This is a genomic window from Sphingomonas sp. 28-62-20 (assembly GCF_002281505.1).
Genome location: NZ_NCGH01000023.1, coordinates 1 through 51,617, shown reverse-complemented (window position 1 = coordinate 51,617; position 51,617 = coordinate 1). Strand labels below are relative to the sequence as shown.

Genomic DNA, 51,617 nt, shown 5'->3' with positions numbered 1-51,617 from the left:
ATCTGCTCATCGCTGAACCTCGATCGCTTCACTGCCTGTCTCCCTCTTGAGGAACAGGATAACCTCAATCCGAGGACTCTTCAGGGGAGCAGGTCAATCCCTTTCCGCTTTTGGCTTCGCTTATTCGGTTCGGTGGCGACATGAATGGGTCAATCTGTTAGCGCCCGACGCATGGACACGCTCGATATCGCCTTCGCCGAAGCCCGTCGTTACCTGGCGTCGCTTGATACCCGCCCCGTGGCATCACGCGGCACGCCGGCGGCGATCAGGTCACCGCTGCCGGTACAGTTCCCCATGCATGGCATGCCCGCAACCGATGTGGTTCGCGCGATTGCAGCGGCGGCAGAGCCGGGTTTGACGGCCAATGCCGGCGGACGTTTTTTCGCCTGGGTCAAAGGCGGGGCGCTACCGGCGGCGCTCGCAACGGATATCATGTGCTCAGCCTGGGACCAGAATGTCGTCCTGGCGTCGACCAGTCCCGCCGGTGCCGTGCTTGAAGAAGTGGCCGGTCAGTTTTTGCTGGAGGCGCTGCGGCTGCCACCCGATTCAAGCTATGCCTTTGTCACCGGCTGTCAGATGGCGCACACCACCGCGCTGGCAGCCGCGCGCCACGCGGTGCTGGCGCGGGCGGGATGGGATGTCGAAGCGAAGGGCCTGCAAGGGGGCCCCGTGATCCGCGTGCTGGCCAATGCCCATCATCATTCGTCGGTGACGCGCGCGTTGCGCCTGCTTGGTCTGGGCAGCGATTGCATTGTGCCACTAGGCGGCGACGTGCCCGGCACCGTCTCAGCTGACGCGCTCAGTGCTGCCCTGGCCGATGCCCCGGATGCGCCGACGATCCTCATCCTTAATGCCGGCGATCTGAACATCGGCGCCTGCGACGATTTCGCGACGTTATGCCCGATAGCGCACGCCGCCGGTGCCTGGGTTCATGTCGATGGGGCCTTTGGGCTTTGGGCCAATGCCAGTCCGCGGCTGGCTCCGCTTGTTGCCGGCGTCGAGTTGGCCGATAGCTGGGCGACCGATGGCCATAAATGGCTGAACACCCCCTATGATTGCGGCATGGCGATCACGCGCGACCCTGTTGCGCACAGCGCGGCGATGCGCATGACAGCGGCGTATCTGACGACCGGCGGTGCGGTGCGCGACCCGATGGATTTTACGCCCGAATGGTCGCGCCGCGCGCGGGCGCTGCCAGCGCTGGCAGCCCTGATGGAGCTCGGCCGCGACGGGCTGGCTGCAATGATTGAGCGCTGCTGCGACCATGCCGCCGCGATTTACGATGGGATCATCGGCTTTGAGGGTGCAACCGGCATCGCCCGACCGACCATGAACCAGGGCCTGATCCGCTTTGATGCCTGCGACGGTGCAAATATCAGCGATGCCGTGATCGCCGCGATCAATGCCAGCGGTGAAGCATTTGTCAGCGGCGGCAACTGGGATGGGGAGCGCGTCATGCGGATCAGCGTCTGTGGCTGGAATACCAGCGCCAATGACGTGGCACGGACGGTGGCGGCGGCGGGCGAGGCCCTCGCGCGACTGCGGTCTTCAGCCGAAATGGATGTGGGGTTGACGCGCTGACGGTGGAATGCGGTTGGCGTTCCATCACTGCACGCCTGAAATAGATGGCGGATATCCCAGGACACGCCCAATTTGGTGATGGCTTTGCCTTGCTTCTTGGCCGCACAGCCGCCACGCTTTACGCGGCTCATAGCGCTTGAACGGCGCGGCAGCTGCCTTCGTCGCTGATCAGCGCGAGGCGCATCGTCGCGGCGGACCAGGCATGCCGATATGGCAGAGCGTCAATAAGATGGAGGAAGCCCGTGCATCTCGATTTCAGCCCTGAAGATTTGGCCTTTCAGCAGGAGGTGCGCCACTTCATCGCGGAGAATTATCCCGCTGATCTGCGCGGCAAGCAGGATGAGGGGGAGGAGATGTCGAAAGAGGATTTCCTGTCCTGGCACCGCGTGCTCGCCAAAAAGGGTTGGGTCGCCCCTGCCTGGCCGGTCGCCTATGGCGGCACGGGCTGGACGCCGACGCAGAAATATATCTGGTCCGAAGAAGCCGCACGCGCGGATTGCATCCGGCTGATGCCCTTTGGGCTGTCGATGGTCGGCCCGGTCATTTATCAGTTCGGCACGCCTGAGCAGAAAGCTAAGTTTCTGCCGCGCATCCTGTCGGGTGAGGATTGGTGGTGCCAGGGCTATTCAGAGCCGGGTTCGGGTTCCGATCTCGCCTCTTTGCGCACCAAAGCAGTGCGCGGCACCGATGCTGAGGGCGATCATTACATCGTCAACGGGCAGAAGACCTGGACGACGCTGGCGCAGCATGCCGATTGGGGGTTCTTCCTGGTCCGCACCGATCCCGATGCCAAGCAGCAAGAGGGGATCAGCTTCCTGCTGATCAACATGAAATCCCCCGGCATCACCGTGCGGCCGATCATCACCCTGGGCGGGGAGCATGAGGTCAACGAGGTCTGGCTGGAAGATGTGCGGGTGCCGGTGGAAAACCGCATCTATGAGGAGAATAAGGGCTGGACCTGCGCCAAGTTCCTGCTCGCGCATGAACGCACTGGCATTGCCGGTGTCGCGGCATCGAAGCGCGGGATTGAGAAGGTCAAGGCGATCGCCCGGTCTGAAATGGACGGTGACGCACCGCTGATCGCTAACCCGTTCTTCAAGCGCAAAATTGCCGAGCTGGAGATGGACCTGACCGCGCTGGAATTCACCGAATTGCGCAGTTTGGCGGGCGAAAGCGCCGGCAAGGGGCCGGGGCCGGAATCAAGCCTGCTCAAGATCAAGGGTTCGGAAATCCAGCAGCGGCTGACCGAGCTGTCGCTTGAAGCGGTTGGCCATTATGGCGCGCCCTATTTCCGTGGCTTTGGCATGGGCGATAATGAGCACCCGATCGGGCCCGATTACGCCCACCGCGCCGCGCCGACCTATTTCAACGTTCGCAAGACGACGATTTATGGCGGATCGAATGAAATTCAGCGCAACATCATCGCCAAGATGGTGCTGGGGCTCTGATTGCGTAAGGGCGCTGCCGATCAGGCAGGCCAGCCGATAGGACAGGATTAGTAATGGATTTCACCTATACCGAAACGCAGGACATGCTGCGCGATACACTAGCGCGTTTCCTTGCCGACACTTATGGTTTTGAGGCGCGCAACAAGATGATGGCGGCGCCAGAGGGGCGCGATCCGGGCATCTGGCGGTCGCTGGCGACCGAGCTAGGCATCCTTGGCGCGCCCTTTGCCGAGGAGCATGGCGGGCTGGGCGGCGGCGCGCTGGAAAACATGATCATGATGGAAGAATTGGGCAAGGTCATCGCGATCGAGCCCTATTTGCAGACCGTGGTGATCGGCGGCGGTGCGATGAAGCATGCCGGTGGTGCGCTGGCCGATGCCGTGATCCCCGCGATCATCGCGGGCGAGGCGATCATCGCCTTTGCCTATGCCGAGCCGCAGGGGCGTTATGATCTTGCCAATCTGCGCACAACCGCGCGCGCCGATGGCGCTGGCTATATCCTGAATGGCCAGAAGGCGGTGGTTTATGCTGCCCCCTGGGCGACGCATCTGCTCGTCACCGCGCGCACCGGCGGCAGCCAGCGCGAGCGCGCCGGGGTGGAGCTGTTCCTGATCGACGCCAAATTGCCCGGGGTCGTTCGGCGCGATTATCCGACCGTCGATGGCTATCAGGCATCCGAAGTCTATTTCGAAAATGTCGCGATTCCGGGCGATGCACTGGTGTCCGGCGGCATCGATCTGGTCGAGAAGCTGGTTGACGAAGCGACGGTGGCGGTGTGCGGCGAGGCCTGCGGGATCAGCCGCAAGCTGCATGAAGGCACGCTGGACTATACCAAGCAACGCAAGCAGTTCGGCGTGCCGATTGGCAAGTTCCAGGTGCTGCAGCACCGGATGGCGGACATGTTTATCGAGGTCGAGCAGATCGCCTCAATGGCGTTGATGGGGACGCTCAAGCTCGATCTGCCCGCAGACGAGCGCAAGGCGGCGGTCAGCCTGGCCAAGGCGAAGGTTTCGCGCTCGATCAATTTTGTCGGGCAGAACGCGATTCAGACGCATGGCGGCATCGGCATTACCCAGGAGCTGGCGATTGGCCATTATTTCAAGCGCGGCACGATGATCGAAAACCAGTTCGGCTCGGCCGATTTCCATCTCGATCGGTTCGAAAAGCTGACGCTGAGCGCCTGAGCTGCCGCGACCGTCGGCTGGCTTCATTTTGGTTCTCCTTGTTCGTCCTGAATAGCCGCTATTCGGGACGAACAGGCTGGACCATAGCGGGCGCTAAAAGCTCTCCAGCACAATATTGCCATGCCCGCTAAGTGGGGTATCCGGGTCGACCGGGCTGTCAATCATCCCCGATTCCTCCGGTCCGTCGCCACCACGGCGTTGCTTCTTGCGTTTCCATACCGGCTTGGCGAGCTCCTTTGCCAGCGGATCAACTGTGCGCAATGATTTGCGCTGCGGGCCGCCATAAGTGAAGGCCAGGCCGGTCGCGTCTTCTATCTCGCTGATCGGGCGTTGATAGGTCTGGAACTGGCCGAACGGGACCGCGATCGCAGCCTCATCGAGATTAGTGACATCAAGCACATCGCGCTGGGTGAGGACATAGCCGGTCGCGAACAGCCGATCCTCGGCATCGATAGCGACCACCACCTTCCAGTAATCGAGCGGGATTTTCACGCCGCGATAGTCAGGATCAAAATCGCCAAAGATCGGCCCAGTGAAGGCCTGAACCCTGAATTGGTAATGCCGCGCGGTCTGTTCCAGGATGAATTTTTCAAGCCCACCCCACAGCCGCACTGCGCGATCAGGGCCTTTGTCCTGATTGAACATTTCATGTTGGGGCGAACAATTGGTCCAGGTGCAGGTGCCATTGGCGCGGCGGGTCGCATCGACGGGATCGATCCCCCATTCCATGTCTTCGCGCCGGGTCAGGTGGCCGCGATCGAGCTTGTTGCGGGTGTAAAAATCATTGTTGATTTGAAACTTGCGGTCAATCCGGTCATCGAAAAGCCATTTGTCCTTGCGGCCAAGACCGGGAAATTCGACGCCGCCATTGATATTGGCGGCGGAGAAAAAGGCGATCCGTCGGTCAGCACGCATCACCACGCTATAGCCACTATAGTGTAACACCCCGGCGCTGGCGGTCGGCGCATCGGGCGCGGGATGGCCATAAACCGATTTCGGCAAGAGCGGGACGATCTGCTTTTTCAGCGCGGCACGTTCGACGTTTGGTAGGTTGACGATATGGTCTGGGCTCAGGAACGTCGGATCATAGCCGGTCAGCCAATCCTTCTCCGGCACCACTGGCGCTTCGATCACCGCCTTGGCGGGCTTGGCCGTCTCTGCCCCTAGTGCCGCTTCACGCGCCGGGGCGCTATCGGCAATGCGGACCTGGCCATTGTCATCAATCGCGAGCGTTACGGTGACATATTGGGTCATGCGAGCCTCCCTGGGCGCGTCCGTCGGAGTGGAGATGGGGTTAATCAAAGCGCCATTTTGCGGCACTGGCGGGGCAGATCGCGTGGGCGCTGCCCCGAGCACGGGCAGGCCAGATTGCAGATCTTCCGTCGTCAGGTTCAACATGCGTTTGACCATCGGGTGGTCAGCAATGGCTTGATTAGCCTGCAATGTCGCGATGATCCGCGATACCCGGATCCCTTCATTGGCGACCCATTTGATCTTGTCCTCGCTGTCCGTATCCGGATCGAAATCACGGCCGTCCATTGTCTGCCAGCGGCCATTCTTGATCTCCGGCACGCCCGAATGGTGGAGCGCCACGACTAGCCAGTCATTGTTGAACACAGGCGAGCCCGACGATCCGCCGAGTGTATCGGTTGAATACCACAGGACGTCAGTGTCGCGTTTAAGCAGCTGATTCTCGCGCACGCACAGCTGTTTTTGCTCACCACGCGGATGCTGGATAATGGTCAGCCATTCACCCTCCAGCACTTTGCCGGTGCCCCCGATCAGCGGCAGCCAGCCGAGCTGGCGGAGTGATTGGCCGCTCCCCCGATCCTGTGGCGCAACCGCCACCAGCGTAAAATCGAGCGCGGTTGATGTGAAGTAGAGCCGATCAGGCTCAAGTGCGAAGCGCAGCGTTGTCCGCGCGGTGCCATCGATATCGAGCTCATAATATCCCTCTGCCTGAGCAAAGCGAGCGGTGTCGCGGTCGGGCAGCACATGATTATTGGTGATCAGGACGCCGTCACCGACCAGAAAGCCGGTGCCATAGCCGATCAGTCCGCCGCCGGCGGTGCGCAGCACGATCCGCATCACTGGCTTCGCTGCCAATTCGCCGCGCGCCAGAAAATTGGCAGGCTGCAACTCGTTTCCGGCAATGATTCGTTCAAAGGACCGGTCACCAATTAGGTTGGCGCCATGTTGCGATTCAAGAAAATCGCGTCGCCCCAGCTTCGCCGTCGCCGAATTGAGTTCATCGGGGGAGTGGTCGCGCACCTGTTCGGTCAGCGCTGTCAAATCAATGCCGAGTTCCTGCGCGCGCTGTTGCGCCCGATTTACAGCGGCCCGAAAATTGACTGAAGTTACCACGATTGCGTGCTCCCGAGCCAATATCACATAAATTGTAATCGACTCTGTTAACCCGACAATTTCGAAATATTGCTAATGATAGACGCAAGATTGCCAATGGCGCAAGCGTGATTAGCATTGAATTCCGAAAAAAAGAACGCGTTACTTTCCTGTCCAAAAGAATTAGGAAGTTATCTCTCCAGCACGGCCTGCCGGGCTGATCCGCTCGCCATAGCCAGCACCACGGCCCATTCGTTTGGTCTGACCGGGCAGACCGAAAGCCGCGACTGGCGGAGCAATTCCATGCCGGCGAGTTCAGGATTGGCCTTGATGGCGGCGAGGGTGACGGGGTGATCAAGCGCGCGGACGGGTTCGACTTCGACCGAGGCCCATTTCCCGCCCTCGCCATCGGGCTGCCAGGCCCGGCTTACCCGCACAATGCCAACCACCGCCTTGTCACTCACGCTGTGATAGAAGAGCGCCTCATCGCCGACCTGCATGGCGCGCAGATTGATGGCGGCGGTGGCGTTGCGGACGCCGGTCCATTCAGTGCGCCCCTCGGCGACCAGATTTGCCCAGCCATAGCTTTCGGGTTCGGATTTGATCAGCCAATAGGCCATTGCTACACTCCTTGCGCTGGGGCCCGATGATGGCTGGCTGCCCCGTCCGTTGGTAAACCGCATATGAACGCCGCGTTCCACAACAGTTCAGCGCGAATCGCTTAGCCAATGCAACAGGCTCTCCATGCAGTGCGTTGGTACAGGGTGTCGGGCTGGTTGAGATGAGGAGAATGGACATGAACGCAATGTTGAAAAAAGTCGGCCTTGGGTTTGCCCTCGCCGCAACCGCGCTCACCGCTGCCGTGCCTGCCGAAGCGCAGCGTTATGGCGGTGGCTTTCGTGGAGACGGCTTTCGGGGCGATGGCTTTGGCCGGGGCCGCGGCAATGGCGGCGCAGTGATTGCCGGGATTGCCGGTCTCGCGATTGGCGCGGCGATCGCGTCCAACCGCAACGATCGGTTTCGCGACCGTTATTATTTGGATCGCGGCTATCCAGTGAATTACGATTACAACTATTATAACGACCACGGCTATTATCCGGACGACGGCTATTACGCCTATAATTATCGCCCGCGGTTCAACCGCTGCCGCGTCGTGCGCCAGTGGGACCCCTATTATCAGGAAAGCGTGCGCATCCGCATTTGCCGCTGATCGCAGGTGAGATCCGGGGCGGTGCGCATGGTCGCGCCGCCCCGGTTGCGTTCGGGCTGGCAATTTTCGCCGTGCTGCGCCAAGAGCGCTGCCATGAGCGATACACCCCCCGATCGACTATCGTCGAACCCGCGCAGCCCGTTTTTTGATCAGCCCTTGCTGGAACGCGGCATCGGCATCCGTTTCAAAGGGCTGCAGCGCCATGATGTCGAAGAATATTGCCTGTCCGAAGGCTGGATCCGCGTCGCGCTCGGCAAGAAAGTCGATCGCCACGGCAACCCGCTGACGCTGAAGCTGTCGGGTGAAGTAGAGGCGTGGTTTGAGCGCCCGGCCGAGGGCGAAGGCGAGGCCGCGGCAGAGAACGCCGACGAAGCTTAAGCGAAAGCCGCCCGCGCGGCATCTGCCAACGCCTTCATCGCCAGTCGATATGGCCCCGGCCCATGGCTGATCCGTGCGACGCCCGTCGCTGCCACGGCATCCGCCGCCGGTGCGCCCGGAAAGGCCATGAAGTTGACGGGCAACGGCGATGCCTTGCACACCCGCTCAAGCAAGGCGAGATCGACGAGCCCAGGCACGAAGAAGCCACTCGCGCCAGCATCGGCATAGGCGTGCGCGCGGTCGATCGCGGCATCGACCATCGCCGCATCATGCGCATCGGCGGGCGCGACCAGGAAAATGTCAGTCCGCGCATTGATGAAAAATGCCGGGCCGACGGCTTGGCGGATCGCGCTGATCCGCCCCGCCTGATCGGCAATGGCATAAAGCGTGCGCGGTGCCGCCCCAATCACCTGATCTTCGAAATTGCACCCAATCGCGCCTGTGGCGGCCAGCGCTGACACATTGGCGGCAGTCTGCCCCGGATCGCTTGCATAGCCGCCTTCAAAATCGATGCTGACCGGCAGGTCAGTCGCAGCGACGATTCGGGTGGCATTCGCCAGCGCCAGGTCGATTGGCAGCGCCTCTGCATCATGAGATCCCTGTGCCGCCGCCACTGACCAACTCCCCGTCGCCAGCGCCTTGGCCCCCGCCCGTTCAACGGCGACAGCGCTGCCCGCGTCCCAGACGTTGAACAGGATCAATGGCTGGCCGGGGACGTGCAGCTTGGCGAATGCAGTGAATTTATCGGACATGGTGGGCCTCTTCAGGGGTGTCACAATCGTTCGGCGGTGATCCCATTTGGCGTTCAAAAACCATTCGAAAGTCTAATTTCGCCAACGCGGACCGCTCACGTCGAACCCCGCGGCAACCAGATCATCCAAAATGCCGCCGCGCTCCGCCAGCGAATCGAGTGATAGCACCGCCAGAGTGACCTCGGACTTGGTCATCAATCCGCGAACCGTTGGCCGCAGCGACGCCTCTTGCGCCAAATCGAACCGGCCGCCCTCGGGCCAACAGGAGCGCCGTCCATTATCGGTTCGGGCCGCCAGCGCTTCAGGTACGCGCCGCGCCGCCCAAGCTGCCGACCGCGCGGCGAAGGCGTTTGTCCGCGCCTGGATGCCGGCGGGGCCGGCCTCGACCAAGGTCACGGCATCCATCAGGCAGGCCATGTGCGTGCGCGGGTCCGAGCCGAAGAAATCGGCCGTGATCTCCTTGACGCTCGCTTGCGCCAAGGGAATTTCCTTGGATTTGTTCTTGCGGACGAAGCGACGCACATAGGCGTTTGCGCCAGGAATGCGCTTCTGGTTGGTCCGGACCGAAGCCTGCAGCGTTATCGCCAAATGATAGGGATGTTTGCGCTCAAAGCCTGGTTTGATAATGCCCCGATCGCGCAGCGCGACCAGCCGGGCCCATTGTTCCGGCGTCGCGATCTGTTGCAATGTCTGCCCCTTGGGAAGCGATGCCTGGTTGCGCCATTTGCCGATCGTGCCAATCAACGAGAACAGCCCGATTTTAACGTTCAACGCTTCTGGGAACATGATGCGGTCCGCCTTGGCGAGCGCGCTATCCAGCGATGCGGGGTCCCATTGCGTGCCCGGCGCGACACTGCCGATTGAACCCACCAGCACCACGGTCGTTCGCGGTCCGGTAACCTGCCAAACGGGGATGCCGCTGCGCCTTGCCGTAACGACGATATCCTCGGCGGTCGGCTCAGACGGGGCAACCGGCGGTACCTGCGCCGCCGATGGCGCGAAAGCTGCGCCCATCATGGCAACGCCGATGATCATGCGAACGACGAGTTTTCTGGCTGGTGTCTTGTTCATTTCCCACGTTTTTCAACCCATTGTGGCGAAAATCGGGCTGTAAGCCGTTAGGTCAATCGATCAATCGTAGCCCCCCCTTAGAGCGTGATGACGTTAGGTCGCTTCAATCTCAGACCCGTTCGGCCCCGGATCAGGTCCGGGGGAAGTCGAAGCCCACGCGCTCCGCCTGCCCTTCGACTTCGCTCAGGGCGAACGGCGTATGGGTTGGTCGAATCCAACGTCATCTGACTCTAATGAACAAACCGCGCCACCACGTCCCGATAACTCCGGCTCACCTTCACCTGCGCGTTTGACTGGAGCACCAGGAAGCATTCGCCATTGGTGTGCGGCTTCACCTCTTTTACCAGATCGAGGTTGACGATCGTCGAGCGGTGGACGCGCTGGAAGCGGCGGGGGTCGAGGCGCTTTTCGAGATCCTTCATCGTTTCGCGCAGGATCAGCGTGTTTTCGGCGGTATAGATGCACATGTAATCGCCGGCGGCGTCGATCCGCTCGATCGTATCGACATCGACGCGGAAAATCTGGCCGCGATCCTTGATGTTGATGAGCTTTTCGAAACGGTTGGCGGCAACTTGGTCGCCGCCATCTTGCATGTCCGCGGCGGCATCCGGGGCGATTTCCGCCAGCACTTCCTTCAATCGGTCGACCTCTTCGACACCGCGTTTTTCGGCGAGCCGTTGGCGGACGCGATCGAGCGTATCGGCAAGCCGCGTTTCCTCGACCGGCTTCATCAAATAATCCATCGCCTGCGCTTCAAAGGCGCGGATCGCGTGATCCGAATAGGCGGTGACGAAAACGAACAGCGGTGGTTCGATCTCCATCAGTCCCTGCACCACCGAAAACCCGTCAAAGCCCGGCATCTGGATATCCAGAAACACCAGATCGGGCTTGTGCGTCTTGATGCTGCGAATCGCCTCGCGACCATTGACACAGGTGTCGATGATCTCAACATCCTCATGCGCCTGGAGGCGGAGTTGCATGCCCTGGATCGCCAGGGGTTCGTCATCGACGAGAATGGTTCGGATCGTCATGCGGCCTCTTTCGTCGGTTCCTCGAGCTGGAACGGAATGTCGATCTCTACCCCAAAGCCGCCCCCTGGGTTTGATCGCGTCTCGAAACGGTGGTCGGGCCCAAATGCCTGCGCCAGCCTGTCCCTAATATTGGCAAGCCCAACCCCGGTTGAAAGGCTTGGCCGGGATTTTGTTTCATGCAAGCCCGGCCCCGTATCGGATACGCTGATCTGCACCCGCTCGCCGTTCAACCGAGCGACCACGTTGATCTCTGCCCCGTTTTCCTGCGGGGTGACGGCATATTTGATCGCGTTTTCAACCAGCGGCTGGAGCAGCAGCGACGGCAGCCGGGCCTTGGCGACGCGGGGATCAATCGAAAAGCTCGGTCGCAGCCGATCCTCAAACCGCATCTTCTCAATCTCGAGATACAGCTTCAGCGTCTCGACCTCCTGCGCAATGGTGACATTGGCGGTCGGTTCATTGGCGAGCGTGTAGCGCAGGAAAGAGGACAGTCGACTGAGCATCGCATTGGCGCGGTCGGTCTGTTTCAGCAGCACCAATGTGGAGATAGAATTGAGCGTGTTGAACAGGAAATGCGGGTTGAGCTGATAGCGCAGCATTGCGAGCTGCGCCGTCGATGCCTGATTGCCCAGTTTTTCGAGCTGATCGATCTGTTCTTCGACGATCAGGTAGAAGTTGATCCCGAAATAGAGCGCCGACCAGCCTGATAGCACCACGAAATTCAGGAAGATCGTGCCTAGCACCAGGTTGAGATTGATCCCCGGATTGTCGAGCTTGATGAACGAGAAAGAAAAGGCATCGAGCACTGCATAAAGCAGCGTCGCCGCGCCCAGCGTGAACAGGGTGAGCAGCACCAAGCTGATCCGCGGCAGGGTGCGATAATAGCCATAAAGCGTGGAAAGCAGCAGCGTGATGCAATAGCCGATGATCGATTCGATCACGATGGCGATCAGGGCGGCGATCGACAGGCCATTGTTGATGCTGGAAACGCTGCGCAGCACGAGATAGCCGCTCCACCCCGCCGCCTGCAGCATCCAGAATGCGCGGTTCTTCTCTTCGAAAAAGGGGCGCGAAAAGATGCCGGGCTTGGGTCCGGGCTCTAGTCCGGCTTGGGCAAGCGCGCTCATTGGGGCATCGGGCGGAGCGGCGGTTCGATCATCGCCCCCTTATAGCTGCTGACAAACCGTCGGGAAGGGGGCTATGTTGCGTGCCAGGACAGGAGACAGATAATGGCCGACGGCAACGATAACCCCGGCAGCGACCGGGCGCGCTTTACCGCAATGACGCAAGGGACGCAGGAAGACTGGCTGACGATCGCCACGCATTTCCGCGAATTTTCGCACGGCCTGCCGGCGCGGGTGCTGACTCACCTGAAGCTGCTGGAGGGCGATTATGGCGGCTTTCCGGTCGACCGGCTGGAACATTCGCTGCAAACCGCCACGCGCGCGCACCGCGACGGGCGAGATGAGGCTTATGTGGTCACCGCGCTGCTCCACGACATTGGCGATACGCTGGGCAGCTTCAACCACCCGGAAATTGCAGCGGCGATGCTGCGGCCGTTTGTCAGCGAAGAACTGCACTGGATCGCCAATAATCACGGCGTGTTCCAGGGCTATTATTATTTTCACTATCTCGGCATGGACCGCGACCTGCGCGAAAATTACCGGGGCCACCCGCATTTTGAGGCGTGTGCCGAGTTTTGCGAGAAATATGATCAATCCGCGTTCGATCCGAACTACGACAGCGCACCGCTAAGCTTTTTCGAACCGATGGTCGCCCGCGTGATGGCCCGGCCCATCAACAGCATCTACGCAAAGGTAGCCGAAAACGCCTGATCATCGCTGAGTGACGAAAGACAAAAAGGCCCCGCCGATCCAATCGGCGGGGCCTTTTTTCGGTGTGGCTGGCCCCCAACAGCAAACCGCCGCCCCCTTTCGGGGACGGCGGCCTGTTAGGGGTCAATATTTAGAGACGATTGTGATCAGAAGCCCACGTTCAGCGTCATGATGAACGTGCGTGGCGTGCCGATCTGCGCAAAGGGGTTGTTGAACTGGGTGGTCGCACCGCCGTTGAAGCCGCCAACGAAGTACTGATTGGCCAGGTTCTGGACGTTCAGCTGCAGATAGGTCTTGTCGTTCAGACCGGCCCAACCCATCGGCAAGCGCACATCGGCGTCGATCAGGGTGTAGGCTGGCGTGCTGGCGTCATAGGTCTGGATCGCAAAACCGCGCGTGCCGGTGAAGGTCGCCGGTGTATTGGCAGCCGTTGGGCAAACCTGGTTGATCACCGTCCCCGTGCACTGCAGCGCAGGCAGGTTCTGGTCGTTCAGGAAACGCGGACCGGTGCGCTTTACCTGAATGCCGATTTCAACCGGGCCAAGCTGCCCCTGAACACGACCACCAACCGTGTAAACCGGCGCACCCGATTCACGCCTGCCAGCGGTAAGCGCGAAGATTGGGGCACCTGCAACGGTGCAGTTTACCGTCGTGTTGGCAGCGGTTAGCGTGGTGGGGCAACGACCGATCTGGACATTCGACTGGATGTTCGAGTCCAGATACGAACCGAAGACATACAGCGTCAGCTCAGGGATCGGACGATAGGTGACGCTGCCGTCAAAGCCGTATTTATCGACCGTGCCAAGGTTACGGAACAGCGTGACCTGCGTGTCCGGATCAAAGGCGTTCGCGAGACGATTGGTGAAGCGCGAGAAGTAAGGGCCGACCTGAACCTGCAACTTGCTTGAATTGTACCGCAAGCCAGCGTCGAAGTTGTCGGTGGTTTCCGGTTCAGGCTGGCCGGATGGCGACGACAGCGGGAAGTAGAAGTTCTGGTACAGGTTGTCCGTGCTCGGAACCTGCAGACCCTTTGAATAGTTGCCGAAAACCGACCAGCCATCAGCCGGCTTGAAGACAAAGCCAACGTTCGGCAGCACGCGCTGGTAATTGAACGACCGTGACTGCGGAGGGGCAAAGCCCGTCGCCGTGTTGGTCGTCGCGTTGAAAACATAAGGGTTTGCCGCCGCAAATGCTGCCGTCTGGTTGGTGCAGGCAACGTTGCCGCTTGCTGCGGTGGTGAAGCAATTCTGGGTGAGGTCGCGCGAGTAGAACGGTGCACGAATGCCCGCCGTCACCACCAGCGCTTCGTCAAAGAACTTGCCGCGATATTCACCGGAAACCTGATGCAGCGTCGCAAACGACAGACGGTCACGGCCTTGAAGCACCGTGCCGGCTGACGTCAGGATTGGTGCATTGACCGGGAACACGTCAAAGGGCTGGCCATTGGCGCGCAGAAAGCCGGCTTCGCCGGTCTGGCGGTGGCGGGCACGATCGAACGAGTAGGTGACACGCACCGAGTGATCGTCAGTGACATCCCAGCGCAGCGAGGCCAGAACGCCGAAGCGGCTGGTCTGGGTCTGGCTGGGGCGCAGCACCGTCACCGTATCGAGGACATCGCCGTCGCCGTTCAAATCGCGACCAAAGAAGTTGGTGGTCGTCGTCTGGCCGGCGCCAGTGTTTATTGCCGTCACGACGGTGCCGACATAGCCCGTGGTGATCGACCCTGCTGGACGCACACCGGCGAGCGTGCCGGTGCCTTCCGAACCAGCGACCGTGCCGCCGCCATTGGCCTTCACATACTGATAGCTCGGATCGACCGTGAGGACGAGGCGGTCTGCCAGCGTGAAGCGCGAATTGATGCGGACGCTGCCGGTGTTCGACGGGTTGAACCGTTCATCAAAGCTGGTGCCGCAGCCCTGCAAGGGGGCGGCGGGCGCAAATGGCGTGTCGGTCAACCCAGGGCGTGCAGCCGTCAGCGTACAGCGCGGAACGGTGTATGGCAGTTCGTTAAACCCGTTGGGGAAGCGGTTGCCGTTCGAATTCGTGCCCGGCGTGCGAACGGCGCCAGTCACAAGGGCAGGGTTGCCGATCGAATTCGGGGCAGCCGTCGACTGGCTGAAGATGTTGTTATCGGAACGCAGCGGCGCCGAACCACCAAAGTTATTGCGGTTCTGGTTGTAGTTACCCGAAATCGAGACGAAATCGCCGTTATCGCCAATCGGCTGATAGAGTTTGGCGTTATACTGCTGCTTGAAAATCTTACCGAAATCATTGAGATACCAGTTGTTTTCGGTGCGGCTGGCAGCAACGAACAAGCGCGTGCCGAACGAGGTGATGTTCCCCGTGTCGATCATGCCGAAGAAGCGATAATAGTTGAAATCACCAACCGACGCGAGGAAGCGTGCGCCCAGCTGTTCGCTAGGGTTGCGCGTGCGATAGTTGACGGTCGAACCCGTGGCAGCCGCCGTCGGGGTGTCAACGTCGGTCGAGCCATAGTTCACATTCACATTCTCGATCAGCTCAGGATCGAGCTGCTGGTTCGAGAAGATCGCATAGTTGCCCGAATCGTTCAGGGGGATACCGTCAAACGTCAGCGCAATGCGGCTTGAATCGAAACCGCGAATGTTCAGGGTGCCGCCAGCCGAGCCGAAAGGATCGTTGTTCTGGAAGCTGACACCGGGCAGCGAGTTGATCGTGTTGAGGATCGAGTTGCCGGGGGTCTGGCGGCTGATGAATTCCTGGTTCAGCACGCCCTTGGCTTTGGACGTATCGGGCGATTCAATGCCCGCGATACCCTTTTCCGTGCGTGCCTTGACGACGATGTCGCCCTCGTCAAATTCCATCGAGCCGGTTGACTGCGCACTGGCGACGGCAGGCATGACGAGCGCGGCAAAGGCCGCGCCAAAAAATAGCTGGTTGCGCATTATAGTCCCCTTGAGGCGATTGAGTCGCTGTAAATTCGCTTTAGATCAGTCTTTTCGACCGTCACAAATGCCCATGCATGGAATTTATTTCGCTTCAATGACAGACTGAATGGAAGCTTAATTGGGCGTCATTGTTTCATGCTGCGTTGCAAAAAAGCACCACCCTCAGTGCCCCTAAAGTCCGGCGACAATCGCCTGCCAGCCGGCTTCATCGATTACCTTAATGCCTAATTCAGTAGCTTTTTTTAGCTTTGACCCAGCCCCTGGCCCAGCGATAATCAAATCGGTCTTGCTGGAGACTGATCCGGCAACGCGAGCGCCCAGCGCCTCGGCTTGTGCCTTGGCTTCGTCTCTGCTGAGCGACTCGAGATTGCCGGTAAAAACGAGTGTCTTGCCGCTCACTGCCGAGTCGCGGGTGGTATGGACGACATCGGTCGGGCGCACCTGACGCAACAGATCGCGCAGCGCGGCGCGGTTATGGGGTTCTGCAGCAAAATCGACCAGGCTGAGCGCGACCTCTGGGCCAATACCCGGTGTTTCGATGACAGATGCCAGCAATTTGCCAACGCGCGCCAGATGCTTTTCGTCGCTTTCGCCGATCGCGGGCGGCGTTGTCCGGCGCACGTGCAGCGCATGGCGGATTACCTGGACCAGCGCGCGTAGCGAGCCATAACGGCGCGCCAGATCGCGCGAGGTTGTCGCGCCGACATGGCGGATGCCAAGCGCGAACAGGAAGCGATCAAGCGGCGGGGTTCGCTTGGCGTCGATCGCATCGATTAAATTCTGTGCGGAAACCTCTGCCCAGCGTTCCCGCATCAGCAGCTTTTCGCGCGTCAGCGTGAAGATATCGGCGGGCGCGGCGATCAGGCGATCATGAAAAAAGCTCTCAATATTGGTGATCCCCAGTCCATCGATATCGAGCGCCTGGCGTGAGGCGAAGTGCCGGAGCCGCTCGACGCGCTGCGCCGGGCAGATCAGCCCGCCTGAACAGCGCCAGTCGACCTCTCCCGGATCGCGCTCGGCGGCGGACCCGCATTCGGGGCAATGGGTGGGGAAGGGCCAGGCACCGCGCGTTTCGTCGCGCGACAGGTTTTCGACAATCTGGGGGATGACGTCGCCGGCCCGCTGCAGCACGACGCGGTCGCCGGGCCAAACGTTCAGTCGCACAATCTCATCGGCATTGTGCAGCGTGGCGTTGGTGACGACGACACCGCCGACTGTGACGGGTTCAAGCCGCGCGACGGGGGTCAGCTTGCCGGTGCGACCGACCTGAATGTCAATCGCGCGCAATATGGTTTGGGCGCGTTCGGCGGGGAATTTATGCGCGATTGCCCAGCGTGGTGCGCGTGAGATAGCCCCCAGCCGATCCTGCCAATCGAGCCGATCGACTTTATAGACCACCCCGTCGATATCAAAGGGCAGGTCTGCGCGCGCGGCCTCGATCATCCGGTAATGGGAGAGCGCGCCAGCGACATCGTCAACGCGCACCAGCATGGCGCTCACTGGCAGGCCCCAAGCGGCGATGGCCTGCATCACGCCCAGCTGCGTCTCACTAGGGATAATGCTGGCGTCGCCCCAGCCATGCGCCAGGAAGCGCAGCGGGCGGGTCGCGGTAACGCTTGCATCCTTCTGGCGCAGTGACCCGGCGGCGGCGTTGCGCGGATTGGCGAATTGGCGCGCCTTGTCGGGGTCCTCCGCGTCGGCGAGCAGCCGGGCGTTGAGCGCGGCGAAATCAGCCTTGGCCATGTAGACCTCACCGCGCACTTCGAAGATGGCGGGGGGGGAGCCGGTGAGGGTTGCGGGTATATCGGCAATCGTGCGGACATTGGCGGTCACATCCTCGCCAATTGCCCCGTCGCCGCGGGTGAGTGCCTGCACCAGCTGGCCGTTTTCATAGCGGAGCGAACAGGACAGGCCATCGATTTTGGGCTCAGCGGTCAGCGCAACGGTCTCATCGGCGGCGAGCGACAGGAAACGGCGGACACGTCCGTCGAAATCGCTGATGTCTTCGTCGGCAAAGCCATTGTCGAGGCTCATCATCGCCTTGGCATGCGCGACCTTGGCGAGATGGCCGGCGGGGGCGGCGCCGACCTTCAGACTGGGTGAATCGGCGCGCACCAACTGCGGGAAGGCCGCTTCGATCGCAGCATTGCGGCGGACGAGCGCGTCATAATCGGCGTCACTAATCTCGGGCGCATCATCGGTGTGATAGCGCGCATTGTGGTACGCGATCTCGGCGGCAAGGCGCGCGAGTTCGGCGGCGGCATCAGAATCGGAGCTTGGCAACGACAGCGTCATGGCCATGCGCTAACGCTGACCAAGTTTCGGTTCAAGGAGGGTGCGATGCCGAACTTTGTCCAGATTACCCCGTTCATGCATGTTCCTGATCTGACGGCGGCGATTGATTATTTTTGCGATCTGCTGGGATTTGCGATCCTGTATCGCGACGCTGGTTATGCCTATGTCGAGCGTGAAGGGTGCGGCATGCGCCTGTTGCAGAGTGACGGAGAGGATGGTGCGCCGCCCGGCAATCGCCGATTTGCCTATTATGTCGATGTCCGCGACGTCGATGCGCTGCACCAGGAATTGAAGCCCAAGCTTGATCAATTACCGCCGGGGAATGTGTTCGGACCGATCGATCAACCGTATCGCCAACGCGAATTGCTGATCCTGGCACCCGATGGCAATCTGCTTGTGTTCGGTCAGCCGATCAGCGGCTAAGCCGTTTCCAGCAACCGTGCCGCCTGCGCGCGCGCTTCGTCGGTCACCGTCGCGCCTGATAGCATGCGCGCGATTTCCTCCTGCCGCTCGGCCTCATCGAGCGCGCGGACGCCGGTGCGGGTGACGGTGCCGTCATGGCTTTTGGCGATCAGCAGATGATGCTGCCCGCGCGCGGCAACCTGCGGGCTGTGGGTGACGACCAGCAACTGCGTCGTCTCGGCCAGCCGCGCGAGCCGTTCGCCGATCGCGCTCGCCACTGCGCCGCCGACGCCGCGATCGATTTCGTCGAAGATCATCGTCGCCGCGCCGCCCTGTTCGGCCAGGCTGACCTTCAGGGCGAGGATGAAGCGCGAGAGTTCACCGCCGCTGGCGATCTTGATCAAGGGGGCAAAGGGCGCGCCAGGGTTGGTCGAGATTTCGAATTCGACACGGTCCTTGCCCTGCGCGGACCAGCTGTCTTCGCCGAGTGGCGCCACCACGGTTTTGAAGCGCGCGGCATCGAGTTTTAGCGGGGCGAGTTCGCCCTTCACAGCGCTATCGAGCCTTGCTGCGGCCTCAGTGCGGGCTTTGGTCAGGACGGTTGCTTCGCGGTGATAGGCAGTGGCGGCGGCGGCAACCGCGCGTTCCAGTGCCGCCACCCCGGCACCCCCGCTTTCAATCCGCTCAAGCTTGCTGGTCAGTTCTTCGGTCAGCGCCGCGAGATCGTCGGGCTGGACGCGGTGTTTGCGAGCGACCGCGCGCAGTTCGAAGAGCCGGGTTTCGTCGGCCTCCAATTGCGCCGGATCAAAGGCCAGCGCTTCGGCAGCCTCGTCAACCTTTTCCTGCGCGGTGGTGCCGTCGATGATCGCGCGATCAATCGCGGCAAGGGCTTCCGCCAGCGCTTCATGGTCTTCGGTGATCCGTTCCAGGATACGGGCCGCCTGCCGCAACCGGGCAAGCCCGCCTTCCGATCCATCGAGCAGATCGGCGATCGCCTGCATGTCGCCAGCGATTTTCTCGCCGCGCTGCATGCTCGCCCGGCGCGTGGCCAGAATTTCCTCTTCACCGGGTTCGGGCGCAAGCGCCGTTAGTTCAGCGACGGCATGTTCCAGCCAATCGCGGTCGCGCGCGGCGGTGTCGAGTTCCTCGCGCGCGGTGGCGAGCGCGGCCTGCGCGTCGCGCAATGTGCGGTGGGCGGTGGCGACCAGATCGGTGTCGATCCGGCCAAAGGCATCGAGCAGCGCGCGGTGCCCACGTGCATTGAGCAGCCCGCGATCATCATGCTGGCCGTGAATTTCGACGAGATGCCCGGAGAGATCGCGCAGCAGGCCAGCAGAGGCAGGCTGATCATTGACGAAAGCGCGGCTGCCGCCATCGGCCTTGACGATACGGCGGATCAGCAAGGGTTCGGCGGGATCGAAATCGAGCCCGTTGAGTTCAAGCAGCACCGCGACTGGCCCGCCCAGCCGGGGCGGATCAAAGCAGGCGGTGACTACGGCTTGGGCAGTCCCCTGGCGGACCAGCGACGTCTCACCACGACCGCCGAGCGCAAGGCCAAGCGCATCGAGCAGAATCGATTTGCCTGCCCCGGTCTCGCCGGTCAGCACGCCAAGGCCTGCGCCGAAATCGAGATCGAGTGCCTCAATCAGCACGACATCGCGGATGGAAAGGGCGGTCAGCATCGCCGCACGGGATCGCTTAGCGGCCGGATCGGCGCGCAGGGACTGGGAAAGGGCCGCGCGGGATCAGGCGCCGACCTTTGCGACCGCTTTTGGCTTATAATCACCCACCAATTTATAGGCGCGCTGATACCAATCGGTTCCTGGATAGTTATTGCCGAGCACGGCGGCTGCCTTTTTCGCTTCTTCGGGCAAGCCAAGCGCGAGATAGGTTTCGGTGAGCCGCATCAGCGCTTCGGGTACGTGCGTGGTCGTCTGATAGTCTTCGATGACATGGCGGAAGCGCATCGACGCGGCGAGCCAATCGCCGCGATTTTCATAAAAGCGGCCAACCTCCATCTCCTTGCCGGCAAGATGGTCGCGCACCAGATCCATTTTCAGGCGGGCGTCTGACGCATATTTCGTCGCGGGATAGCGCCGCGACAATTCGCCGAGCGCATCGAGTGCCTGCTGGGTGATTTTCTGATCGCGCGTTACGTCCGAAATCTGCTCATAATAGCCAAGCGCCACCAGATAATAGGCATAAGGCGCATCGCGGTTGCCCGGATGGACCGACAGGAAACGCTGCGCAGACTGAATCGATTTCGTGTAATCGGCTGTCAGATAATAAGAAAATGCCCCCATCAGCTGCGCACGGCGTGCCCAGATGGAATAAGGATGCTGGCGCTCCACTTCATCAAAAAGGGCGGCAGCTTCGTCGTAACGGTGCTGATCAAGCCGCTTCTTGGCCGCGGAATATAAGGTGCCCACATCACGGGCGACATAGGGCAGATCGCCCTTGCTCTTGTTGCCGGCACAGCCAGCGATGGAAATCATGCTGGCGGCGATCAGCGCCAGCGATACGGAGCGGGACAGGGGAATACGCATGGGCCATGTCCATAGCCGACCAGGCCGCGCGCGAACAATGTTTTTTGACACAGGCTTCAGCCAGCCGATGCGGGCGCGGGATCGTCCTGGTGACGATGCGCGTTGTGGCCCTGTCCCTCCTTGCGATAAGAACCTGTCATGACCGTGATGTTGCTCACCACCAAATGCGTTGAAAAACCCTGGGGTCGGCATGATCTCTGGCCCGGCTTTGCCGATCCTGCGCCGGGGACGCCGCCGATTGGCGAGATATGGTTCGAAGCGCCCGCCGATGCCGCGCCTGATCTGCTCGTCAAATATCTGTTCACCAGCGAAAAACTGTCAGTGCAGGTGCATCCCGATGATGATGCGGCGCGCGCAGCGGGGCATCCGCGCGGCAAGGATGAAGCATGGTTGATCCTGGCGGCGCGCCCTGGGGCAACGATCGCGATCGGGACGCTTGCACCGATGAGCCAGGACGCCCTGCGCGCGGCGGCACTCGACGGCAGCATCGAACAGCTGCTCGACTGGAAGCCCGTCACGGCAGGGGATTTCTTTTATTCGCCGGCAGGCACCGTCCATGCCATCGGGGCCGGAATCACGCTGGTTGAAGTGCAGCAGAATGTCGATCTGACCTATCGGCTTTATGATTATGGTCGGGCGCGCGCGCTGCATCTGGAAGCCGGCGTTGCCGTCAGCGATGCCAAGCCCTTCATTGCCCAGACAGCGCCTGGCGTCATTGGCGGGGACCGGACGATCCTGGCGGAAGGGCCGAAATTCGTGGTTGAACGCTGGCAGGGTGGCGACCATGCGCTGGCGCTGCCAGAGGGCGTATCGGGCTGGCTGGTGCCGCTGGCTGGACGGGGCAGCGCTGACGGCGTTTCCTGGCGCGCGGGCGAATGTTTGATGCTGGCGGGGCAGGTGACGGTGACGGCATCGGCCGATAGCGACCTGCTCTTTGCCTATCCAGGCGACACGCGCCTGCTGGGCTGAAATCCTTAAACAGTTGGTGGTAGCGAGACAGCGATGCTGCGCGTTCTGACTCTTGCCACGCTGTTTCCTGATACGACCCGCCCCAATTTTGGCGTGTTTGTCGAACGGCAGACATTGGGGCTGGCGGCACTACCGGACGTTGACCTGCGCGTAGTCGCGCCGATCGGCCTGCCGCCCTGGCCGCTGTCGCGCCATGCGCATTACCGGGCATTTGCGACGGTGCCTGACGCCGAAGAATGGAAGGGCGTGCCGGTTGCGCGTCCGCGATTCCTAACCTTGCCGGGTACCGGCGGGCGCTTTCATGCGATGGCACTGCGCCAGCGGCTGGTGCCGCTGTTGACGGCGATCCGCCGCGACTTTGCCTTTGACGTGATCGATGCCGAGTTCTTCTTTCCCGACGGGCCAGCGGCGATCGCGCTTGGCCGTCGCTTCGGGGTGCCGGTGTCGATCAAGGCGCGGGGGGCCGATATCCATCATTGGGGGCACGGCGCAACGGGCGCGCAGGTGCGTCGGGCTGGTCAGGCGGCAGACGGGTTGCTGGCGGTATCGCAGGCGATGCGCGGCGACATGGCCGCGATCGGCCTACCGCAGAGCCGGATCGCCGTTCACCTTACCGGGGTCGATCTTGATCGCTTCGTCCCGCGCGATCGAACGGCGGCGAAGGCGGCGCTGGGCGTGACGGGGCCGCTGATCGTGTCGCTTGGGGCGCTGATTGCGCGCAAGGGGCATGATGTGGTGGTCAAAGCGATGACGGACCTGCCGGGTGCGACGCTGATGATTGCCGGGGAGGGACCGGCCCGTAGCGCGCTGATCGCCGATATCGCGCGGCTTGGGCTGGGCGATCGCGTGCGCTTGCTCGGATCGGTGCCGCATGGCGAGATGCCGGCGTTACTTGCGGCCGCCGATGTCATGGCGCTTGCGTCCGCCTCGGAAGGGCTTGCCAATGCCTGGGTGGAAGCGCTGGCCTGCGGCACGCCGATCGTCATCACCAAGGCGGGCGGGGCAGCCGATGTGGTGACCGATCCCCTTTACGGCCGGATCGTCGAGCGCACGCCCGCGGCTTTTGCGGCGGCAATCAGCGCGTTGCTGACGCTGCCGCCGGATCAATCGGCGGTCAGGCAGGGGGCCGCGCGCTTCACCTGGGAGGCGAATAGCGCGGCCTTATTTGCTCATTTGAGCGGTTTGGTCGCGCGCCACCGATAAATTGGTCAATGGCCGCTTGGCTTGGCCCAGGCCTTGGCCTGCCGCGCCGACAGGGTGACGAGATCGCCCATCGCCACCGGCATGTCGATCAGGTGCAACCCCCAATCCTTCAGGATGGTTCCGCCCACCGATACATCGCCGACGATCGTGTCCGTCCGGGGATCAGCTGGATCGGCATTCACCGTCACCGCCAGATAATGGAATGGGCCCGTTGCCACGCATTCCGTGGAGAGCAGGCCAGGTGCCTTCACAAAACTGGTCGAAACCGGCGCGCCGTCCGCCGTCCAGGCACCCTGGCGGGCACTGGCAATCCCGGCTCCGGTGGTGCCGAGATAATTGTCAGATACTGCCTTGCCGCCGCCCAGCGCCGCCGGGTTGGTGCAGGCAGCGACCATGCCGGGCTGGGGCACCACACCGAAGCGGCTGCCCTCGGGCGGGGGTGAATCGTTGCGGAAGGTGACATAGCTAATCAGGCACCCGGCCTGGTCCGCGCTGTGGCAAAGCGGGATCGCCTTCAGATCACCGCCGACATCCTTGCCCTGTGGCACCGCGACATTGGTGCCGAGCAGCATCGCTGAAATCAGCAGCTTCTGCGTTGGTTTACCGTCAATCTCATTCTGCATCAGCACCTTCAGCACGCCCGACCCCTGGCTATGGCCGATCAGCACGACACCGTGCCCCTTATTGTCGCGCGCCAGATAGTTTTCCCATGCTGCCTTCACATCAGCATAAGCGAGCGCGCGGTCAGCTGGCACAGCCTTGCCCGCCATGATCGCCTGCAGTGCGGTCAGCGTCACCTGGCGATAGAGCGGGGCGAAGACACGGCAGCTTTTGGCAAAGCGTGCCGCCTGGAACGCAGCGACCTGATTTTCCTCAGGCCCCGCAATCATGTCGCTGTTTGGCGTCTTGTCGAGCGAGACGGTGGGATAGACATAGAAGCAATCGAATTTCGGGGCAGAGGCGGCGACAAATTTCTCGGTGCTGCGCGTGCCATTGGCCATGATGACGGTGGCGTCCTGATTGGCGGCGCAGGCGTCCGTCCGGCCGGGGCGGCAAAGCCAGGCGCTGTCCTGGGTGTAGTCCGGGGCAGGGGCTATGTCAGCGGCGGTCTGGGCGATCGCCGGTGGCGCGGCAATAGTAGTGGCGGCCAGCAGGCCAAGGGCTGCAATCAGTTTCATCGCGATCCTCCCGAATATGTTTTTTGCCATCATAGCCGGGCAGCATGGCGCGTCGAGCGCAAATCAGCGCAGCGCTATAGCGGATAGAGCGCGCCCGCGATCCAGCGCCCTTCATGACGCAGCACGCTCCAGGCACGGGCAGCGGCGCGGCTGTCCATGGTCTCGATGCCGATCCCCAGCGCTTCGATCGCGCGGACCAGCGCGCGTGGCGGCTGGATGAGGCTGGCGCCGGTGCCGAGGATCAGGAATTCCGGCGACGGCGATACCGCCAGCAAGGGGGCAAGATCAGCCTCGCTCAGTGCCGCAATCGGTGGCGGCGCCCAGCCATGCGCGCTCATCGGCGTGATCAGCAGCGCGGTATAGACATTGTCGTCGATCCGGAAGCCGCCGCCCGAAAACCCCTTGATGATGGGGCCTTCGGGCGCGGAATCATGCTCCAGCCGCATCAGCGGCGCTCTTTGGGCACCACGCGTTCGGCCTGGCCGGCATAGTCAGCCTTGCCTGCCGGCTTTTCCAGATCAGGATCGGCGCGCAGGCCCAAGGTGATCAGCAGTGACGACGACACATAGATTGACGAATAGGTGCCGACGAAAATGCCCAGGATCATGGCAGCGGTAAAGCCGCGCAGCACATGGCCCCCGAACAGCAGTAACGCCCCTAGCGCGAGCAGGATCGTGAGCGATGTCATCACCGTGCGGGGCAGCGTTTCGTTGACCGACAGATCGATGATCTCCGACATCGACATCTTGCGATAGCGGCGCATATTTTCGCGAATTCGGTCATCGATCACGATCTTGTCGTTGATCGAATAGCCGATGATCGTCAGCACGGCGGCAACGATATTCAGATCAAATTCGAACTGCGTGATCGCGAAAAAACCCAGCGTCATCAGCAGATCGTGGACGATGGCGACCACGGTCGACACGCCGAACTGCCATTCAAAGCGGAAGACCGCAAACAGGCCGATGCCGAGCACGGCAAGCGCCACGGCGGCGGCGCCCGTCCAGATTAGCTCATTTGAAACCTTGCCCGAAACAGCATCCTGTTTCGAAAGCTTGGCGCTGGGGTAGATTGAATTGATGGCTTTCTGCACTTGCTTGACGACGGCATTGGTCGCGCCCTTGTCCTGCGATTTTGGCGCGGGCAGGCGCAGCGCCACGGTGACCTTGTCATCGTACAACTGCGGCCGCACTTCGCCCAGGCCCAGAGCGTCAATCGCGGTCCGCAGCTTGTCGAGCGAGGGCTCCTGTTCAAATTTTTCCTCGATCATGATACCGCCGACGAAATCGACGCCCAGGTTCAGTTTGTAGATGAACACCGTGGCGAGCGCGGCGACCGACAGCAACGCTGTCAGCCCGAACGCCCAGTAACGCAGGCGGACAAAGCCGATATTGGTGTTGTCGGGAACGAGTTTCAGCAGGCGCATGTGTCTATCCGCCGATCAAATGTTGATGTCGCTGGGGCGGTTTTTGCGCACCCAGAGCACGACGAGCATGCGCGTGAACGTAACGGCGGTGAACACCGATGTGACGATGCCGATCAGCAGCACCACGGCAAAGCCCTTCACGGGACCCGATCCGAGCAGCAGCATGATGACGCCGGAAATGCCGTGCGTCATATTGGCTTCAAAGATCGTGCGGCTGGCCTCTTTATAGCCCAGCTCAACCGACTGGATCACGCTGCGTCCGCGCCGCCGCTCTTCGCGGATGCGTTCGTTGATCAGCACGTTGGCGTCCACGGCGGTGCCGATCGTCAGTACGAAGCCGGCAATGCCCGGCAACGTCAGCGTGCCTTTTAGCAGCGCCAGCACGCCGATGATGACCAAGATGTTGATAACGACGGCGATGTTCGCATAGACGCCGAACCGGCCATAGGTGACGAACATGAACACGATCACCAGGATCGCCGCGATCACTGATGCGGTAATGCCTGCGCGGATCGAATCGGCGCCGAGATCGGGGCCGACGGTGCGTTCCTCAACGATTTTCAGCGCGACCGGCAGCTTGCCGGAACGAAGCGCGATGGCGAGTTCATTGGCTGTTTTGACGGTGAAGCTGCCTGAGATCGAGGCAGTGCCGCCCAAAATTGGTTCGTTGATACTGGGGGCCGAAATCACCTTGTTATCAAGAATGATCGCGAACGGCTTACCGACATTTTCCTGCGTGACGCGCGCAAATTTGCGACCGCCCTGGCTATCAAAGGTGATGACGACATCGGGTTCGTTGGTCTGCGAATTATTGCCCTGCACGGCATTGATCAGCTGATCGCCAGACACAATCACCGCACGCTGCAGCGCGATCGGCCCACCACCGTCTGCATAAGGCAAAATCTCGCTGCCAACCGGGGCGATGCCCTTGGCAACCTGCACGGGATCGGCATTCAGATCGACCAGCTTGAATTCCAGCTTGGCGGTTTTGCCGAGCAAGTCCTTCAGGCCCTGCGGGTCCTTCAACCCCGGCACCTGGACGACGATGCGGTTATTGCCTTGGCGGATGATCGTTGGTTCGCGCGTGCCGAGTTCGTCGATCCGCTTGCGCACCACTTCGGTTGCATCGCCCATCGCGGTATTGATGGCCTGAGTCAGCCCCGCTTCGGTCTGGGTCAGCACGAAACGTTGGCCGTCGACGACTTCGATATTCCAGTCACGCTGGCCAGTGAGGCCGGCACCATTGGTCAGCGGCAGCAGGCGTTCACGCGCTTCATCAACCTGGGTAACATCGCGCAGCAGGAAGCTTAGTTTGCCATCGCGGGTAGAGATATCGCCAATCCCGATCCGGGGATTGCCGCGCTTCATCTCCGTCAACACCGTGTCGCGCATCTGCTCCAGCCGGGCGACGGCGACGTCTTTAGTGTCTGCTTCAAGCAGCAAATAGCTGCCCCCGACCAGATCAAGACCGAAATTGATGCGCGGCAGCTTGTCGTTCAGGCCAGTCGTGGCGCTTTCGGGGATGAAGCTTGGCACCGCCAGCAGCATCAGCGCGACGATAAAGGCGATGATTGAGCTGACTTTCCAGCGCGGGAAATCCTGCATGGTGGCGCTCAGTCGTTCGCAGGTTTGCCGGCGCCGCTCGGCGCGATCGCCGCCAGCGTTGCCTTGACAACCTTGACCTTCACACCCGTCGCGATTTCGACCTCGACGATCCGCTCATCCACCTTGATGACCTTGCCGACGATGCCGCCTGCCGTCGTTACTTCATCGCCCTTCTTCACCGCGTTCACGGCGTCCTGAAGCTTCTTCATCCGCTGTTGCTGCGGGCGGATCAGCAGGAAATAGGCGAGTGGGAGCAGCAGCAGATAGGGGATGATCATCGCGATCGATCCGTTGCCATCGGCGGCGGCGCCAGCGGTCTGGGCAAAGGCGGGGGGAATGAACATGAACGTCCTGAACTGGCTGGGGTGATGGGGCGAGCTGTCGCCCTATAAGTGGCGCGCGCTATCATCATCGCAAGGGGGGCGCAACCGCCGCAATCGTGTCAGCGCGGCACGAGCGCTGCAAAGGCAGCGGCGATCCAGCGATGCGCGGCACGGATTGCGGGCAATCGGCGGATGTCGCGGTGCGTCAGCAGCCAGACTGGGCGCGGCGGCACAGCAAGCGCCAATGGCACGGCAATCAGCCCCGCCGCCTGCGCAAACGGAACCGGCAACAGCGCGATGCCCGCGCCGGCCTCGGTCGCTTGCAGCAGCGCGCGCGTGCTGCCGGTGCGCAGGGCAACAGCGCTGGTCAGCCCCGCTTTGGCGACCCAATCGAGCTCGGCGATGGGGCCATAGCTGTCGTCATAGATCAGTAGTCGTTCATCCTCCAGCCGCAGCGACGCTGGATCGCGCCCGGCGAGATAGCCCGCGCTGGCAAAGCAGCCGAGATCGATTTCGAAGATCCGCCGCGCAATCAGGCTGGCGCCTTCCGGACGCGACATGCGCAGCGCGATATCGGCCTCACGCGCGGCCAGACTCACCACTTCACCCTGGGGGCGCAGCGTGACGCATAACCCCGGCGCCATTTGCCACAGCATGGGCAGGGCAGGCGCGAGTATCTCGGTGACGATCAGGTCGGTCGCTGAAATCGTCACGCTTCCCGCCGCACTTGATGCGCCAAGCGCCGCTGCCGCCCGTCCGATCTGCGCGGCTTGCTCGACCAGCGGCGCGGCCAGCGCGGCGATCCGGCTGCCATCGGCCGTCAGCCGCACGCCATTGGCACGGCGGTCGAGCAGCCGCAGCCCGAGCGCGGTTTCCAGCCCCTCCAGCCGCCGCGCAATGGTCGACACGGCGAGCCCAAGCGGCTTGGCGACCGCGCTCAGCGAGCCGCGTTCGTCGAGCATCAGCAGTAGCTTTAGGTCTTCGCTGTCCACCAGCAAAGCTACCTCGTTTTGCATTTTATGCAAAAGCGATTTGCGATCTTCACGCTTACTCGGGGTAAGGCTGGGGCGTAAATCCCGATCACCACTCGATCAGGAGTTTCGTCATGAAGATCATCTCCACCAAGATCACACCATTGATCGCCGCCGCCGCGCTCGCCGCACTGCCGCTTGCCGCTGCGGCCAAGCCGGATGCGCCCGAGGGCCGCGTCGCGGTCGTCGTCAGCATCGCCACCCCGCCCGGCGTGACCGATGCCTATCTGAAGGCCGAGTTCGACAAGGCCGTCCCGCGCTATCAGGCGATCCCCGGGCTGATCCGCAAATATTTCACGATCGAGCCCAAGCGCTTTGGCGGCATCTATTACTGGTCGAGCAAAGCGGCGGCCCAAGCCTGGTTCAGCGACGCCTGGACGGCGCGCGCCAAGGCGACTTATGGCAGCGACCCGGTCGTCAGCTATTATGACGTGCCGCTGGCGATCGACGGGGCCAAGCCCTGATGCGCCAGCTCACCTTTGTGCGGCCCGGGCTGGTCGAGTGGCGCGAGGCGGCCACGCCGGCGCTGGCCAGCGCCGAGGCGGCGATTGTTCGTCCAATCGTGCTCGGTCGCTGCGATCTCGATGTCGGTTTCGTGCGCGGGCTGGCGCCGATGGCGGCCGGCGAGCCGATCGGGCACGAGATGATCGGTGAGGTGGTCGATGTCGGCGACGGCGTTCGCCATGTCCGGCCCGGCCAGCGCGTCATCGTCCCCTCGCAGATCAGTTGCGGCGCGTGCCGCAATTGCCGACGCGGCTTTACTGGGCGCTGCCAGGCCGTGCCCTTCGCGGCTGGCTTTGGCATGGGCCGCCCGGGCAATTATGGCTGTGCCGCCGCTGATCTGGTGAGCGTGCCATATGCCGATGCAATGCTGGTGCCGCTGCCCGCCGGCGCTGATCCGGTCGCGATGATCGGTGCGGCCGACATGGCGGCGGACAGCTGGCGCGCGGTCGCCCCGCAGTTTGCCGAGCGGCCGGGCGCGAGCGTGCTGGTGATGGGCGGGCTCGCCTCGGTGATTGGCATCTATGCCGCCGGTCTGGCGGTTGCGCTTGGGGCGGGGCGAGTCGATTATGCTGATGATGACCCGGTCCGGTTGGCGCAGGCGGCGGCCTATGGCGCCACCCCGATCACGCTGCCCGGCGATCTGCCGATGATGTACGAAATCGTCGTCGATGCCTGCGGCACGCTCGAAACCCTGATCCAGGCGATCCGCGCGACCGAGCCCGAGGGGTTGCTGACCAGCGTGACGATCCATCTGCGCGACACCACCCCGGTGCCGATGCTAGACATGTACCATAAGGGCATTGTCCTGCGCACTGGTCGCGCCAATGTCCGCACCAACATCCCGCCCACGCTTGATTGCTGCCACGCGCATGGCTTCCGGCCCGATCTGGTCGAAACAAGGCTCTATGCGTTCGATGATGCGCCCGCAGCGTGGATGGATGATGCGTTGCGTACGGCGGCATCGCGTGTTTGATCTGCCGCCCGGCTTTGCGCCGCATTTCCGCAAAAGTCCGCTGACGGAACCCTGGGAGCCGCTCTATTCGAAGCGCGAGGGCGAGGTGCTGACTATTGGTTTGCTTATTGCTGCGCCGCATACCAACGCGCGCGGCCTGGCGCATGGCGGTCTGATCGCCGCGCTGGCTGATAATGCGATGGGGTTGGCCTGTGCGCTGGCCGGGCAGGGGGCCGGGGCAGGCGTAGGCGGGATCGTCACGGTAAGCCTCACCTGCGACTTTACTGGGAGCGCCAAGATTGGCGATTGGCTGGAAATCCGCGCGATCCCCGTGCGGGTTGGCCGGACATTGGCGTTTGGCGGGGCGCAAGTGACCACCGGGGATCGCAGTGTCGCGCGGGCAAGTGCCGTATTCAGCGTGCAAACCGCGCCATCACCCCCGCCGGTCGGGTAAGGCTTGCATCGCGGCATCGGTACGCATAATGCCCCACGCTCGGTCGGGGCGTAGCGCAGCCTGGTAGCGCATCACACTGGGGGTGTGGGGGTCGCAGGTTCGAATCCTGTCGCCCCGACCAATAATTTCAAAGACTCAGCGACAATTTCCCCGCCCGGCGCGGCGCGCGGGGCTCGCGCAGCGTCCCGGGGATAGGCAACAGCAATCACAATCCGGGGCTGGCGCCTTGCGCCGGACTAGCGCTAGGACGCGCTATGCCGTCCGCTGCATCAACTCGCACCTGGCAACCCGACAGCCGCCGCTGGCCGCCTGCGCTGATCGATGCCGCACTGGCGCTGCATGACAATCGCCTGTCAGAGGCTGAGCCGTTGCTCCGTCAGCATCTGAAGGCCGATCCCTTCGATGTCGCCGCGATCCGGATGCTGGCGGAGCTCGCCGGGCGGATCGGGCGGTATAAGGATGCCGAGAATTTGCTCCGTCGCGCGCTTGAACTGGCGCCCGATTTCACGGCGGCGCGCGCCAATCTGGCGATCGTGCTCTATCGGTTGAACAGGCCAGCAGAGGCGATTGCCGAACTCGATCTGGTCACGCATGACGAGCCTGATCACCTTGGCCATGCCAATTTGAAGGCTGCCGCCTTTGGCCGGATCGGCGGCTTTGACGAGGCGATTGCGCTGTATGAGGCGATCCTGGCCAAGGCACCCGATCAACCGCGCGTCTGGATGAGCTTTGGCCATATGCTCAAAACCGTTGGTCGCCAGGCTGACGGTATTGCCGCCTATCGCCGTACGATCGCGCTCGCGCCAGCGATGGGCGAAGCGTGGTGGAGCCTTGCCAATCTTAAGACGGTGCGCTTCGGCGCTGACGATATTGGCGCGATGCAAGCAGCGCTCGCGCGCGACGACACCAGCGATGAGGATCGCTTCCACCTCGATTTCGCGCTAGGTAAGGCGCTGGAGGATCGCGGCGAGGCGGAGTCGGCGTTCGATCATTATGCGCGAGGCAATGCGCTTCGGCGGACCAAGATTGTCTATGATGCCGATGAGACGACCGCTTTCGTCGATCAAAGCATCGCGCTGTTCACGCCTGATTTCTTTGCGGCCCGCGCCGAGCAGGGCTGCCCCGCGCCCGATCCGATCTTCATTCTGGGCATGCCGCGCGCCGGATCGACGCTGGTCGAACAGATTTTGTCGAGCCACAGCCTGGTTGAGGGCACGTCCGAACTGCCCGATATGCCAACGCTGGCCCGGCGGATCGATGATTATCCGGCCGGGGTCGCTGCACTTTCGGCCGACGCGCTGCACGATATGGGTGTCGACTATTTGAAACGCGCCGCCATCCAGCGTCGCAGCGACAAGCCCTATTTCATCGATAAATTGCCCAATAACTGGGCGCATGCCGGGCTGATCCGGTTGATCCTGCCCAACGCGAAGATCATCGATGCGCGCCGCCACCCGATCGCTTGCTGCTTTTCAAATTTCAAACAGCATTTCGCGCGGGGGCAGGCGTTCAGCTATGTGCTTGACGATATGGGACGCTATTACCGGGACTATGTCCGGCTGATGTCGCATTTCGGGGAGGCGATGCCCGCGCCACCCTATCGCGTCATTTATGAAGCGATGGTCGAGGATACCGAGGCGCAGGTGCGGGCGTTGCTGACGGCCTGTGGGCTCGCATTTGAGCCCGCTTGCCTGGCCTTTCACGAAACCGAGCGCGCGGTGCGGACGGCCAGTTCGGAACAGGTGCGCCAACCGATTTTTCGCGACGGGATCGAAGCCTGGACCGGGTTCGATGCGTGGCTGGATCCCCTCCGCGCCGCGCTGGGTGATGTGATTGACGCCTATCCGGTGGTGCCAACGCGCTGATGCGCCGTTGCAAAACGGCAACATTCGCTCAACAAATAGAAACTAATTCGTCATGAACTTGACGGGAAAGGCCTTGAGGCAGAACATCGCGGCATGAAATTTCGTCATTTGGGGGTTACATGAAATTTTCTTCCTCGCGCGCTGTGCTTGCTGCCCTGCTGAGCTCGGTCGCAATACTTCCAACCGCGGCTTTGGCGCAGACCGCGCCTGCCGCTGAGTCGGCGATCGAGGATGCCGCATCGGACAATGACATCATCGTCACGGCCCAGAAGCGCGAAGAGAATATTCAGAATGTGCCGCTCAGCATTCTGGCGCTGGGTGAGAAAAAGCTCGATCAGCTTAACGTTACCAATTTCCAGAATTTCACCGCCTTGCTCCCGTCGGTTTCGTTCCAGAGCTCACAGCCTGGTGTGACCACCGTCTATGTCCGCGGCGTGGCCTCGGGCGGCGATGGCAATCATTCGGCGTCGCTCCCGTCGGTTGGCTTTTATCTCGATGAACAGCCGATCACGACGATCGGCGGCACGCCCGATATCCATATCTATGACGTGGCCCGGATTGAGAGCCTCGCTGGCCCGCAGGGTACGCTATACGGCGCGTCATCGGAGGCGGGCACGATCCGCATCATCACCAACAAGCCCGATCACACTGGCTTTTATGGTCGCCTTGATGGCACCGTAAACACCGTCAACAAGGGCGGCGTCGGCGGTTTGATCGAAGGCGTCATCAATGCGCCGCTGAACGAGATTATCGCGCTGCGCGTGACGGGTTTTTACCAGCATGACGCTGGTTATATTGATAACGTCCCCGGGACGCGGAGCTTCTTGCCAAGGCCGGGCGGCATCACCGTCAACAATGCTGCCTTCGTCGAAAAAGACTATAATGATTCAGATATTTATGGGGGGCGTGCAGCACTGAAGATCGACCTCGACGAGAATTGGACGGTGACGCCGACGGTGCTGTATCAGGAGCAGCGCAACAACGGCACCTTTGGCACCGACCAGTCGGTCGGTGATTTGCAGGTGCAGCATTTCTTTCCGGAAAATCGCCGTGATCGCTTCGTCCAGGCGGCGCTGACGATCCAGGGCAAGCTCGGCAATTGGGACCTCACCTATGCGGGCGCCTATTTCGATCGTAGGGCGCGCCAGGTGTCGGATTATACCGATTATGCCGAAGCATATGATTCACTCTATTCGTCTGTCGGCGGGGTTGCTGGCTATTTCTATTTCCAGAACGCGGCCGGCCAGAATATCGATTCCCGCCAGCTGATCATTGGCACCGATCACTTCACCAAGATGAGCCACGAATTCCGCGTTGCCTCGCCACAGGAAGAGCGATTCCGCATCGTCGCTGGCGGCTTTTTCCAGCGCCAGACCAACCAGATTCACCAGGAATATCTGGTGCAGGGGCTCGCCCCTAATTTGTCGGTCAACGGCTTGCCGGGGACATTATGGCTGACCGAGCAATTCCGCGTTGACCGCGACTATGCGATGTTTGGCGAGGCCAGCTATGACATCACCCCACGCCTGACCGCGACTGCGGGTGGCCGCGCCTATATCTTTGACAATTCGCTGATTGGCTTTTTCGGCTTTGGCCGTGATCCCAATGGGCCGCCGTTCAACGCGGCGGGCAGCTCGCGCACGGGCGTTGCCGGTTGCTTCACGACAACGGGCCAGGTGCTGCGCGACAACCCGACCGGCACCCTGCTGCCAGCCGCAGTAGCGGGCGGCCCCTGCACTAATTTGGCGACTTTTGCGAGCGGCACGCTCAGGCCACGCAACACCCAGGGGCAGGGCGTTACTTACCGCTTCAACCTCAGCTGGAAACCGATTGACGATGTGCTCGTCTATGGCACTGTCTCGCGCGGTTTCCGTCCGGGCGGTATCAATCGGCGCGCGACGGTTGGTCCCTATGAGGCCGATTTCCTGACCAATTATGAAATTGGCTGGAAGACGACGTTGCTCGGCGGTGCGCTGCGATTCAACGGCGCGATTTATCAGCAGGAATGGAGCGCTTTCCAATTCTCGTTCCTGGGGCAGAACAGCTTTACCGAAATCCATAACGGCCCCGATGCGCGCATTCGCGGCGTGGAAGTCGATACCAGCTATAGCAGCGGCGGCCTGTCATTGACCGGGGCGGCGTCCTATACCGATGCGCGGATCAAGCGCAATTTGTGCTCGGTCGATGATCCTACCTTCACTTGCGCTGGCGGCGGCAATTTCATTTCGGCGCCGGCCGGCACGCGTTTGCCGATCACGCCTGAATTTAAGCTGTCGGCGAGCGGGCGCTATACCGTGCCGGTCGGCAGCGCCAAGGTATATGGCCAGGCACTGGTGACCTATCAGACCTCGGCTGCATCCGATCTGCGCACGGCGGTAACCCAGGCGGGGACGGGCAACATCGTCAACCCGGCTGCGCTGCAGGGGCGGCTGGCTGCCTTTGCATCGGCCAATTTCGCCTTTGGCACGAGTTTTAAGGATTATACGCTTGAGCTGTTCGTGCAGAATGCGTTCGACGCGCGTGGTGAGCTTTCCCGTTTCCAAGAATGCGGATCATGCTCGCAGCGGCCTTATGTGGTGGTGACCACGCCGCGCACGATCGGCATCCGACTGGGCGGCAAGTTCTGAAGATTGGGGAGCGTTTTGCGCTCCCCATCACCCTGCCGCTCGGTTATCGTTGGGAAACGCTTCCCTGCAGGGCTCTCCCGGCGCTCGTTACCCAGCTTTGGGCGCCGTTGCTGGGGACACCGTCCGGACGTCGCTACCCGCCATATGCCCTGGCGCGCATTCCCTTTCTGGGGGCGGCGCGCCATTATCCCCAAGGTACCATATGCAAGCGCTCAACGGGGCGCGCAGAGGCTTGCCTGTCCCCGTGGGGACTTGTATCCCGATGTTATGTATTTCTGCTGAGACAGCGATCGGTAAATAATGGTAATTAATAATTTCATCCGATCAAAACAAAATCAGATAGTTTTCATAATTTTGGTAGTTGCTGTTTTAATGCGACTGCATGGTATAGGCTATGGCCTGCCTGCGTTGCTTGATCCAGACGAGCCGTTCTTCATGATTACTGGTCTGAAGATGATCAGAAATCAGACGTTAAATCCTGGCTGGTTTGGCCATCCGGGGACGACGATGCTGTATGCCATCGTGATCATCGAAATCGGCGTGTATGTGATTGGCCTGATGACGGGCCGGTTCGCCAATGCCGAGGCGTTTGCCGCAGCGGTATATCAGGACCCCGGGATCGCCTTTTTGCCTGCGCGCTACTTCTTTGTCGGCTGCGGTGTCCTGTGCGTATTTCTGACCTTTCTGATCGTTAAGCGGCTGTTTGGCGACCGCACGGCGCTGATCGCCGGCTTGCTGCTGGCGATTAACCCGCTGCACGTTAAATGGTCGCAAGTTGTCCGAACGGACATCCAGGCCACGGTTTTCATGCTGCTGTGCGTGCTGGCGTCGATCAGCGTCGCGCGGCGAGGGCGCTGGCGCGATTATGTGATCGCCGGTGCAATGGCTGGCCTTGCTTGTGCGACCAAATGGCCCTGCGCCGTTGTCGTGCTTTCACTGCTGGCTGTCGGGGGCAGCAGGATAGCCCGCGCTGATTGCGACCGTCGCCAGGAAATGCTGCGCTTGGCGACCGGCCTGCTCGCTGCGCCGATCACTCTGGTCCTTGTGTCTCCCTTTCTGCTTCTTGATAGCGCGACCGTCGCGACCAATGTGGGTGGCGAGGCACAGCTCCACCATTTGGGGGCGACCGGCGGCAGTTTCCTGTGGAATCTCGGTTGGTATATCGCTGATCCGCTCCGCCATGCGATTGGCGTGCTCGGCTTGGTGCTGGCGGCGCTGGGCGTTGTCCTGGCCAGTCGCCGGTCGCCAGAGGCGTTGGCGACATTGGTGCCAGTGTCCCTGGTGTTCCTGATCGCGATTTGCAGTCAGCGGATCATCTGGGCGCGCTGGATATTGCCGCTGCTGCCCTTTGTTTCGATTTTTGTCGCCGTTGCTGTTGTCGCGGCCGGTGGTTGGTTGCGCGGGACATTGCCGCGGATGCCGCAATGGGGGCTTGAGGCGGCGATGGTTGTGCTGCTGGGGGTGCCGATGGTGGCCACCGCCCATGCCGAGGCCATCGAGCGACAGCATGATACACGATCGCGCGCGGCGGACTGGGCCAAGGCCCATTTTCCGCCCGGCAGTATCGTGATGCTTGAACATCTTGGTATCGACATGCTCCCCCAACCCTGGACGTTCCTGACCCCGGCTGGCGCGGCCGGCTGTGTCAACGCCGGCTATTATCTGAAGGGCAAGATCAGTGCCGATGTGATCGGCGGGTGGCGCGGTAAATCGTCGGTCGTGGATCTGGGGACCATCGATCCGTCGACGCTTGCCGGATGCCGGGCCGATTTCGCCATTCTATCTGATTTTGATCGATATCGCGACGAAGCCGCTTATTATGAAGCTGAGCTGCGCGTCTATCGTCAATATATCAAAGGCGGCAGGCAGGTTGCCTATTTCGCGCCTTCACCAGGGCGGTCGGGCGGCCCGATCGTTCGTATTTTCCAGTTTGCCAGCGCCGCGGTTCCGGCGGTGCGCGGGCCATCAGCCGCAACGGCGGGCCAGTCGCCGCGCCCGGAGAAGCAGGTCGTCCCTTGAGGGCTAGGTCATGCAACCCCGGCGAACTGGCGACCTTCGGGCCGATGCCGACAATCGGGAATTTCCTTGTCAAACGGCTAGTTGCCGGCAGAAACCATAGCGACAGCCCGCCCATCCCATAGCGTCTCGCCCGGGTTTAGTGTCACATTTCCGAAGCATAATTCCGCCATCCGGGTGCCCAAGGGCTGGGTTGACAATGCCCCTGCACGCATCCCATAGGATTCGTTAACGCACAAAGTAGTTCCAAGGGGTGATCACCAGTGCAAGCAGTAATTCTGGCGGGGGGGGTTGGGGACCCGCCTCGGCGAAGAAACATCTGTTCGCCCAAAGCCGATGGTAGAAATTGGTGGCATGCCTATTCTTTGGCATATCATGAAAATCTATTCAGCGCATGGCGTTACTGACTTCATTATTTGCCTTGGGTATAAGGGATATCTGATTAAAGAGTTTTTTGCCAACTATTTTTTGCATACGGCCGACGTTACTATCGACTTGAAGAAAAACGCCATGAAGGTTCACCAAAACTGGAGTGAGCCCTGGCGGATTACGATGGTGGAAACCGGGGCTAATACGATGACCGGCGGACGGCTTAAGGCCATCCTACCCTATCTGCAGCCCGGCGAACCCTTTTGCTTCACCTATGGTGACGGTGTGGCATCGATTGACATAACGGCGTTGATCGCCGCCCATAAGGCGCATGGCAAGAAGGCGACGATTACCGCGGTTGCCCCACCGGGCCGTTTCGGCGCACTTGAATTTGATGGCGACCACGTCACCAGCTTCCGCGAAAAGCCAGCGGGCGATGGCGGTTTGATCAACGGTGGTTTTTTTGTTGCCCATCCATCCGTTCTCGATCTTGTCGATGGGCCGGACTCGATCTGGGAGCAGAAGCCGCTTGAGGCGCTGGCGGCTAGCCGTGAGTTGGTGGCATTTCGCCATGATGGCTTTTGGCAGGCGATGGATACGCTGCGCGATCGCAATTATCTTGAAGAGCTCTGGCAAAACGGCGCGCCCTGGAAAGTCTGGTGACCGACCAATCCTGGCGCGGCAAGCGCGTATTCCTCACCGGGCATACCGGCTTCAAGGGTAGCTGGCTGGCACTTTGGCTCGCTGATCTGGGTGCCGAAGTGACAGGCTATTCGTTGCCTGCGCCAACCGATCCCAGCTTATACGATCAGGCGCAGGTGGCCGGCGTCCTGAAGGCCGATATCCGTGGCGATGTTCGCGATCTGGAATCGCTCCGTGCGGCTATCGTCGATGCGCAGCCCGAGATGGTGTTCCATCTCGCGGCGCAGCCGCTGGTGCGGTATTCCTATGTTGAGCCGGTGGAAACCTATGCCACCAACGTGATGGGCACAGTCCATTTGCTTGAAGCCTGTCGAATGGTCGACAGCGTCAAGGCGATTGTGTGCATCACGAGCGACAAATGTTATGAAAACCGCGAATGGATTTGGCCGTATCGGGAAAATGATCCGATGGGCGGTTATGATCCCTATAGCAGCAGCAAGGGCGCTGCCGAGCTGGTCATTAATGCCTATCGCCAGTCTTTTTTTGGTCAGGGTGCCGCGATTGCTTCGGTGCGGGCGGGCAATGTCATCGGTGGCGGCGATTGGGCGGCTGACCGGTTGGTGCCCGATATCGTCCGCGCGCTTGAAGCGGGTGACCGTCCGATGATCCGATCGCCAGGGTCGGTTCGGCCATGGCAGCATGTGCTTGAGGCGCTTGGCGGGTATCTGATGATCGCCGATCGCTTGCTGGCCGGTGACCGCAGTGCAGCGACGGGATGGAATTTCGGTCCTGCCGATGATGATACCCGCCCGGTGAGCTGGATCGTTGAACGGATGCTGGCCGAATGGGGCGCGACGGGCTGGGATCGTCCCGATGGTGAACAACCCCATGAAGCGAAGCTGTTAACCTTGGATTGTTCGAAGGCGCGCCGTGAACTAGGCTGGCGCCCGGCGATGGGGCTTGGGCAGGCCTTGTCAAAGGTTGTTGAGTGGCATCAATCGGTCGCGAAGGGTTTGCCCGCGCGCGACGTTACCCTGGGCCAGCTTCGCGATTACCGGACGTCATTAGCGACGAAATTATTGGAGCGAAATTAATGGAGTTGGACCTTGCCCCAAATGTTAAGGCCCTTGAAGCGATGACCGCAGGCTATGACGAGCAGCAATTTCGCCAGGCCATTCTGGACATGGTCGGCCAATATGCGCGCGAATTTCACGCGCCCAAGCCGTTCGTTTATGGCGAAAGCCCGGTCCCTGTTTCCGGCAAGGTCTATGGCGAGGCAGATATGCGGTCGCTGGTCGATTCAGCGCTTGATTTCTGGCTGACGACCGGCCGTTTCAACGAACAGTTCGAAGCGCAGCTGGCGGCCCGAATGGGCTCGCGCTTCGCGTTGACGGTCAATTCCGGATCGTCAGCAAATCTGTTGGCATTGTCGACCCTGTTCTCGCATTATTTCCGCGGCGATGCCCTGAAGGCGGGCGATGAAATCATCACCGTGGCAACGGGCTTCCCGACCACAGTCAACCCGGCACTGCAATATGGCATGGTGCCGGTGTTCGTCGACGTCGATCTGCCGACCTACAACATCAAGCCCGAGATGATCGAGGCGGCCGTTTCCAGCAAGACCCGGGCGATCATGCTGGCGCATACGCTGGGTAACCCGTTCAACCTGGCCGAGGTGATGCGGGTGGCGGAAAAGTACAAGCTTTGGGTGGTCGAAGATTGCTGCGATGCCCTTGGTGCTACCTATAATGGCCAAGGCGTTGGGACGTTCGGCCATGTCGGGACGCTGAGCTTCTATCCTGCACACCACATCACAATGGGCGAAGGCGGCGCGGTGTTCACCGATAAGCCGATGATCAAGCGTGTGCTTGAATCGATGCGCGATTGGGGGCGTGATTGCTGGTGTGCGCCAGGCAAGGACAATACGTGCGGCAAGCGGTTCGAGCGTCGGCTCGGTGATTTGCCGCACGGCTATGATCACAAATATACCTATAGCCATGCCGGTTATAACCTGAAGATCACGGATATGCAGGCCGCCGTCGGCGTGACGCAGCTCGCGCGCGCGGATGAGTTTATTGCCGCACGACGCCGGAATTTCGACTTGCTGACGGAATTGCTGCGGCCGTTGGAAGATGTGTTGATGTTGCCAGAGGCGACGCCAAACAGCGATCCATCGTGGTTCGGCTATGCGATCACCGTTCGGCCGGGGGCACATTTCACACGTGACCAGCTGACCCGGCATCTCGATGAGAATCGCATCGGCACGCGGTTGCTGTTCGGCGGCAATCTGCTGCGTCAGCCTTATATGAAGGGGCGCCCGCACCGTGTGGTTGGCGATCTGACCAATGCCGATATCGTGACTTCCAATACCTTCTGGATCGGGCTCTATCCTGGTTTGACGGAGGATCATCTGGGCTTTGCCGTCGATACCATTACGAAGTTTATACGTGGCTGAAGCTGCTATTACCTGTGTCGCGACGGTCCAGCGTCGGTTTCGGCCGGCAAGGCCATGACCACGCCTGCGCCGATCGTCATCACTGGTCCAACCGGATGGATCGGCACGGCGATGCTCGCCTATTTGTCGCGCCAGCCGGGGGGTTGGGCGGAACGGGTGTCGCTGTTTGGTTCAAGCGCCCGGCAGGTAACCGCAGCCGATGGTACGGCGCTGGCGATGCGCGCGCTGGAAACGCTCAAACCTGCTGATCTTGATGGCGCGATTGTGGTTCATCTGGCCTATCTGACGAAGGAAAAGGTCGATCTGCTCGGGGAGCGTCGCTTCAGCGATACAAATCTGGAAATTGACGACCAATTGCTAACGGCGCTTGCTGGCGCGAAGCCGAAAAGCGTGTTTGTCGCCTCTTCTGGGGCGGCGATGCTCGCTGCGACGGGGCGCGACCGGCACCCCTATGGCATGAGCAAGCTGCGGCAGGAGGATCGTTTTCGCGCTTGGGCGGTTAAGACTGCTACGCCGCTCATTGTCGGGCGGATTTTTAATCTGGCCGGTCCGTATATCAACAAGATAGACTCCTATGCGATCGGTTCCTTTGTTGGCCAGGCCAAACGGTCTGGATCGATCCAGATCGATGCCCAGGTGCCGGTGTTTCGATCCTATTTGCACGTTGACGATCTTTGCGCGTTGATCGTAAGGGCCGGGCAGGCGGGGCTGGGACGACCCGTGCCGATTGATTTTTGCGGTGCTGAAACGGTGGAAATGAGCGATACGGCGTTGGCCGTTGCCCATCAATTGGGCGGCGGTATCGCCATCGGGCGGCGTCCGGTCGATTGGTCAAAGCCCAGTGCCTATTTGGGCGATTTTACCGATACGAAGGTTCTGGCCATGGAATTGGACCTCCCATTGGCCCCGTTTTCCGCTCAGGTGGCGGATACGGTGCGCTGGATTGAGGTTTCGGGTCTTTGATTAAGGCGAAGCTTGGATTATCTGCTCGGGATGAGATGACGCTTGGGTGAGCGGCCCCCTGACCAAAAAATTGGCCGGGATCAAATAGATGGGGTCATCGGACGAAAAAGATGGGTTAACCTACGATCGGATGGCTGGGGGATGAGGCGAGCCATGCGCCGATCGATAGCAAAAACAAGATTCTGAAGGGGAACTTCAATGTCGAATGAGATTTTTCAAGATTTGTTCGTGCTGGAATTAGCTAACAACCATTGGGGCAAGATCGAGCGCGGCTTGAAAATCATTCACGATTTCGCTGAAGTGGTCCGGACAAATCATGTTCGGGCGGCGATCAAACTGCAGTTTCGTGACGTCGATAATTTCATCCATCAGGATTTTCGCGATCGCGGTGATGTCCGCTATATCAAGAAGACCATTGATACGCATTTGCCATGGGAAAGCCTGCGCCGGATGGTGGAAGCCGTGCGCGATGCTGGCATGGTGACGATGGTAACACCGTTCGACGAAGTTTCGGTCGATAAATGCGTTGAATTCGGTGTCGATGTGCTCAAGATCGCCAGTTCGGACATCCGCGACAAGACACTGCTGCGCAAGATGGCCTCCACTGGCCTGCCTGTCGTCGCCTCGTCAGGCGGCGCAAATGCCGAGCACATTGATGCGCTGGTCGATTATTTCACGTCGCGCGGCATTCCGTTCGCTCTCAATCATTGCGTGTCGCTCTACCCGTCAGAAGATAGCGATTTGGAACTCAATCAGATCGATTATCTCCGCGACCGTTACCCACACATCACTGTCGGCTTGTCGACGCATGAATATCGCGATTGGCACGATTCAATCTTGATCGCCTATGGCAAGGGCGCGCGCACGTTCGAACGTCATATCGATATCGATTATGAAGGCGTGCCGGTCAGCTCCTATTGCACCAAGCCCGAACAGGCAGATGTGTGGTTCAAGGCCTTCAACAAGGCCAAGGAAATGTGCGGTGGTGCAGCAGATGCGCGTCGCGTCGTGCCCGAAGCGGAGCGCCGCTATCTCGATGCGCTGGTTCGCGGCGTTTATGCCAAGCGCGACCTGCCAGCCGGCTATGTCCTGACGGATGCCGATGTCTATCATGCTGTGCCGTTGCTCAAGGGGCAGATTTCGACCCGCGAATTCGAAAGCGGTGAGAAACTCACAATGGGGGTTTCCGCCAATCATGGCCTGCTGATTTCTGCCATCGATGCGCCCTATAAGCGCGATGCCGATCTGGTTGCGCTTATCACGGATCGCGGCCTTGATCTGGCGATCGAAAATTCTGAACAGGCCATCAGGCGCGCCACCGCAGCTTAGCCACCGCAGCTTAATCGCCGTAATTTCTTGAGTGGATGGCTGGAAACCCGGCCGGTTGCGGCGGTGCAACCGGCCGGTCTTGCAGTTACAGGAGCGTCAATGACCAAGGTTCGTCTGTCCGATTATGTCGCCCAGCTGCTGGTCGATCACGGTGTGCGTCATGTGTTTATGCTGACAGGCGGCGGCGCGATGCATCTGAATGATGCCTTGGGGCGCGCCGAAGGGCTCCGCTATGTTTGCTGCCACCATGAGCAAGCGCTGGCGATGGCAGCGGAAAGCTACACGCGTCTGTCGGGGCGGATTGCCGCGGTGAACGTGACGACGGGGCCAGGCGGTATCAATGCGCTGAACGGCGTCCATGGCGCTTATACGGATTCGATCGCCATGATCGTGCTGTCGGGCCAGGTGAAGCGGGAAACGCTGGCTGGCAATGCGCCGGTTCGGCTGCGGCAATTGGGGGATCAGGAAGCCGATACGGTCGCGATCGTAAAGCCGATCACCAAGTTCGCCGCAATGATTTCTGATCCACAGGACATCCGGTATCTGATGGAAAAGGCCCTCTGGCTGGCCACAACCGGTCGGCCTGGCCCGGTCTGGATTGATATTCCGATTGATATTCAGGCGATGCCCATCGATCCAACGACCCTGCGCGGTTTCGATCCCCGGATTGAGGGTTATGGGCGCGATTTTGCCTTGCCGGCCGAATATGGCTGGTTGACCGGCGATCCGCTGCGCGCTGCAGCGCGGGAAGTTGTCGTGGCGTTGCGAGAGGCAAAGCGTCCGGTGTTGCTGCCGGGCACGGGCGTGCGGATCAGCGGATCGCATGATGTTTTCCTGAAGATTGCTGAAAAGCTTGGCATCCCGATTGCGCCGGGCTGGAATGCGCAGGACGTCGTCGACGATTCCAATCCCTGTTATGTCGGTCGCCCGGGTACGGTTGGCGATCGAGCGGGTAACTTTGCCGTGCAGAATTCGGATCTGCTGCTGGTGCTTGGCTGCCGGCTCAATATCCGCCAGATCAGCTACAACTTCTCCGCCTTCGCGCGGGCCGCAAAGAAGATCATGGTTGATATCGACGCGGCAGAAATCGCCAAGCCAACGCTTTCAATTGATATGCCGATCCATGCGGATCTCTCCACCTTCCTGCCCATTCTGCTCGAAGAGCTTGAGGGGTACGAGGTGCCGACCGCCCACAAAGAGTATCTCGATTGGGCAATGGCGCGCCGCCATCGCTATAACCCGGTGCTCCCCGAATATTGGGAAACCAAGGGCGTCATCAATCCCTATTGCTTTACCGAGGTGCTATTCAAGCATCTCCAGGACAATGAAGTGATCGTGATGGCTGATGCAACGGCGGCTGTCGTGACGGTGCAGGCGGCCAAGTTAAAGCCTGGCCAGCGGATTTATTCCAATTCGGGCGCTGCATCGATGGGCTATGATCTGCCCGCGACCATCGGTGCCTGGCACGCGATGCCGGACGGTGCCGAGCGGATCATCTGCATGGTGGGGGATGGATCGATCATGCAGAATCTTCAGGAGCTGCAAACGATCATTGGCCAGAATATTCCGGCGAAGATTTTCCTCTACAATAACTCCGGTTATCATTCGATCCGCCAGGCGCAACAGGCTTATCTTAATGGCTTTTCGGTTGGCTGTGGCCCCGATTCCGGGGTGACTTTTCCTGATTTTGGCAAGATCGTGCAGGCGTTCGGCTTCTCCTATATCTCAACGACGGACCATGCCGAAATGGAAGAAGCCATCCGTAAAACACTGGCGACGCCTGGCGCCGCGGTGTGTGAGGTCTTTATCGACAAAACACAGAATTTCGCGCCCAAGGTGTCGTCGCGCCGACTGGAGGACGGGTCGATGGTGACAGCACCGATGGAGGATCTCGCGCCGTTCCTGTCGCGCGAGGAACTCCAGGAGAATATGCTGATTCCGTTGATTGGCTAACGCGTGATGCGCTTGCCCGCGCTTCTGTTTGATCTGGATGGCACGCTGGTCGATAGCGCAACGGATATTGCACGGGCGCTATCGATCGTCAGCCAGAGCAGGGGTGGGCAGATCATCGATCCAGCAGTCGTCCGGCCGCTGGTGAGCTTGGGTGCCGCAGTTGTTGTCCGCCGCGCGCTTGGCGCGGTTGCCGGGGACGAGATCGACGATTTGGCGCGTTTTCGTCAAGCGCTTGGATCGTTGGCGCCGGACAAAACCATTATCTTCGATGGGGTCAACGCGACGCTGACGGCGCTTGCCGATGCAGGATTTTCGATGGCGATCGTAACCAACAAGCCCGAAGCGCTCAGCCGTCATTTGCTGCGCGGTCTGGCACTCGATCATTTCTTTGCTGCAATCGTTGGCGGGGATAGCGCTAAGTTGCCCAAGCCGGACCGATCGCCGCTTGATCTGGCGCGGCAGCAGATGGGGATGGCGGGGGATGCGGGGGTGATGATTGGGGACAGTAGTGTCGATGCCGCCGCGGCGAGGGCGGGGGGCGTTCCTTTCGTGCTTTATGAGCGGGGATATGGCGCGAAAGAATGTGCGACGGGCGACATTGCCCGGCGTTTCGACCATTTCGCCGATCTTCCCCGAATCCTCACTGAATTGAGCATTGAGATCGACAGGGCGGCTAGCCGGTGAGGACAATATTTCGATGGTTCTGCCCAAGGGGGCATGGTAGTTCGCCGGCAATCATGACCCGCAACCAAGCCGTATTCAAACAGAGATTGATGATATTTTTATGATCAGTTTAGCCCATGTTTTCGGCAATTTGTCGGTAGCGCGCCGGACTTCCCGACGCTGGCGTGGGACAGTCTTTGCCCCGGCGATGATCGGGATTGCGGCGGTCATTGCTGTGGCCAGCCCCGCTGCGGCCCAAACCGGCGGGCGCCAGACCGCGCAGGCCTATGGCTCGCCGACCGCGCCTGACCTGTCACAACCAAGCAACCAGAGTGCCGACCAGTCGCGCCCGGCGCAGCTGCAATCGGACCCCAAGATCGAACCGGTCGATATTCAAAGTTCGGATCGCAGCCGAGAGGCGAAGAGCGAAACGGAGCAAAAAATCGAACAAAGCCTGCTCCAGGCGACCGTTAATGCGCGCCTGAAGCCATTGGAGCCGAGCCAGTTCGAATTATTTGTTGCCGAAACACTCGGACGCAGGCTCCCGCGGTTTGGTGCAGACCTGTTGCTGCCCAGTAATCGCGATTATGCCGTGCCCGCGACGGCAACGGTGCCACCCGATTATATCGTGAATGTGGGCGACACGATCACGATCGGCCTGACCGGATCGGTCGAGGGTAGCGTCGATGTCGACATTGATACCGAGGGCAAGATATTCCTGCCCAAAGTCGGGTCGATCATGGTGGCCGGTGTGCGCTACCGGGACCTGCACAATACGGTCGCGGCGGCGCTGGGGCGCCAATATCGCGGCTATGACGTGGCGGTCAGCATCAAAAAGCTGCGCGGTATTCGGGTTTATGTGACCGGTTTTGCCAATAATCCTGGCGCCTATTCGGTCAATAGTCTGTCGACGATGGTCAATGCCGTGCTTGCTGCGGGCGGGCCTTCGTCCGGCGGTAGCCTTCGTTCGGTCAAGCTGTTCCGCAATGGTCGGCTTGTCACCGATTTCGATCTTTATGACCTGATCTTGCGGGGCGATCGTTCCCGCGATGCCGTTCTGCAAAATGAGGATGTGCTGTTTATCGCCCCGCTCGGCCGCCAGGTTGCCATTACCGGCAGCGTCAATAGCGAAGCGGTTTATGAGGCGCGGGAAGGCGACAATCTGGAATCGGTTATTGCCTATGCTGGCGGGACGAATGACCTTGCCGACAATGCCAGGGTCCTGCTGTACCGGCTTACCCAGCCCAAGCTGATCAATGGCCGCGAGCTGACGCGCGCTGAATCCGCAGCGACGATGGTGACGGGCGGCGACATTCTGCAGATCCTTTCGGAAGGCACGCTGCGGCGCCCGCTGGCAAATCAGGCGGTGTTGGTGCGGATTGAAGGCGAGGTGAACGCGCCGGGCAGTTATTTCGTGCCGCCAAACTCCACTCTGGCCGATGTGCTGGCGCGCGCAGGCGGATTGAGCAGCCAGGCGTTTGTCTATGGCACCCGGCTGGAGCGCCTGTCGGTCAAGCGGCAGCAGCGGGAGAGCTTTGCGGAGGCGATTAATCAGCTCGAATTCGCCTTGCTCTCGACGCCAATTACCAGCTCGGACATCTCCAATAGCGGGGATCGCAGTGCGCAGCTTCAGGCGGCGACGGCTGCACTTGCCAAATTACGTGCGGCAGAACCGGACGGGCGCGTTGTGCTCAATCTGACGCCGGGCAGCTCGGCACTCCCGGAAACGCTGGTCATGGAAAATAACGATCGCATCGTGATCCCGCCACGGCCGGCTACGGTGGGCGTCTTTGGGGCGGTCTTTCGCCCGGCGTCATTCTTGATCGAGGGAGAAAAGGGGCTGCGGATCAGCGATTACATCGAACGCGCCGGCGGCAAGCAACGCTCTGCCGATGGGGGGAACACGATTGTCGTTCGCGCCAATGGCGATGTCCTGTCGCGTCGGCGCGGGGCGCTGAACGCCTTGGCGCTGCCGGGTGATGTCGTGTTCGTCCCGATCAAAACCCAGTCGTCGTCGATCCTGGCCAAGATTCGCGATATCAGTGCGATCATCTTCCAGATTGGCATCAGCGCGGCTGCTTTTGTGGCGGTCGCAAAATGACGCCCCCGAAGGACATTATCGGTGCCCTGCGAAACAGTCGCTATCTGCATGATCGCCGCAAGCGGTTGACGATCTTTGCGGTTCTGATTGTGCTGTGCGGCCTGCTGACGCTTTTCCCCCAACGCTATCATGCAGCAATGACGATGACGCCAACTGACCCGGCCAGCCTTGGCCTGAGCAGCGCGCTTGGGGAATCGGGCGCCGTCAACAGCGTGTTTGGCACACAGGCTGCCGTTGAAGTCGTCCTGAAAGTTGGTCGGAGCAAGCAGACTCGAATTGATGTTATTCGAAGGCTCGACCTAAAAAAGAAGCTCGGCATCGCTTCAACTGAAGCTGCCGTCCGGTGGGTCGATCGTGCGGTTGATATCCGATCGTTGCGTGGCGGCATCGTCACGATCGAGACGTGGGAGACTGACCCGGATCTGGCGCTTGGATTGGTCGGCGCGCTTGCTGATTCGACGCGCGACAGCTTGGCCCGGATTGGTAAGCGGCAGACAGCATATAAGCGAACAGTGCTCGCACGGTTGCTCAGGGACGCTGACAAAAAGCTTGTCGATGCGCAAAACAACTATGATCGGTTTCGACTGGTGACGCGCTACGCGCAGCCCGCAAATGTGATCGCCGGTATTGGGACCAGGGTTGCCTATCTGAAGGAAGTGATCCGTTCGAAGGAAACGCAGCTCTTTGCTGCGCGGCAGTTTGCGACCGATCAAAATCAATCGGTACGGCAATTGTTGGCAGAGATTGCGTCGCTAAAGGATCAACTCAAAAGATCCGTGTCAGTTGACGACAAGCAGCTCGATTCAGTGGGCGATGTGGTCGAGAAATCGACCCGCGTCAGGGAATTGGAGCGCATTCTGGAGATCGCCCATGCCCGCCATGATAATTATGAGCGGTTGTTTGAAGGCACATCGGTGGAGGATATCACCAAGGACGCCGTGGTTCGCATTATCGAGGAGCCCTATATTGATGCCGATCGCCAATATAACCTAATCCCGATGATGATCGGGCTGCTGCTTGCAATGTTGGCGGTGGCTATCGAGTTTTACGGCCTTCGCCCTCCAGTTGGTAACAAGGGCCAATAGCAATGGAAACATTGTCGCTGGTCAGCACCCCCGAAATCTCGGTTGTGATTCCTTGTTACAACGAAGAGGAGAATGTCGCCGCGATTGCGGCTGCGGTGATCGTTGAGCTGGAGCCGATCACCGATTCCTTCGATATCATCATTATCGATAACGCCTCGACCGACCGAACGGTTGAAATCGCACGGTCGCTGTGCCGCGACGATGGCAGGATAAAGCTGATCGCCAATGCCCGCAATTTTGGCCAGATGCGGTCACCGACCCATGCCATTTTCCAGGCGGGCGGCCGGGCCATTATCGGAATCTGTGCCGACTTTGAAGATCCACCGTCGCTGATCCCGCAATTCGTGGAAAGGTGGCGCGCGGGGACCCAGATTGTTCTGGGGGTATCCAGAGCGCAGCCGACCAGCCGATTGCACGGCTGGCTTCGCCAGACCTATTATCGTTTTACCGAGCGTTTCGGCGACTACGCCGTCATCCCGAATGCGACCGGCTTCGGGCTGTATGATCGAAAGGTTGTGCGCGCGATTGAATCGCTGCGGGAGCCGGAGCCGTTTTTTCGCGGCATGCTGGTCGAAACCGGATATTCGATTGAAACCATCACCTATGATCGCGCGACGCGACGCGGCGGACGATCGAGCAATAATTTTTTCACGTTGCTGGACTTTGCCCTGTCCAGCCTAGCGAGTTTTTCCAAAAAGCTGGTTCGATTACCGCTTTACGTTGGTGTGAGCCTGGGATTTTTGGCGGGGCTGATGATTTTGGCAACGCCCTTGGTGTGGCTCGCGCGGATCAGTTTGGCCGGGTGGTTGTTCGCTTGTGCTCTAGAAGTGCAAATTGCCCTGCTTTTCGTTTTTTTAGGCCTAATGGGCGATCAGCTTCGCCTTGTGTCAGAGCGCACGCGCCAGACCCCACTTGTGTTTGAGAGCGAGCGCCTAAATTTCCCCGGGGACTATTGATCCAATGGGAAGCTTGTTCAACGTTGCGCGCCTGATTGAACTTGTTCGCTTCTACCAAGCGGCCCTGGTCAATGCTGCATTTGGTTTCGGTCTCTATCTTATTTTTATTCGAATGGGCCTGAATATATATTTGGCGCAGATCTTGTCGCACGTGATGGGCATGGCATTTAACTATTTCACCTATAGCCACCACGTTTTTCGCGGCGCTGCGCCAGCGAAATTGCGCTTTGCGGCAACCTATACGATAAATTATTTCATCGGCCTTGGCCTATTATTTATCGGATCATATTTTATTAAATCGCCATATCTGCTTGGTTTCATTATTTTAGTACTTGTGTCTGTCATTAACTACATTTTTTTGAAGAACATTGTTTTTGTAAAGAAGCTGACCTTGTGATCGCATGGCGATCTTGGATTGAACCTCGGCGGTGGGTTGAGCCATTATTGGCCATCATTGTCCTAGGGGGGCTGATTAGGGCAATTTCCCATATTTATTATAATGGATATTTGCCGCAGCCCTATTTTTATGATCCGGCCGACACCTGGATGGACTGGTTCAATACCGCGGATTGGGCACGCGACGCTGGGGTGTATGATAGCTGGCGTACTGTCTACGCCCCGCTCAGCTTAGTTTTCCTGCGCACGTTCGGGATGTCGCGCTGCTATGAAGGGGGCGGGCTAGATTCGGCCTATTATGCGCGGGCGTGTGACTGGCCCGGCGTTGTCATGCTCCATGCGATCTATGCGCTGGACATTTTTCTCGTTGCCCGAGCGTATTTTAAGACCGACCGAAGCACCGCTCTGCCACGAGCGATCGCGATCGCCATGGGGCTTCCCCTGACCGCGGCGCTGGAGCGCGGTAACCTGATCATCCTTTGCTTCACGTGTGTGATCTTGGCTTTTGGGCCGATTTTCAAATCGGCAAGGCTCCGGTGGCTGGCCCTTGGTATGGCCATGAACCTGAAAATTTACATGATTGCGTTGCTTTTTCCGCAACTGCTTCGGCGGCGCTGGCGTTGGTTTGAGGGGGCGGCGATTAGTGCCGTTTTTGTTTATGTTGTCAGCTACGCGCTTTTGGGCCGTGGGTCGCCCTTAGAGATTTATACCAATATTGTTGCCTTCCAGAACCAGACATCACCCAACCAGTTTCTCGATGTGTTCTATCAGGCGACGTTTGCGCCGTTGATCCAGCTGCTGAATAACCAGTCATTCCCGGTGACGTCGCTTATCGGCTCCCAAAACGTTGAGACCTTGCTCATTGTGTTGCCGTGGTTGTTGCGGCTGACGCAGCTCGCCATTTTCTGTGCAGTTGTCGGAATCTGGCTGCGCCCTGAAGTAATGTCGATGTATCGTATCACTAATCTTGGTATTTCATTTGCATTAATCACCGTCGAATCCGGCGGATATACGCATTTATTTCCGATATTTTTTACATTCTTTGAAAAATGGAAGGGCTTTTGGCCGAAGGTAGCGATTATTTGCTGCTACGCGCTGTCATTTCAATTTGACTATATATTGGATCGAACACCGCCATTGGTTCATGATAGTTTTTTCAATAATAGTACAATATTCGTTACCTATTATATCATGCTTGGTTCGTTTATTCGGCCATTGTTTTTCTATATGATCCCGTTCGCCTTATCCTGCGCAACGATTATCGCGGTTTACCGCGACATTGCTGCGAAGGGCTGGCAATCACGACATCGGTTTCGCCATGATCTGCCGGTCTTCACGTGATCGCTTCAAAGATGTGATGGTGCAGCGGCGCTAGCCCTTGGCCAGTTGGTCTGCGGGGAGGTGCTATGGAATTGGCTGGCCGGGTCCACATGCTAGAGTCGTTCTGATTTAGAGCGATTTTCGATCATGCTGCATCGTATCCGCATGGGGCGAAATAATTGGCGCATTCCTGTGGTGAGTAGAGGTTGAGGATGCGACCGATGGCTTC

The 51,617-nt window shown here is 60.4% G+C and carries 43 protein-coding genes and 1 tRNA gene; 28 read left to right on the top strand and 16 right to left on the bottom strand.

Annotation, left to right across the window (positions count from 1 at the left end):
* The first annotated feature begins 171 nt into the window (after positions 1–171).
* The 3 genes from B7Y43_RS16365 to B7Y43_RS16355 all read left to right on the top strand — a co-directional run bounded on the left by B7Y43_RS16365 (position 172) and on the right by B7Y43_RS16355 (position 4,213).
* Positions 172–1,581 carry an aspartate aminotransferase family protein gene (locus tag B7Y43_RS16365; RefSeq protein ID WP_374132744.1) on the top strand — a complete coding sequence of 470 codons (1,410 nt, stop codon included), beginning with the start codon at positions 172–174 and terminating at the stop codon, positions 1,579–1,581.
* A gap of 242 nt (positions 1,582–1,823) precedes the next feature.
* Positions 1,824–3,029 (top strand): acyl-CoA dehydrogenase family protein, encoded by a 1,206-nt coding sequence (locus B7Y43_RS16360; RefSeq protein WP_374132743.1) that lies wholly within the window; start codon positions 1,824–1,826, stop codon positions 3,027–3,029.
* A 53-nt stretch (positions 3,030–3,082) separates the two neighbouring features.
* A complete protein-coding gene (locus tag B7Y43_RS16355; RefSeq protein WP_374132742.1) occupies positions 3,083–4,213 on the top strand; it encodes an acyl-CoA dehydrogenase family protein in 1,131 nt (376 codons plus the stop codon).
* A 93-nt stretch (positions 4,214–4,306) separates the two neighbouring features.
* On the opposite strand, the gene B7Y43_RS16350 is transcribed toward B7Y43_RS16355, so the two are convergent.
* Together B7Y43_RS16350 and B7Y43_RS16345 are read right to left on the bottom strand one after the other, a co-directional pair.
* On the bottom strand, positions 4,307–6,577 hold the full coding sequence (locus B7Y43_RS16350) for a DNA/RNA non-specific endonuclease (protein ID WP_374132741.1): 2,271 nt from the start codon (positions 6,575–6,577) through the stop codon (positions 4,307–4,309).
* A gap of 170 nt (positions 6,578–6,747) precedes the next feature.
* Entirely contained in the window at positions 6,748–7,176 is a 429-nt protein-coding gene (locus B7Y43_RS16345; RefSeq protein WP_374132740.1) for an EVE domain-containing protein, read from the bottom strand.
* Positions 7,177–7,352: 176 nt separating this feature from the next.
* Between B7Y43_RS16345 and B7Y43_RS16340 the strand changes: the two genes are divergently transcribed.
* Positions 7,353–7,766: a hypothetical protein gene (locus B7Y43_RS16340; RefSeq protein ID WP_374132739.1), complete on the top strand. Its 414-nt coding sequence runs from the start codon at positions 7,353–7,355 to the stop codon at positions 7,764–7,766.
* A 93-nt stretch (positions 7,767–7,859) separates the two neighbouring features.
* Positions 7,860–8,144 (top strand): DUF3297 family protein, encoded by a 285-nt coding sequence (locus tag B7Y43_RS16335; protein WP_374132738.1) that lies wholly within the window; start codon positions 7,860–7,862, stop codon positions 8,142–8,144.
* Here B7Y43_RS16335 and B7Y43_RS16330 read toward each other — a convergent pair.
* The 4 genes from B7Y43_RS16330 to B7Y43_RS16315 all read right to left on the bottom strand — a co-directional run bounded on the left by B7Y43_RS16330 (position 8,141) and on the right by B7Y43_RS16315 (position 12,125).
* Complete coding sequence (locus tag B7Y43_RS16330) at positions 8,141–8,896, bottom strand: isocitrate lyase/phosphoenolpyruvate mutase family protein (RefSeq protein ID WP_374132737.1); 756 nt, start codon at positions 8,894–8,896, stop codon at positions 8,141–8,143. The genes B7Y43_RS16335 and B7Y43_RS16330 overlap by 4 nt on opposite strands.
* A 72-nt stretch (positions 8,897–8,968) precedes the next feature.
* Positions 8,969–9,967 carry a TraB/GumN family protein gene (locus B7Y43_RS16325; protein WP_374132736.1) on the bottom strand — a complete coding sequence of 333 codons (999 nt, stop codon included), beginning with the start codon at positions 9,965–9,967 and terminating at the stop codon, positions 8,969–8,971.
* Positions 9,968–10,197: 230 nt separating this feature from the next.
* Positions 10,198–10,998 (bottom strand): LytTR family DNA-binding domain-containing protein, encoded by an 801-nt coding sequence (locus B7Y43_RS16320; RefSeq protein ID WP_374132735.1) that lies wholly within the window; start codon positions 10,996–10,998, stop codon positions 10,198–10,200.
* Entirely contained in the window at positions 10,995–12,125 is a 1,131-nt protein-coding gene (locus B7Y43_RS16315) for a sensor histidine kinase (protein WP_374132734.1), read from the bottom strand. The genes B7Y43_RS16320 and B7Y43_RS16315 overlap by 4 nt, the downstream gene beginning before the upstream one ends.
* A gap of 102 nt (positions 12,126–12,227) precedes the next feature.
* On the opposite strand from B7Y43_RS16315, the gene B7Y43_RS16310 reads away from it, so the two are divergent.
* Positions 12,228–12,833 (top strand): HD domain-containing protein, encoded by a 606-nt coding sequence (locus B7Y43_RS16310; RefSeq protein ID WP_374132733.1) that lies wholly within the window; start codon positions 12,228–12,230, stop codon positions 12,831–12,833.
* Positions 12,834–12,979: 146 nt separating this feature from the next.
* Here B7Y43_RS16310 and B7Y43_RS16305 read toward each other — a convergent pair whose 3' ends face one another.
* Together B7Y43_RS16305 and ligA are read right to left on the bottom strand one after the other, a co-directional pair.
* Entirely contained in the window at positions 12,980–15,757 is a 2,778-nt protein-coding gene (locus B7Y43_RS16305; RefSeq protein WP_374132732.1) for a TonB-dependent receptor, read from the bottom strand.
* A 174-nt stretch (positions 15,758–15,931) separates the two neighbouring features.
* Positions 15,932–18,055 (bottom strand): NAD-dependent DNA ligase LigA, encoded by a 2,124-nt coding sequence (gene ligA, locus B7Y43_RS16300; protein ID WP_374132746.1) that lies wholly within the window; start codon positions 18,053–18,055, stop codon positions 15,932–15,934.
* 45 nt (positions 18,056–18,100) lie between these two features.
* Here ligA and B7Y43_RS16295 point away from each other — a divergent pair, with 45 nt between their 5' ends.
* On the top strand, positions 18,101–18,478 hold the full coding sequence (locus B7Y43_RS16295; protein ID WP_374132731.1) for a VOC family protein: 378 nt from the start codon (positions 18,101–18,103) through the stop codon (positions 18,476–18,478).
* Here the strand turns inward: B7Y43_RS16295 and recN are convergent.
* A complete protein-coding gene (gene recN / locus B7Y43_RS16290) occupies positions 18,475–20,139 on the bottom strand; it encodes a DNA repair protein RecN (RefSeq protein ID WP_374132730.1) in 1,665 nt (554 codons plus the stop codon). The two genes, B7Y43_RS16295 and recN, sit on opposite strands and share 4 nt — an antisense overlap.
* A 63-nt stretch (positions 20,140–20,202) precedes the next feature.
* Positions 20,203–21,003: an outer membrane protein assembly factor BamD gene (locus B7Y43_RS16285; protein ID WP_374132729.1), complete on the bottom strand. Its 801-nt coding sequence runs from the start codon at positions 21,001–21,003 to the stop codon at positions 20,203–20,205.
* A 138-nt stretch (positions 21,004–21,141) separates the two neighbouring features.
* On the opposite strand from B7Y43_RS16285, the gene B7Y43_RS16280 reads away from it, so the two are divergent.
* Complete coding sequence (locus B7Y43_RS16280; protein ID WP_374132728.1) at positions 21,142–21,972, top strand: class I mannose-6-phosphate isomerase; 831 nt, start codon at positions 21,142–21,144, stop codon at positions 21,970–21,972.
* 33 nt (positions 21,973–22,005) lie between these two features.
* Positions 22,006–23,175, top strand: coding sequence for a glycosyltransferase (locus B7Y43_RS16275; protein WP_374132727.1), 1,170 nt, complete (start codon positions 22,006–22,008; stop codon positions 23,173–23,175).
* Between the two features lie 5 nt (positions 23,176–23,180).
* Here B7Y43_RS16275 and B7Y43_RS16270 read toward each other — a convergent pair whose 3' ends face one another.
* The 6 genes from B7Y43_RS16270 to B7Y43_RS16245 form a co-directional block, all read right to left on the bottom strand.
* Positions 23,181–24,353, bottom strand: coding sequence for a DUF3089 domain-containing protein (locus B7Y43_RS16270; protein WP_374132726.1), 1,173 nt, complete (start codon positions 24,351–24,353; stop codon positions 23,181–23,183).
* A 74-nt stretch (positions 24,354–24,427) separates the two neighbouring features.
* Entirely contained in the window at positions 24,428–24,799 is a 372-nt protein-coding gene (locus B7Y43_RS16265; RefSeq protein WP_374132725.1) for an Mth938-like domain-containing protein, read from the bottom strand.
* On the bottom strand, positions 24,799–25,779 hold the full coding sequence (secF, locus tag B7Y43_RS16260) for a protein translocase subunit SecF (RefSeq protein WP_374132724.1): 981 nt from the start codon (positions 25,777–25,779) through the stop codon (positions 24,799–24,801). The genes B7Y43_RS16265 and secF overlap by 1 nt, the downstream gene beginning before the upstream one ends.
* A gap of 15 nt (positions 25,780–25,794) precedes the next feature.
* Positions 25,795–27,384 (bottom strand): preprotein translocase subunit SecD, encoded by a 1,590-nt coding sequence (gene secD / locus B7Y43_RS16255; RefSeq protein WP_374132723.1) that lies wholly within the window; start codon positions 27,382–27,384, stop codon positions 25,795–25,797.
* 8 nt (positions 27,385–27,392) lie between these two features.
* Positions 27,393–27,728: a preprotein translocase subunit YajC gene (gene yajC, locus B7Y43_RS16250; protein WP_374132722.1), complete on the bottom strand. Its 336-nt coding sequence runs from the start codon at positions 27,726–27,728 to the stop codon at positions 27,393–27,395.
* 98 nt (positions 27,729–27,826) lie between these two features.
* Entirely contained in the window at positions 27,827–28,699 is an 873-nt protein-coding gene (locus B7Y43_RS16245) for a LysR family transcriptional regulator (RefSeq protein WP_374132721.1), read from the bottom strand.
* A 113-nt stretch (positions 28,700–28,812) separates the two neighbouring features.
* On the opposite strand from B7Y43_RS16245, the gene B7Y43_RS16240 reads away from it, so the two are divergent.
* The 19 genes from B7Y43_RS16240 (at position 28,813) to B7Y43_RS16150 (ending at position 51,409) form a co-directional block, all read left to right on the top strand.
* Positions 28,813–29,202 (top strand): antibiotic biosynthesis monooxygenase, encoded by a 390-nt coding sequence (locus B7Y43_RS16240; protein WP_374132720.1) that lies wholly within the window; start codon positions 28,813–28,815, stop codon positions 29,200–29,202.
* Positions 29,202–30,215, top strand: coding sequence for an alcohol dehydrogenase catalytic domain-containing protein (locus B7Y43_RS16235; protein ID WP_374132719.1), 1,014 nt, complete (start codon positions 29,202–29,204; stop codon positions 30,213–30,215). Before B7Y43_RS16240 ends, B7Y43_RS16235 begins: the two co-directional genes overlap by 1 nt.
* Positions 30,208–30,648: a PaaI family thioesterase gene (locus B7Y43_RS16230; RefSeq protein ID WP_374132718.1), complete on the top strand. Its 441-nt coding sequence runs from the start codon at positions 30,208–30,210 to the stop codon at positions 30,646–30,648. Before B7Y43_RS16235 ends, B7Y43_RS16230 begins: the two co-directional genes overlap by 8 nt.
* 44 nt (positions 30,649–30,692) lie before the next feature.
* Positions 30,693–30,769: transfer RNA gene (locus tag B7Y43_RS16225), tRNA-Pro, on the top strand.
* A gap of 133 nt (positions 30,770–30,902) precedes the next feature.
* Complete coding sequence (locus B7Y43_RS16220; protein ID WP_374132717.1) at positions 30,903–32,513, top strand: sulfotransferase; 1,611 nt, start codon at positions 30,903–30,905, stop codon at positions 32,511–32,513.
* Between the two features lie 119 nt (positions 32,514–32,632).
* The gene (locus B7Y43_RS16215) at positions 32,633–35,140 is read left to right on the top strand and encodes a TonB-dependent receptor (RefSeq protein ID WP_374132716.1); all 2,508 of its coding nucleotides are present in this window, start codon (positions 32,633–32,635) and stop codon (positions 35,138–35,140) included.
* Between the two features lie 507 nt (positions 35,141–35,647).
* Positions 35,648–37,159: an ArnT family glycosyltransferase gene (locus B7Y43_RS16210; RefSeq protein ID WP_374132715.1), complete on the top strand. Its 1,512-nt coding sequence runs from the start codon at positions 35,648–35,650 to the stop codon at positions 37,157–37,159.
* Between the two features lie 288 nt (positions 37,160–37,447).
* Positions 37,448–38,188: a glucose-1-phosphate cytidylyltransferase gene (rfbF, locus tag B7Y43_RS16205; RefSeq protein ID WP_374132714.1), complete on the top strand. Its 741-nt coding sequence runs from the start codon at positions 37,448–37,450 to the stop codon at positions 38,186–38,188.
* A complete protein-coding gene (rfbG, locus tag B7Y43_RS16200; RefSeq protein ID WP_374132713.1) occupies positions 38,185–39,261 on the top strand; it encodes a CDP-glucose 4,6-dehydratase in 1,077 nt (358 codons plus the stop codon). Before rfbF ends, rfbG begins: the two co-directional genes overlap by 4 nt.
* A 41-nt stretch (positions 39,262–39,302) precedes the next feature.
* Complete coding sequence (gene rfbH / locus B7Y43_RS16195) at positions 39,303–40,622, top strand: lipopolysaccharide biosynthesis protein RfbH (protein WP_374132712.1); 1,320 nt, start codon at positions 39,303–39,305, stop codon at positions 40,620–40,622.
* A gap of 54 nt (positions 40,623–40,676) precedes the next feature.
* Complete coding sequence (locus B7Y43_RS16190; RefSeq protein WP_374132711.1) at positions 40,677–41,585, top strand: NAD(P)-dependent oxidoreductase; 909 nt, start codon at positions 40,677–40,679, stop codon at positions 41,583–41,585.
* A gap of 198 nt (positions 41,586–41,783) precedes the next feature.
* Complete coding sequence (locus tag B7Y43_RS16185) at positions 41,784–42,914, top strand: N-acetylneuraminate synthase family protein (RefSeq protein ID WP_374132710.1); 1,131 nt, start codon at positions 41,784–41,786, stop codon at positions 42,912–42,914.
* 99 nt (positions 42,915–43,013) lie between these two features.
* Entirely contained in the window at positions 43,014–44,867 is a 1,854-nt protein-coding gene (locus B7Y43_RS16180; RefSeq protein ID WP_374132709.1) for a thiamine pyrophosphate-binding protein, read from the top strand.
* A 6-nt stretch (positions 44,868–44,873) separates the two neighbouring features.
* The gene (locus B7Y43_RS16175; protein ID WP_374132745.1) at positions 44,874–45,551 is read left to right on the top strand and encodes an HAD-IA family hydrolase; all 678 of its coding nucleotides are present in this window, start codon (positions 44,874–44,876) and stop codon (positions 45,549–45,551) included.
* A 100-nt stretch (positions 45,552–45,651) separates the two neighbouring features.
* Positions 45,652–47,631, top strand: coding sequence for an SLBB domain-containing protein (locus tag B7Y43_RS16170; protein ID WP_374132708.1), 1,980 nt, complete (start codon positions 45,652–45,654; stop codon positions 47,629–47,631).
* The gene (locus B7Y43_RS16165) at positions 47,628–48,716 is read left to right on the top strand and encodes a hypothetical protein (RefSeq protein ID WP_374132707.1); all 1,089 of its coding nucleotides are present in this window, start codon (positions 47,628–47,630) and stop codon (positions 48,714–48,716) included. Before B7Y43_RS16170 ends, B7Y43_RS16165 begins: the two co-directional genes overlap by 4 nt.
* A gap of 2 nt (positions 48,717–48,718) precedes the next feature.
* Entirely contained in the window at positions 48,719–49,672 is a 954-nt protein-coding gene (locus B7Y43_RS16160; RefSeq protein WP_374132706.1) for a glycosyltransferase family 2 protein, read from the top strand.
* A 4-nt stretch (positions 49,673–49,676) separates the two neighbouring features.
* Entirely contained in the window at positions 49,677–50,069 is a 393-nt protein-coding gene (locus tag B7Y43_RS16155) for a GtrA family protein (protein WP_374132705.1), read from the top strand.
* A 47-nt stretch (positions 50,070–50,116) separates the two neighbouring features.
* Positions 50,117–51,409 carry a glycosyltransferase family 87 protein gene (locus B7Y43_RS16150; RefSeq protein ID WP_374132704.1) on the top strand — a complete coding sequence of 431 codons (1,293 nt, stop codon included), beginning with the start codon at positions 50,117–50,119 and terminating at the stop codon, positions 51,407–51,409.
* The last annotated feature ends 208 nt before the right edge of the window (positions 51,410–51,617 follow it).

Bases quoted from the DNA above. Each gene is read 5' to 3' on its own strand.
- B7Y43_RS16365 (WP_374132744.1), top strand. From the start codon at position 172: ATGGACACGCTCGATATCGCCTTCGCCGAAGCCCGTCGTTACCTGGCG.
- B7Y43_RS16355 (WP_374132742.1), top strand. From the start codon at position 3,083: ATGGATTTCACCTATACCGAAACGCAGGACATGCTGCGCGATACACTA.
- B7Y43_RS16345 (WP_374132740.1), bottom strand. From the start codon at position 7,176: ATGGCCTATTGGCTGATCAAATCCGAACCCGAAAGCTATGGCTGGGCA.
- B7Y43_RS16340 (WP_374132739.1), top strand. From the start codon at position 7,353: ATGAACGCAATGTTGAAAAAAGTCGGCCTTGGGTTTGCCCTCGCCGCA.
- B7Y43_RS16335 (WP_374132738.1), top strand. From the start codon at position 7,860: ATGAGCGATACACCCCCCGATCGACTATCGTCGAACCCGCGCAGCCCG.
- B7Y43_RS16330 (WP_374132737.1), bottom strand. From the start codon at position 8,896: ATGTCCGATAAATTCACTGCATTCGCCAAGCTGCACGTCCCCGGCCAG.
- B7Y43_RS16325 (WP_374132736.1), bottom strand. From the start codon at position 9,967: ATGAACAAGACACCAGCCAGAAAACTCGTCGTTCGCATGATCATCGGC.
- B7Y43_RS16320 (WP_374132735.1), bottom strand. From the start codon at position 10,998: ATGACGATCCGAACCATTCTCGTCGATGACGAACCCCTGGCGATCCAG.
- B7Y43_RS16315 (WP_374132734.1), bottom strand. From the start codon at position 12,125: ATGAGCGCGCTTGCCCAAGCCGGACTAGAGCCCGGACCCAAGCCCGGC.
- B7Y43_RS16310 (WP_374132733.1), top strand. From the start codon at position 12,228: ATGGCCGACGGCAACGATAACCCCGGCAGCGACCGGGCGCGCTTTACC.
- B7Y43_RS16305 (WP_374132732.1), bottom strand. From the start codon at position 15,757: ATGCGCAACCAGCTATTTTTTGGCGCGGCCTTTGCCGCGCTCGTCATG.
- ligA (WP_374132746.1), bottom strand. From the start codon at position 18,055: ATGACGCTGTCGTTGCCAAGCTCCGATTCTGATGCCGCCGCCGAACTC.
- B7Y43_RS16295 (WP_374132731.1), top strand. From the start codon at position 18,101: ATGCCGAACTTTGTCCAGATTACCCCGTTCATGCATGTTCCTGATCTG.
- recN (WP_374132730.1), bottom strand. From the start codon at position 20,139: ATGCTGACCGCCCTTTCCATCCGCGATGTCGTGCTGATTGAGGCACTC.
- B7Y43_RS16285 (WP_374132729.1), bottom strand. From the start codon at position 21,003: ATGCGTATTCCCCTGTCCCGCTCCGTATCGCTGGCGCTGATCGCCGCC.
- B7Y43_RS16280 (WP_374132728.1), top strand. From the start codon at position 21,142: ATGACCGTGATGTTGCTCACCACCAAATGCGTTGAAAAACCCTGGGGT.
- B7Y43_RS16275 (WP_374132727.1), top strand. From the start codon at position 22,006: ATGCTGCGCGTTCTGACTCTTGCCACGCTGTTTCCTGATACGACCCGC.
- B7Y43_RS16270 (WP_374132726.1), bottom strand. From the start codon at position 24,353: ATGAAACTGATTGCAGCCCTTGGCCTGCTGGCCGCCACTACTATTGCC.
- B7Y43_RS16265 (WP_374132725.1), bottom strand. From the start codon at position 24,799: ATGCGGCTGGAGCATGATTCCGCGCCCGAAGGCCCCATCATCAAGGGG.
- secF (WP_374132724.1), bottom strand. From the start codon at position 25,779: ATGCGCCTGCTGAAACTCGTTCCCGACAACACCAATATCGGCTTTGTC.
- secD (WP_374132723.1), bottom strand. From the start codon at position 27,384: ATGCAGGATTTCCCGCGCTGGAAAGTCAGCTCAATCATCGCCTTTATC.
- yajC (WP_374132722.1), bottom strand. From the start codon at position 27,728: ATGTTCATTCCCCCCGCCTTTGCCCAGACCGCTGGCGCCGCCGCCGAT.
- B7Y43_RS16240 (WP_374132720.1), top strand. From the start codon at position 28,813: ATGAAGATCATCTCCACCAAGATCACACCATTGATCGCCGCCGCCGCG.
- B7Y43_RS16235 (WP_374132719.1), top strand. From the start codon at position 29,202: ATGCGCCAGCTCACCTTTGTGCGGCCCGGGCTGGTCGAGTGGCGCGAG.
- B7Y43_RS16220 (WP_374132717.1), top strand. From the start codon at position 30,903: ATGCCGTCCGCTGCATCAACTCGCACCTGGCAACCCGACAGCCGCCGC.
- B7Y43_RS16215 (WP_374132716.1), top strand. From the start codon at position 32,633: ATGAAATTTTCTTCCTCGCGCGCTGTGCTTGCTGCCCTGCTGAGCTCG.
- B7Y43_RS16210 (WP_374132715.1), top strand. From the start codon at position 35,648: ATGCTGTATGCCATCGTGATCATCGAAATCGGCGTGTATGTGATTGGC.
- rfbH (WP_374132712.1), top strand. From the start codon at position 39,303: ATGACCGCAGGCTATGACGAGCAGCAATTTCGCCAGGCCATTCTGGAC.
- B7Y43_RS16190 (WP_374132711.1), top strand. From the start codon at position 40,677: ATGACCACGCCTGCGCCGATCGTCATCACTGGTCCAACCGGATGGATC.
- B7Y43_RS16185 (WP_374132710.1), top strand. From the start codon at position 41,784: ATGTCGAATGAGATTTTTCAAGATTTGTTCGTGCTGGAATTAGCTAAC.
- B7Y43_RS16180 (WP_374132709.1), top strand. From the start codon at position 43,014: ATGACCAAGGTTCGTCTGTCCGATTATGTCGCCCAGCTGCTGGTCGAT.
- B7Y43_RS16175 (WP_374132745.1), top strand. From the start codon at position 44,874: ATGCGCTTGCCCGCGCTTCTGTTTGATCTGGATGGCACGCTGGTCGAT.
- B7Y43_RS16170 (WP_374132708.1), top strand. From the start codon at position 45,652: ATGATCAGTTTAGCCCATGTTTTCGGCAATTTGTCGGTAGCGCGCCGG.
- B7Y43_RS16165 (WP_374132707.1), top strand. From the start codon at position 47,628: ATGACGCCCCCGAAGGACATTATCGGTGCCCTGCGAAACAGTCGCTAT.
- B7Y43_RS16160 (WP_374132706.1), top strand. From the start codon at position 48,719: ATGGAAACATTGTCGCTGGTCAGCACCCCCGAAATCTCGGTTGTGATT.
- B7Y43_RS16155 (WP_374132705.1), top strand. From the start codon at position 49,677: ATGGGAAGCTTGTTCAACGTTGCGCGCCTGATTGAACTTGTTCGCTTC.